The sequence below is a fragment of the Mesorhizobium sp. BH1-1-4 genome (genome assembly GCF_020165665.1).
Taxonomy (GTDB): Bacteria; Pseudomonadota; Alphaproteobacteria; order Rhizobiales; family Rhizobiaceae; genus Mesorhizobium.
This window is the reverse complement of sequence record NZ_JAIUIN010000016.1, coordinates 56,747-114,417: the sequence shown is the minus strand read 5'-3', so window position 1 is coordinate 114,417 and position 57,671 is coordinate 56,747. Positions and strand designations below refer to the sequence as shown.

General features: G+C 63.5%; 50 protein-coding genes and 2 tRNA genes (2 of these 52 running past the window's edge). 28 read left to right on the top strand and 24 right to left on the bottom strand.

Translation table 11 applies throughout. The features are described from left to right. The 3 genes from LB569_RS23170 to LB569_RS23160 all read right to left on the bottom strand — a co-directional run. Nucleotides 1-718: the 5' portion of an aldose epimerase family protein gene (locus tag LB569_RS23170; RefSeq protein ID WP_224694236.1), read on the bottom strand. 305 nt of this gene lie to the left of the window's left edge; only the first 718 of its 1,023 coding nucleotides appear in the window; it begins with the start codon at nt 716-718; its stop codon lies beyond the left edge, outside the window. Between the two features lie 85 nt (nt 719-803). After that, nucleotides 804-2,261 (bottom strand): NAD-dependent succinate-semialdehyde dehydrogenase, encoded by a 1,458-nt coding sequence (locus LB569_RS23165; protein ID WP_224694235.1) that lies wholly within the window; start codon nt 2,259-2,261, stop codon nt 804-806. Between the two features lie 182 nt (nt 2,262-2,443). Next, on the bottom strand, nt 2,444-3,394 hold the full coding sequence (locus LB569_RS23160) for an AEC family transporter (protein ID WP_224535241.1): 951 nt from the start codon (nt 3,392-3,394) through the stop codon (nt 2,444-2,446). Nucleotides 3,395-3,500: 106 nt separating this feature from the next. Here LB569_RS23160 and LB569_RS23155 point away from each other — a divergent pair, with 106 nt between their 5' ends. The 10 genes from LB569_RS23155 (at nt 3,501) to LB569_RS23110 (ending at nt 14,236) form a co-directional block, all read left to right on the top strand. Next, the gene (locus LB569_RS23155; protein WP_224694234.1) at nt 3,501-6,521 is read left to right on the top strand and encodes a caspase family protein; all 3,021 of its coding nucleotides are present in this window, start codon (nt 3,501-3,503) and stop codon (nt 6,519-6,521) included. Between the two features lie 100 nt (nt 6,522-6,621). Beyond that, a complete protein-coding gene (locus tag LB569_RS23150; protein WP_224694233.1) occupies nt 6,622-7,170 on the top strand; it encodes a histidine phosphatase family protein in 549 nt (182 codons plus the stop codon). 226 nt (nt 7,171-7,396) lie between these two features. After that, a tRNA-Tyr gene (locus LB569_RS23145) sits at nt 7,397-7,470 on the top strand. A gap of 2 nt (nt 7,471-7,472) precedes the next feature. Then, nucleotides 7,473-7,540, top strand: a tRNA-Met gene (locus tag LB569_RS23140). A 355-nt stretch (nt 7,541-7,895) separates the two neighbouring features. Beyond that, nucleotides 7,896-9,038 carry a slipin family protein gene (locus tag LB569_RS23135; RefSeq protein ID WP_224694232.1) on the top strand — a complete coding sequence of 381 codons (1,143 nt, stop codon included), beginning with the start codon at nt 7,896-7,898 and terminating at the stop codon, nt 9,036-9,038. Between the two features lie 177 nt (nt 9,039-9,215). Continuing rightward, nucleotides 9,216-9,497, top strand: a complete 282-nt coding sequence (locus LB569_RS23130) for an acyl carrier protein (RefSeq protein WP_010909964.1) — start codon at nt 9,216-9,218, stop codon at nt 9,495-9,497. Nucleotides 9,498-9,552: 55 nt separating this feature from the next. Continuing rightward, nucleotides 9,553-10,743, top strand: a complete 1,191-nt coding sequence (locus tag LB569_RS23125) for a beta-ketoacyl-ACP synthase (protein ID WP_224694231.1) — start codon at nt 9,553-9,555, stop codon at nt 10,741-10,743. Nucleotides 10,744-10,789: 46 nt separating this feature from the next. Next, nucleotides 10,790-12,061 carry a beta-ketoacyl-ACP synthase gene (locus LB569_RS23120; RefSeq protein WP_224694230.1) on the top strand — a complete coding sequence of 424 codons (1,272 nt, stop codon included), beginning with the start codon at nt 10,790-10,792 and terminating at the stop codon, nt 12,059-12,061. 36 nt (nt 12,062-12,097) lie between these two features. Continuing rightward, the gene (locus LB569_RS23115; protein WP_056572508.1) at nt 12,098-13,126 is read left to right on the top strand and encodes a zinc-binding dehydrogenase; all 1,029 of its coding nucleotides are present in this window, start codon (nt 12,098-12,100) and stop codon (nt 13,124-13,126) included. A gap of 126 nt (nt 13,127-13,252) precedes the next feature. Then, on the top strand, nt 13,253-14,236 hold the full coding sequence (locus LB569_RS23110; RefSeq protein ID WP_224694229.1) for a lipid A biosynthesis lauroyl acyltransferase: 984 nt from the start codon (nt 13,253-13,255) through the stop codon (nt 14,234-14,236). Nucleotides 14,237-14,304: 68 nt separating this feature from the next. Here the strand turns inward: LB569_RS23110 and LB569_RS23105 are convergent, their stop codons facing one another. After that, nucleotides 14,305-14,733: a L,D-transpeptidase gene (locus tag LB569_RS23105; protein WP_140701677.1), complete on the bottom strand. Its 429-nt coding sequence runs from the start codon at nt 14,731-14,733 to the stop codon at nt 14,305-14,307. A 220-nt stretch (nt 14,734-14,953) separates the two neighbouring features. Here LB569_RS23105 and LB569_RS23100 point away from each other — a divergent pair, with 220 nt between their 5' ends. The 5 genes from LB569_RS23100 to LB569_RS23080 all read left to right on the top strand — a co-directional run bounded on the left by LB569_RS23100 (nt 14,954) and on the right by LB569_RS23080 (nt 21,341). Continuing rightward, nucleotides 14,954-16,234: an acetylornithine deacetylase/succinyl-diaminopimelate desuccinylase family protein gene (locus tag LB569_RS23100; protein ID WP_224694228.1), complete on the top strand. Its 1,281-nt coding sequence runs from the start codon at nt 14,954-14,956 to the stop codon at nt 16,232-16,234. 161 nt (nt 16,235-16,395) lie between these two features. Beyond that, a complete protein-coding gene (locus LB569_RS23095; RefSeq protein ID WP_224694227.1) occupies nt 16,396-17,874 on the top strand; it encodes an ABC transporter substrate-binding protein in 1,479 nt (492 codons plus the stop codon). 34 nt (nt 17,875-17,908) lie between these two features. After that, nucleotides 17,909-18,856 carry an ABC transporter permease gene (locus LB569_RS23090; protein WP_224694226.1) on the top strand — a complete coding sequence of 316 codons (948 nt, stop codon included), beginning with the start codon at nt 17,909-17,911 and terminating at the stop codon, nt 18,854-18,856. Beyond that, nucleotides 18,853-19,722 carry an ABC transporter permease gene (locus LB569_RS23085; RefSeq protein WP_224694225.1) on the top strand — a complete coding sequence of 290 codons (870 nt, stop codon included), beginning with the start codon at nt 18,853-18,855 and terminating at the stop codon, nt 19,720-19,722. The genes LB569_RS23090 and LB569_RS23085 overlap by 4 nt, the downstream gene beginning before the upstream one ends. Then, nucleotides 19,719-21,341, top strand: coding sequence for an ABC transporter ATP-binding protein (locus tag LB569_RS23080; RefSeq protein ID WP_224694224.1), 1,623 nt, complete (start codon nt 19,719-19,721; stop codon nt 21,339-21,341). Before LB569_RS23085 ends, LB569_RS23080 begins: the two co-directional genes overlap by 4 nt. A gap of 13 nt (nt 21,342-21,354) precedes the next feature. Here the strand turns inward: LB569_RS23080 and LB569_RS23075 are convergent, their stop codons facing one another. Further along, nucleotides 21,355-21,786 (bottom strand): TerB family tellurite resistance protein, encoded by a 432-nt coding sequence (locus LB569_RS23075; protein WP_224694223.1) that lies wholly within the window; start codon nt 21,784-21,786, stop codon nt 21,355-21,357. Between the two features lie 116 nt (nt 21,787-21,902). Between LB569_RS23075 and LB569_RS23070 the strand changes: the two genes are divergently transcribed. Beyond that, nucleotides 21,903-22,688, top strand: a complete 786-nt coding sequence (locus LB569_RS23070) for a TSUP family transporter (protein WP_224694222.1) — start codon at nt 21,903-21,905, stop codon at nt 22,686-22,688. A 51-nt stretch (nt 22,689-22,739) separates the two neighbouring features. Beyond that, complete coding sequence (locus LB569_RS23065) at nt 22,740-22,910, top strand: hypothetical protein (protein ID WP_080511798.1); 171 nt, start codon at nt 22,740-22,742, stop codon at nt 22,908-22,910. Nucleotides 22,911-23,368: 458 nt separating this feature from the next. Here LB569_RS23065 and LB569_RS23060 read toward each other — a convergent pair whose 3' ends face one another. Continuing rightward, a complete protein-coding gene (locus LB569_RS23060; protein WP_224694221.1) occupies nt 23,369-24,844 on the bottom strand; it encodes a cobyric acid synthase in 1,476 nt (491 codons plus the stop codon). Beyond that, entirely contained in the window at nt 24,844-25,458 is a 615-nt protein-coding gene (locus tag LB569_RS23055) for a dimethylsulfonioproprionate lyase family protein (protein WP_224694220.1), read from the bottom strand. Before LB569_RS23055 ends, LB569_RS23060 begins: the two co-directional genes overlap by 1 nt. A 144-nt stretch (nt 25,459-25,602) precedes the next feature. On the opposite strand from LB569_RS23055, the gene LB569_RS23050 reads away from it, so the two are divergent. Further along, a complete protein-coding gene (locus LB569_RS23050) occupies nt 25,603-26,769 on the top strand; it encodes an isobutyryl-CoA dehydrogenase (protein ID WP_224694219.1) in 1,167 nt (388 codons plus the stop codon). 27 nt (nt 26,770-26,796) lie between these two features. Beyond that, on the top strand, nt 26,797-27,681 hold the full coding sequence (gene mmsB, locus LB569_RS23045; protein WP_224694218.1) for a 3-hydroxyisobutyrate dehydrogenase: 885 nt from the start codon (nt 26,797-26,799) through the stop codon (nt 27,679-27,681). Between the two features lie 283 nt (nt 27,682-27,964). Here the strand turns inward: mmsB and LB569_RS23040 are convergent, their stop codons facing one another. The 6 genes from LB569_RS23040 to LB569_RS23015 form a co-directional block, all read right to left on the bottom strand. Then, nucleotides 27,965-28,609 carry a cytochrome c oxidase assembly factor Coa1 family protein gene (locus tag LB569_RS23040; RefSeq protein ID WP_224535278.1) on the bottom strand — a complete coding sequence of 215 codons (645 nt, stop codon included), beginning with the start codon at nt 28,607-28,609 and terminating at the stop codon, nt 27,965-27,967. Between the two features lie 81 nt (nt 28,610-28,690). Continuing rightward, the gene (locus LB569_RS23035) at nt 28,691-29,056 is read right to left on the bottom strand and encodes a hypothetical protein (protein ID WP_140701691.1); all 366 of its coding nucleotides are present in this window, start codon (nt 29,054-29,056) and stop codon (nt 28,691-28,693) included. A gap of 133 nt (nt 29,057-29,189) precedes the next feature. Beyond that, complete coding sequence (locus tag LB569_RS23030; protein ID WP_224694217.1) at nt 29,190-30,569, bottom strand: aspartate aminotransferase family protein; 1,380 nt, start codon at nt 30,567-30,569, stop codon at nt 29,190-29,192. A gap of 243 nt (nt 30,570-30,812) precedes the next feature. Further along, on the bottom strand, nt 30,813-32,882 hold the full coding sequence (locus LB569_RS23025) for a prolyl oligopeptidase family serine peptidase (protein ID WP_224694216.1): 2,070 nt from the start codon (nt 32,880-32,882) through the stop codon (nt 30,813-30,815). 96 nt (nt 32,883-32,978) lie between these two features. Next, a complete protein-coding gene (locus LB569_RS23020; protein ID WP_224694215.1) occupies nt 32,979-34,139 on the bottom strand; it encodes an MFS transporter in 1,161 nt (386 codons plus the stop codon). Nucleotides 34,140-34,227: 88 nt separating this feature from the next. After that, complete coding sequence (locus tag LB569_RS23015) at nt 34,228-35,403, bottom strand: MFS transporter (protein WP_224535288.1); 1,176 nt, start codon at nt 35,401-35,403, stop codon at nt 34,228-34,230. A 238-nt stretch (nt 35,404-35,641) separates the two neighbouring features. Here LB569_RS23015 and LB569_RS23010 point away from each other — a divergent pair, with 238 nt between their 5' ends. The 3 genes from LB569_RS23010 to LB569_RS23000 all read left to right on the top strand — a co-directional run bounded on the left by LB569_RS23010 (nt 35,642) and on the right by LB569_RS23000 (nt 41,252). After that, a complete protein-coding gene (locus LB569_RS23010) occupies nt 35,642-37,219 on the top strand; it encodes a trimethylamine methyltransferase family protein (protein ID WP_140701695.1) in 1,578 nt (525 codons plus the stop codon). Nucleotides 37,220-37,315: 96 nt separating this feature from the next. Further along, nucleotides 37,316-39,886: an FAD-dependent oxidoreductase gene (locus LB569_RS23005; RefSeq protein ID WP_224694214.1), complete on the top strand. Its 2,571-nt coding sequence runs from the start codon at nt 37,316-37,318 to the stop codon at nt 39,884-39,886. Nucleotides 39,887-39,896: 10 nt separating this feature from the next. Then, a complete protein-coding gene (locus LB569_RS23000) occupies nt 39,897-41,252 on the top strand; it encodes a M24 family metallopeptidase (RefSeq protein ID WP_224694213.1) in 1,356 nt (451 codons plus the stop codon). Here LB569_RS23000 and LB569_RS22995 read toward each other — a convergent pair. After that, nucleotides 41,217-42,044, bottom strand: a complete 828-nt coding sequence (locus LB569_RS22995) for a phosphate/phosphite/phosphonate ABC transporter substrate-binding protein (RefSeq protein ID WP_224694212.1) — start codon at nt 42,042-42,044, stop codon at nt 41,217-41,219. The two genes, LB569_RS23000 and LB569_RS22995, sit on opposite strands and share 36 nt — an antisense overlap. 92 nt (nt 42,045-42,136) lie before the next feature. After that, nucleotides 42,137-43,156, bottom strand: coding sequence for a fatty acid desaturase (locus tag LB569_RS22990; RefSeq protein WP_224694211.1), 1,020 nt, complete (start codon nt 43,154-43,156; stop codon nt 42,137-42,139). Between the two features lie 230 nt (nt 43,157-43,386). Here LB569_RS22990 and LB569_RS22985 point away from each other — a divergent pair, with 230 nt between their 5' ends. Next, a complete protein-coding gene (locus LB569_RS22985) occupies nt 43,387-44,244 on the top strand; it encodes a helix-turn-helix domain-containing protein (protein WP_140701699.1) in 858 nt (285 codons plus the stop codon). Between the two features lie 145 nt (nt 44,245-44,389). After that, nucleotides 44,390-45,412, top strand: coding sequence for a betaine--homocysteine S-methyltransferase (bmt, locus tag LB569_RS22980; protein ID WP_224694247.1), 1,023 nt, complete (start codon nt 44,390-44,392; stop codon nt 45,410-45,412). Between the two features lie 15 nt (nt 45,413-45,427). On the opposite strand, the gene LB569_RS22975 is transcribed toward bmt, so the two are convergent. From LB569_RS22975 to LB569_RS22945, 7 genes are all read right to left on the bottom strand, one after another. Next, nucleotides 45,428-45,697, bottom strand: coding sequence for a hypothetical protein (locus LB569_RS22975; RefSeq protein WP_181173544.1), 270 nt, complete (start codon nt 45,695-45,697; stop codon nt 45,428-45,430). 354 nt (nt 45,698-46,051) lie between these two features. Next, the gene (locus LB569_RS22970; RefSeq protein WP_224694210.1) at nt 46,052-48,169 is read right to left on the bottom strand and encodes a VWA domain-containing protein; all 2,118 of its coding nucleotides are present in this window, start codon (nt 48,167-48,169) and stop codon (nt 46,052-46,054) included. Nucleotides 48,170-48,171: 2 nt separating this feature from the next. Then, complete coding sequence (locus LB569_RS22965; RefSeq protein ID WP_224694246.1) at nt 48,172-48,732, bottom strand: RNA polymerase sigma factor; 561 nt, start codon at nt 48,730-48,732, stop codon at nt 48,172-48,174. A gap of 126 nt (nt 48,733-48,858) precedes the next feature. Then, on the bottom strand, nt 48,859-50,037 hold the full coding sequence (locus tag LB569_RS22960) for an NAD(P)/FAD-dependent oxidoreductase (RefSeq protein ID WP_224694209.1): 1,179 nt from the start codon (nt 50,035-50,037) through the stop codon (nt 48,859-48,861). Nucleotides 50,038-50,141: 104 nt separating this feature from the next. Further along, nucleotides 50,142-50,879, bottom strand: coding sequence for a dienelactone hydrolase family protein (locus LB569_RS22955; RefSeq protein WP_224694208.1), 738 nt, complete (start codon nt 50,877-50,879; stop codon nt 50,142-50,144). Between the two features lie 106 nt (nt 50,880-50,985). Next, nucleotides 50,986-51,654 carry a 4Fe-4S dicluster domain-containing protein gene (locus LB569_RS22950; RefSeq protein ID WP_224694207.1) on the bottom strand — a complete coding sequence of 223 codons (669 nt, stop codon included), beginning with the start codon at nt 51,652-51,654 and terminating at the stop codon, nt 50,986-50,988. Nucleotides 51,655-52,266: 612 nt separating this feature from the next. After that, nucleotides 52,267-53,841 carry a trimethylamine methyltransferase family protein gene (locus LB569_RS22945; protein WP_224694206.1) on the bottom strand — a complete coding sequence of 525 codons (1,575 nt, stop codon included), beginning with the start codon at nt 53,839-53,841 and terminating at the stop codon, nt 52,267-52,269. Nucleotides 53,842-54,129: 288 nt separating this feature from the next. Here LB569_RS22945 and LB569_RS22940 point away from each other — a divergent pair, with 288 nt between their 5' ends. Beyond that, the gene (locus LB569_RS22940) at nt 54,130-54,828 is read left to right on the top strand and encodes a corrinoid protein (protein WP_140701704.1); all 699 of its coding nucleotides are present in this window, start codon (nt 54,130-54,132) and stop codon (nt 54,826-54,828) included. A gap of 82 nt (nt 54,829-54,910) precedes the next feature. Here the strand turns inward: LB569_RS22940 and LB569_RS22935 are convergent, their stop codons facing one another. Next, nucleotides 54,911-55,048: an entericidin A/B family lipoprotein gene (locus tag LB569_RS22935; protein WP_140701705.1), complete on the bottom strand. Its 138-nt coding sequence runs from the start codon at nt 55,046-55,048 to the stop codon at nt 54,911-54,913. 67 nt (nt 55,049-55,115) lie between these two features. On the opposite strand from LB569_RS22935, the gene LB569_RS22930 reads away from it, so the two are divergent. Beyond that, a complete protein-coding gene (locus LB569_RS22930; RefSeq protein WP_224694205.1) occupies nt 55,116-55,745 on the top strand; it encodes a DUF1638 domain-containing protein in 630 nt (209 codons plus the stop codon). Nucleotides 55,746-55,750: 5 nt separating this feature from the next. On the opposite strand, the gene LB569_RS22925 is transcribed toward LB569_RS22930, so the two are convergent. Further along, on the bottom strand, nt 55,751-56,671 hold the full coding sequence (locus tag LB569_RS22925) for an NAD-dependent epimerase/dehydratase family protein (RefSeq protein ID WP_224694204.1): 921 nt from the start codon (nt 56,669-56,671) through the stop codon (nt 55,751-55,753). A 122-nt stretch (nt 56,672-56,793) separates the two neighbouring features. Between LB569_RS22925 and LB569_RS22920 the strand changes: the two genes are divergently transcribed. Continuing rightward, a complete protein-coding gene (locus LB569_RS22920; protein ID WP_224694203.1) occupies nt 56,794-57,369 on the top strand; it encodes a DUF4893 domain-containing protein in 576 nt (191 codons plus the stop codon). A gap of 103 nt (nt 57,370-57,472) precedes the next feature. After that, nucleotides 57,473-57,671, top strand: the 5' portion of a protein-coding gene (locus tag LB569_RS22915; protein ID WP_224694202.1) for a formyl transferase. Its footprint extends 584 nt past the window's final position; 199 of the gene's 783 nt are visible here — the first part of the coding sequence; it begins with the start codon at nt 57,473-57,475; the stop codon falls past the right edge of the window.

Below are 57,671 nucleotides of genomic sequence, written 5' to 3'. Positions count from 1 at the left end.
AGGGCAACTGCTCGCCTTCCGTTTCCATCCGCAACGGCCGCGCCTGGCGGAAATCGAAGGGTGTGCCGTCAACCGGCTTGACCACGCCGGTCGGGATCATGTCGCCGTCGACAGGCAGATAGGCGCCGGCGTTCAGCATCATGCGATGGTCGAGAATGTCGCCGGTGCCGCCATCATCGAGGTTGAAATAGGAATGCTGGGTGAGATTGCACAGCGTCGGCTCCTCGCAGGTCGCCGTCAGCTCGACGCTGAGCGTTCCGGGAATCTTCAGCCGGTAGGTGCAGGTGACGTCGAGCGCGCCGGGAAAGCCCATCGCGCCGTCGGGATCATGCAGCGTCAGCGTGACGAAATCCCTGCCATGCAGCGAAACCGTCCATGGTCTGTGGGAATAGCCTTGCGAGCCGCCATGCAGCGTATGCTTGTCGAGGAAGTTGCGCTCGGTCTGGTAGCGGTTGCCGCCAATGGTGAAACGGCCATCGCCGATGCGGTTGGCGTAGCGCCCGACCACCGCCCCGAAGAAACCGGTGTCGGTCTCATAGGCTTCCAGATTGTTGTAGCCGAGGACAAGCGGCGCGTCGTGCCCGGTCAGGCGCAGATCCTGGACGATGGCGCCGAGCCCGATGACATTGGCGGTAAGGCCGCCGCCCCTGATGGTGAAGCGGCGGACCGGTTCGCCCGCCTGCGTCGTGCCGAAAACCTCGCCGTCCTTCATCGTCATGCCCGCAAATGCCAGTGGATCCAAAGGACTTCGGCTGGTTGTTCAGCCTGGGGCAGGTTTGCCGGCCTGCCCCAGCACCAGCCTATCAGAGGCCGAGGCCGCCGATGCACACATATTTGGTATCGAGGTAGTCCTCGATGCCCTGATGGCCGCCTTCCTTGCCGAGACCGGATTCCTTGACGCCGCCGAACGGCGCTTCCGGTGTGGTGATCAGCCCTTCATTGACACCGACCATGCCGTATTTCAGGCCTTCCATGACCCGGAAGGCGCGGCCGAGATCGCCGGTATAGAAATAGCAGGCGAGGCCGAACTCGGTGTCGTTGGCGAGCGCGACGGCCTCTTCCTCGGTATCGAACTTGAACACGGGTGCGACCGGCCCAAAGATCTCTTCCTTCATGAAGCGCATTTTCGGCGTCGCGTTGGCGATGACCGTCGGCTGGAAGAACGAACCGCCCAGTGCATGGCGATGACCGCCGGCGACGACCTTGCCACCCTTGGCGGTGGCGTCGGCGATCAGCTCCTCGACCTTCTCGACCGCCTTCTCATCGATCAGCGGCCCCTGCTGGACGCCTTCTTCGAGGCCGGAACCGACTTTCAGTCCATTGCTGGCCGCGGCGAGCTTCTCGACGAACTTGTCATAGACGCCGGCCTGGACCAGGAAGCGGTTGGTGCAGACGCAGGTCTGGCCGGAATTGCGATACTTGGCGGTGATCGCGCCAGCAACGGCACGCTCGATATCGGCGTCGTCGAAGACGATGAACGGCGCGTTGCCGCCGAGTTCCATCGACACCTTCTTGACCGTGACCGACGATTTCTGGATCAGGATCTTGCCGACCTCGGTCGAGCCGGTGAAGGTGATCTTCTTGACGAGCGGATTGGCGCAAATCTCGTCGCCGATCTCGCCGGCGGCACCGGTCAGGATGTTGACGACACCCTTGGGAAAACCGACTTCCTCGGCCAGCGCGCCCCAGGCGAGACCCGAATACGGCGTCTGCGACGCCGGCTTGACCACGGCGGTGCAGCCGGCGGCAAGTGCGGGACCGAGCTTGCGGGCCAGCATCGAGGACGGGAAATTCCACGGCGTGATGGCGGCAATGACGCCGACCGGTTCCTTGGTCACCAGGATGCGGCGATCCGCCCATGGCGAGGGCACGACGTCGCCATAAGTGCGGCGCCCTTCTTCGGCGAACCACAGGATATAGGCCGCGGCCGAGCCGATCTCGCCCTTCGATTCGAACAGCGACTTGCCCTGCTCGATGGTAAGCAGTTCGGCCAGCACGTCCTGATTGTCCATCATCGCGTCATGCAGCTTGCGCAGCAGCTTGGAGCGCTCGAGCGCGGTCGTCTTGCGCCAGGTCTTGAAGGCTTCGTCGGCGGCCTCGATGGCGCGGCGGGTCTCGGCCTTGCCCGACTTCGGCACCGTGCCGATCTTGAGGCCGGTGGCCGGATTGTTCACATCGACAGTCTGGCCGCTGTCGGCCTGCACCCATTCGCCGTTGATGAGATTGGCCTGGCGCATGAAATGGCTGGTTTTCTGAAGCATGGTCTAGCCTCCGTTCGGCGCTCACGGGCCGCTATCTGGATGTCTTCGGTAAAGCGCAGGCAGGGCCGCACGCTGAAGCCATTGCTCTTAACCTAGGGAAAGCCCAGCAAGCAATCGCAAGATGGCATATAGGGGTTGGACCAGCCGGTAACGAGAGCGACCGGCGCACGACGCCGTCAACCTCACCCGAAAACATGCAGGACAACCGTCAGCCAGAAAGCCGTGGTGACGGCCGCGCAGGCGGTAGCGATGGTCATCTGGTTCGACGCCAGCGCCTGGCCGGTGTTGAACTGGACGGCGATGAGATAGGAATTGATGCCCGATGGCAGTGCCGCCACCACGACCGCCACCTTGGCCGTCAGCGGCGGCAGGCCGAGCAGCCAGACGAAGGCGAGGACCAGCGCAGGCATCAGGAACAGTTTCAGCGCCGAAAGCGCCAGCGCCGGCCGGACATTGCCCGATATGCCGAAGCGGCGCAGGCTGAGCCCCATGGCAAACAGCGCCACCGGCCCGGCGGTGTCGGCCAGCGCATCGACCAACCGCATGGCGAGGTTCGGCAGCGGCACGCCACTCAGGCGCCATGCGAGGCCCAGGAGAATGCCGATGATCAGCGGATTGATGAACAGCCGCCGCAGGAAACTTCTGACGACGCGCAAGGGATGGACCTGTTCGCCGCTGCCGCGGCCGAACATCTCGAACAGCACGATCGAAGCCATCATCATGATCGGCAGATGTACCGAGACCAGCAGCGACAGCACTTCGAAACCGCTCGGACCGAATATGCCAAGAATGAAGGGGGCTCCGAGCAGCACCACATTGGAGTAGGCGGACGAGACGCCGCCGACGACGCCGGCGCGCGCGTCACGGCCGAAGACCCGCGTGGTGACGATATGGCCGGCGGCCCAGGTGATCGCCACGGCGGTGAAATAGGCACCCCACAGCGGCCATGGCGCCACGCCGTGGAAATCGGCATTGACCATGGTCTGGAACAGAAGCAGCGGCATGGCCACCGAGACCGCGAAATCGGATATCCCCTCGCCGCTCGCCGGTCTGAGATAGCCCGTAAGCCCGGCGAGATAGCCGAGCGCGACAAGACTGAAGACGAACAGGACGGTTTCGGTAAGCGGAGACATTTTTCAGGGATAGGCGAGCCACGCTCACGGCGCAATCGCGCCCGAATTTGATCATCGTCGGCTGGCAGGGTTATAGAGGGCTTGGATCATCAGGGCGGAACGACAAATGACCTTTGTCGACACCTCGAAACTGCGTCTTTTCCGGCGTGCGTGGCTGACGTTGTTTGTCGCCATGCTTGTCTCCCTTGCCGCGTCGATGCTTCAGCCAACCGAGGCGAAAGACCTCAAGGGCGCGGCGCTGATCGTGGGCCAGTCCAGATACGAACACATCGCCGCCCTGCCCAACCCGGCCAATGATGCCCGCGACATGGCCAAGATGCTGACCGATCTCGGCTTCGACGCCCGCAACGTCAGCGACCGCGACGCCGGCAAGCTGAAGCGCGATCTCGAACGCTTCGTCGAGGACGCCGAGGGTGCCGACGTCGCTCTCATCTATTATTCGGGTCACGGGATCGAGGCCGGTGGCGAGAATTATCTGGTTCCGGTCGACGCCGACATGTCGTCGCTCAAGGATGCCGATCAGGCGCTGGTGCCGATTTCCGCCGTTATGGACGAATTGAAGAAGACCGTGCCGGTGACGATCATGCTGCTCGACGCCTGCCGCACCAATCCGTTTCCTGCCGATGCCACGGTGCGGCGCGCACCGACGGCTTCGGCCGAGCCGATCGGCGCCGGCGGGCTGGAACCGGTACGCGGCGCCAAGGCCCTCGGCAACGCGCAGGCCGCCGACGCGAGCCTCGGCACGGTGATCGGCCTCGCCGCCGAGCCCGGCCGTCCGGCGCTCGATGGCGCCGCTGGCGAAAACAGCCCCTACGCGGCGGCTTTGCTGCGCCATCTCGCGGCGATGAAAGGCACCGAGTTCGGTTCGGTCATGCGCATGGTGACGGAAGAGGTCTATCTCGACACCAAGGCCAGGCAGCGTCCCTGGGTCAACGAAAGCCTGCGCCGGCTGCTCTATTTCGGTGTCGCGCCGCCCGAACCGACCGGCGATGATGGGCTGATCACCGGCGAGCGGCGGCAGTTGCTGCTGACGATCTCCGACCTGCCCGACCCCAAGCGGGCGCAGGTGGAACTGGCCTCGCTGCAGGACGGCGTGCCGCTCGACGCGCTCTACGGCGTGCTGCGGGCGATGGGCACGGAGAAAATCCCGGAAGATCCGACCGACCTGCAAAAAGTGCTCCAGGCGCAGGCCGAGCGCCTGAAGAAGATGATGTCCGAGCGCGCCGCGTTGCGCACCGACGACCCGGAGATCAAACGCCTGGTCGCCTCCGCCGACAAGGCCATCGGCCAAGGCGCGATCGCCACGGCGCGAAAATTCCTCGATGATGCCGTGGGCCGGGTCGAAGAGACCAACGACACGGTCGATCAGGCCGAGGAATTGATCAAGCAGAAGCGCATTGCCGACGCCGCGATCTATGCCAAGCGGGGCGACGCCTCGGCGCTGGTCTTCGATTACAAATCGGCCGCCAACGATTACGCCAAGGCGTTCTCGCTGGCCGAGAAATGGGATGACAAGCTGCGCTGGAACTACAAGAACCAGGAAGCGGAGGCGCTTAATTCCCACGGCTACGCCACCGGTGACCTGGATTCGCTGCAGGGCGCGATCGCAGCCTATCGCACTATTTTGAATTTCATTCCCAATGGCGAACAGAACCGCGACTGGGCCATCACCCGCAACAACATGGCGGTGGTGCTGCAGAACATCGGCGAGCGCGAGACCGAGACCGCGCATCTCGAAGAGGCAGCCCAGATCTTTCGCGATTCGCTTGCCGTGTTCGAACGTGTGAAAGACGATCTCAACTGGGCCGCCGCGCAGAACAATCTCGGCAATGTGCTGCTGAAGATCGGCGAACGCGAGAGCGACCCGAAGCGCTTGAACGAGGCGGTGGCGGCGATGCGCGCCACGCTGGAGAAGCGCCCGCGCGACAAGGTTCCGCTCGACTGGGCGTCCTCGCAGAACAATCTTGGCCTTGCGCTCTATGCGCTCTCCGAACGCGAACCCGGCGGCGAGCATCTGGCCCAGGCGGAAGCGGCCTACCGGCTGGCGCTCGAGGAATACACGCGCGCAAAAACGCCGGTCGAGTGGGCGATGGTCGAGAACAATCTCGGCAACACGCTTGTGACCCTTGGCATCCAGCTCAACGACAAGGCGAAGATCAACGAGGCGGCCGACGCTTTTCGCGCCGCGCTCGAGGTCAGAACCCGTGAAACCTTCCCGGTCTCCTGGGCCACCAGCCGTCTTAACCTCGGCAATGCGCTGAGCGGCGTCGCCCGCTTCGACATGGGCACCGGCACGCTCGAAGAAGCGGCGGCGGCCTATGACGACGCGCTGACGGTGTTTACCCGGCAGCGCTTCCCGATGGACTGGGCGTCGGCGCAGAACAATCTCGGCTCGATCTACCAGACGCTTGGCCAGCGCACCCGCGACGCGACCAGGCTGGAGCAGTCGGTTGCGGCATTCCAGGCGGCCCGCCAGGTCTATGTCAGGCGAAAATTCCCGCTGGACTGGGCAATGAGCTACTACAATCTCGGCAACACGCTGCAGCTTCTTGGCGGCGTGATCGACAAGCCCGAGCACTACAGCGAGGCGGTCGAGGCCTACCGCACCGCCTTGCGCGAATACAAGCGCGAAACTAACCCGCGGCAATGGGCGCTGACCCAGGCTGGCCTAGGCTCGACGCTGCACTGGTTGAGCATGAGCAATGCCGACCCCAAAACCTTGCAAGATTCGATCGCCGCGCGGCGTGCGGCGCTCGAAGTGCTGACCATGGAGACCGCACCGGTCGACTGGGCCAACGCCCAGAACGGCATCGGCATGAGCCTGCTCAACCTCGGCAATATCGAACGGACCGGCAAATATCTCGACGAGGCCGAGGCGGCTTTCACCGCGACACTGAAGGTGTTCACGAGGCAAAGCCAGCCGATGCAATGGGCCTTCGAGCAGAACAATCTTGGCGACGTCAGCTGGAACCGCGCCAGCTATGGCGGCGGCAAGCCGGAGTATCTCAAGGCCATCGCGTTCTTCGAGAACGCCAAGCAGGGATTTACCGAAGCCGGGTATCCGATCCCCATCCCGCTGACCGACCAGAAGATCGATCTGGTGAAGCAGCAACTCGCCAAAAAGTGAGACCTGAGACGCTGCCGATCTCCGGCTTGTCTTTGTACCCGCTTTCCAATCCCTATATGCGAATGGTCGGAGTCCGCTGCGGGCTCCTGGAAGGGTGGCGATGATCCGATTTGCCTTGGCGTTGTTCCTGCTTGTCGTCCCCGCCGCCGCGCATGCGACGGACGCCGGATGGGCGCTGTTGCGTGACGGCGGGCATGTCGTGCTGCTGCGCCACGCCATGACCACCGGCACCACCGACCCGGCCAATTTCGATATCGACAGCTGTGCCACCCAGGTCAATCTGTCGGCACGCGGCAAGCAACAGGCAAGCAAGATTGGCGCCCTGTTCGCCGCGCGAGCGGCTCCCGTCGAGCGCGTCCTGTCCAGCCGCTACTGCCGCTGCCTCGACACCGCGCGCATCGCGTTCGAGGCCGAGCCGGAACTGTTCGCACCGCTTGATCTCCTGAAGGGCGACGATGCCCAGAAGGCAGCGCAGATCGCCGCCATCATGAAGGAAATCCATGCCTATTCCGGCTCGGACAATCTGGTCATGGTCACCCATCTGGAAAATATCGTCGCGCTGACCGGCATCTCGCCACGTGAAGGCGAAGCTGTGGTCGTCGAACCGCAAGGCGACGGTCTGCGCGTGCTCGGCCGCGTCACTTTCTGAAGTGATTCCATTCACAAGTCTGGATGAGCCGGTGTGGCTTAAATGCCACTTCCGGAAGAAGCCGCGAATCCACCCCGACAATGTCGCTTGCGACAACCCGTCGCAGGGGCTATAGGCGCGCTCCCGGTCACGAAAACCGAAGCGAGCACAACGGTTGGAGCTTTCGTCTCCGCCCGTGCAGGCGGCTTTGCCGCCCTGTATACGGCGCCGCTTTAGGATTGGGATCGTGGGTGTAGCTCAGTTGGGAGAGCGCCGGACATAATCCGGAGGTCGGGGGTTCGAGTCCCTTCATCCGCACCACGGATAGCTCAGTTGGGAGAGCATCAGACTCATAATCTGACTGTCGAAGGTTCGAGTCCTTCTCCATTGGCCTGATAAGCCAGCACCCTGCCAGGTGTTATCTGAAAACGGTCCGGGGACTGGAATGCTTCAAGCCTGACGGACGGCCGAAGCCTTCGGGCCGAGGCCGGATCGAAAGGTTTGACGCCATCGGCTCGCGGCCAGGCTCGCGGTGATGATCAAGGCGCTGTGTCGCCGGCAAGGGAGCCCAAGGCTTCCGAGCCCGCCTCATTGACCCGCGATCCGCTCCCGAAGGCCCGCCACGGATTGATGCCACCAGTCCCCGGATCATTCGTGCCGGAATTGGAAGTGAAACGAGAAACGAAGGGAAGATCGACGCATGATTTGACGCCTCGCATGGGGCCATGCCCGACAGGAGTAAGACAATGACTATTCTCGATACAGTTCTTGGGCGCGAGCGCGTCCTCGTCAGGGAAAACGAACGTGCCCTCACTCTCTACAAGGGAGAGATCAAGGCTGTCCTGCTGCCGGGTGAGCATTGGCTCGCCAACCGGCGCGGCAGCCTGGAGATCTCGCGGCACGATCTGAGGAACCCGGAATTCGTTTCGGCGTACGAGAAGGCGTTGTTCGACAAGCTCCCGAACGTGGCCGCGCGTCATTTCACCGTCGTCCGCACCGGGCGCACGGAGGTCGCCATCATCGAGCGCGACGGCAATTTGCATGCCGTGCTGGCGCCGGATCGCAAGCTCGTCCTGTGGACCGATGCCGGGCCGTGGAAGGTGACGATGGTCGACACGTCGGCTGACCTGGCCATCGATCCGGCGCTCATGCGCCGGCTCGGCCAGGCCAGGAAGGTGGAGCTGATGTCCGTCCACCCGGTCGTCGATGGACAGGCCGGACTGCTGTTCATCGACGGTGTCCTGGTACGGACCCTTGCCGCTGGCGTGCACGGCTTCTGGAACGTCGGACGTATGGTGCAGATCAAGGTCGTCGACCTCAAGCGCCAGTCGCTCGATGTCGCCGGGCAGGAAGTGCTGACCAAGGATCGCGTCACGATCCGCGTCAACATCGCGGCCGAATACCGGGTCGTCGATCCGGTCAAGGCGGTGAGCGCCGTGAAGGACTTCTCCGAGGCCCTCTACCGAGCCCTGCAGTACGCCTTCCGCAAGACGCTGGGCGGGCTCTCCCTCGACCAGATCCTCGAGAAGAAGGTGACGGTCGACGAGGAAGCCGCGGCCAAGGTCCGTGCCGACATGGCCGAGATCGGCGTCGAGGTCAGCGACATCGCGCTCAAGGACGTGATCCTGCCGGGCGAGATGCGCGAGATCCTCAACCAGGTGGTTTCGGCCGAAAAGCAGGCCGAGGCCAACGTCATCCGCCGCCGCGAGGAGACGAACGCCACGCGTTCGCTGCTCAACACCGCCAGGGTGATGGCCGAAAACCCGGTGATGCTGCGGCTGAAGGAGCTCGAGGCTCTGGAAACCATCGCCGGCAAGGTCGAGCGGCTGACCGTCCACAACGGGACGGGCGGGCTGCTCAACGATCTGGTCAAGCTCCGCGACAGCTGAGCTTACCCAACGTCAGCAAGAAGGGCCGCCGGGTCAAACCGCGGCCCTTCTTGCGTTTCTGGAGACCGCTACCCATCTGCGCCCGGCTCATCAGGCCTTTTCCTGCCGGGAAAAACCGATTAGACAGCGCCCAAACAAGCTGCGGACAGATTCCGCCCGCAAAGAAGGAAAAGCCCCTTGTCCACCACGTTCGACAAAGTCGCCAAGATCATTGCCGACACCAGCGAGATCGATATCGACACCATCACGCCCGAGAGCCACACCATCGACGATCTCGGCATCGACAGCCTCGATTTCCTCGACATCGTCTTCGCCATCGACAAGGAATTCGGCATCAAGGTGCCGCTGGAAAAGTGGACCCAGGAAGTCAATGACGGCAAGGCTTCGACCGACGACTATTTCGTCATGAAGAACCTGTGCGCCAAGATCGACGCGCTGGTCGCCGCCAAGACCGCCTGAGGCCGTCAGGGCGCGTGACTTGACGCGCTCCGCCGCCTGACCCACAAAGCCGCTCATGAGCAGCCCCCACGACGTCGTCATCACAGGTATCGGCCTTGTTTCCTCGCTGGGGGAAGGTCCTGATGCCCATTGGCAGAAGCTGACGCAACTCGGCCAGAAGCCGGTGCTCGAAGCCGCGCGCTTTGCGCCCTACACGGTCCATCCGCTGCCCCAAATCGACTGGAACCTGCAGATCGCCAAGCGCGGCGACCAGCGGCAGATGGAAACCTGGCAGCGGCTCGGCACCTATGCGGCTGGCCTTGCGCTGGACGATGCCGGCATCAAGGGCAATGACGAGCTCTGCACCACCATGGACATGGTGGTGGCCGCCGGCGGCGGCGAGCGCGACGAGGCGGTCGACGCCGACATTCTCGCCGCGTCCGAGAGCCGCAACGACCGCGACGTGCTGCTCAACGAGAAGCTGACCACCGAGCTGCGCCCAACCCTGTTCCTGGCGCAGCTTTCCAATCTGCTCGCCGGCAACATCTCCATCGTCCACAAGGTGACGGGTTCGTCCAGAACCTTCATGGGTGAGGAAGGCGCCGGCGTCGCCGCCGTCGAGACGGCCGCCGCGCGTATCCGCTCCGGCCAGTCGACCCACATTCTGGTCGGCGGCGCCTTCCAGACCGAACATTCCGACATGCTGCTCGGCTATGAGCTCGCCGGCTATCTGCATCGCGGCCCCTGGAAACCTGTCTGGCAAAGGCAGGGCGCCGAGGGTGGTGGCGTGGTTTCGGGTTCCGGCGGCGCCTTCCTGGTGCTGGAGCAGCGCGAACACGCGACAAGCCGCGGGCGCAAGATCTACGCCGAGCTTGGACCTGTCGTCTCCGGCCGCGCCAGGCGCTCTCGCGGCGAACTCGATACTGAGATCGCTACCCTGCTCAAACAGGCGGCGCCGCCAAACGGCAAGCTGCTCGCCATGTCGGGCGCATCCGGCGCGCACGCGGCGACATCAGCCGAAAAGGCGGCGCTCGATGCCGTCGAGGCGATATCGGCGCGCGGTTTCGCGACGCTGACCGGTCACATGAAGGAAGCACAATTTCCCTTCGCCGTGGCGCTGGCGGCGCTCGCCGTCAACCGCAAGGCCGCCTACCCTGTCTTTGACGCCACTGCCGAGAAGCCATTTGACGGCATTCCCGCGAGCGTCCTTGCAACGGCGATCGGCTATCACCAATTCGAGGGCATGGCGCTGGTCAACGCCGCTTGAGGCGGCGTTTGGCGATCGTGCCGCGGAGATCAAGAGGGCTTCCCGAATGGCCAATTTCAGAGATCACATGGGCAGGCCCGTCGTCGCCGTCACCGGCATTGGCGTGGTGACCTCGCTCGGCGTCGGCAAGGCTGACAATTGGGCAGCGCTGACCTCGGGCAAGTCGGGCATCCACCCGATCACCCGTTTCCCGGTCGATCACCTCAACACGCGCATCTCCGGCATGGTCGATTTCCTGGCATCGAGTTCGAAGGGTGCCAGCCCCCTCACCTATGAACTGGCCGAGACCGCCGCGCGTGAGGCCATGGCCGAATCTGGTCTCGATTCCGGTGATTTCGGCGGACCGCTCTTTCTTGCCTCGCCGCCGGTCGAGCTCGACTGGCACGAGCGCTTCGCGCTCTACAATTCCGACAAGCAGGATTCCGGCGCCGAAAGGCTGCTGCGCGTAGCGCGCGGCCTGAAGGAACTCGATGTCTTCGAAACCACCCAGTTCGGCTCGATCGCCGACCGGCTGGCCGACCGGTTCGGCACACGCGGCCTGCCGATCACGCTGTCGACCGCTTGCGCCTCCGGCGCCACCGCCATCCAGCTCGGCGTCGAGGCGATCCGCCGTGGCGAATGCGACCGGGCGCTGTCGATCGGCGCCGACGGCTCGGCGACCGCCGAGGCGCTGATCCGCTTCTCGCTGCTGTCAGCCCTTTCCACCCACAACGACAACCCGGAAAAGGCTTCCAAGCCCTTTTCCAAGGACCGTGACGGCTTCGTGTTGGCGGAGGGGGCCGGCGCCCTGGTGCTGGAATCGCTGGAGGCAGCGCTTGCCCGCGGGGCCTCGGTTGTCGGCATCCTCAGCGGCTGTGGCGAAAAGGCCGACGATTTCCACCGCACCCGCTCCAAGCCGGACGGCTCGCCGGCGATTGCCGCTGTCCGGGCCGCCCTTGCCGATGCGGGCCTCGGCGAAGACGAGATCGACTATGTCAACGCCCACGGCACCTCGACGCCGGAAAACGACAAGATGGAGCACCTGTCGCTGTCGACGGTGTTTGGCGAGCGGATCGGCTCGATGCCGATCTCGTCCAACAAGTCGATGATCGGCCACACTCTGTCGGCTGCTGGCGCGGTCGAAGCGGCTTTTTCGCTGATGACGATGCGCGAAAGCGTCATTCCGCCGACCATCAACTATGACAATCCCGACCCGGCGATCGTGCTCGACGTCGTGCCGAACAAGAAGCGCGATGCGCAGGTCCGCACCGTTTTGTCGAACTCCTTCGGCTTCGGCGGCCAGAATACTTGCCTTGTCATGGCGCGGGAACCGGTCTAAGCGAGCCCTTTCCGCTTAACAGAACCGACAGGCTTCATGCGCGCACTGCAACTTATCGAGGACCGCCGTCTTGAAACGGTGGACCTGCCGCCTCCCCCGCCACCCGCTCTGGGTGAAGTGACGTTGCGCATCAAGGCGGTGGCGCTGAACCATATTGACGTCTGGGGCTGGCGCGGCATGGCCTTCGCCAAGCGCAAGCTGCCGCTGGTCGTGGGTGCCGAAGCCTCCGGCGAGGTCGAGGCGGTCGGCCCCGGCGTGTCCAGCCTGCTGCCTGGACAATTGGTGTCGATCTATGGCGCGCGCACCTGCGGCCTCTGCCGCGCCTGCCGCGAAGGCCGCGACAATCTCTGCGAACATGTTTCGGGGGTTCATGGCTTCCATCTCGACGGCTTCGCGCAGGAGAAGATCAACCTGCCGGCGCGCCTGCTGGTCCCCGCCCCACCGGGCGTGACCGACATTGGCGCCGCCGTGGCGCCCGTCACCTTCGGCACCGTCGAGCACATGCTGTTCGACAATGCCAGGCTGCAGCCTGGCGAGACGATCCTCGTCCATGCAGGCGGATCCGGCATCGGCTCGGCGGCGATCCAGCTGGCCAAGCGGATGGGCTGCACCATCATCACCACCGTCGGTTCGAACGACAAGATCGACAAGGCCAAGGCGCTCGGCGCCGACCATGTCATCAACTACCGAGACGACCGCTTCGAGGGCGTCGTACGCAAGCTGACCAAGAAGAAGGGCGTCGATGTCGTCTTCGAACATGTCGGCGCCGACACCTTTGCCGGCTCGATGCTGTGCCTGAAGCGCGGCGGCCGCCTGGTGACCTGCGGCTCGACCTCCGGTGTATCGACGCAGATCAACCTGATGCAACTGTTCCAGCAGCAGTTGAAACTGCTCGGATCCTTCGGCTGCCGCATGGAGAACATGGCCAACGCCATGCAGAAGATGGCGGCGGGACAGGTAGCACCCGTCATCGACACCGAGGTCGGCTTCGACGATATCGATGCCGCGCTGAAGCGCATGGAAGGCCGCGACGTCTTCGGCAAGATCATCCTGCGCGTCGCCTAGAGTCGGATGATTTCAGGTCGAATCGACCTGAAATCTGAATCCGCCTCTAAATCAAGGAATAGAGCATGATGTCATCCGAAAACCGCTTCACACTTTTCGGCATCATGCTCTAGGGCCTCGATTTCAGTGTTGAAGAAGCTTCGCCGGGACCTGAAATTTCGCTATGGCAGGCAACTGCGCCAGGTGAATTACTGGCTCGTTGCGCGGGCCGCGATGATCATCATGTCGCTGCTGCGCCTGCTGCCGGTCGACAGCGCGCTCAATTTTGCCGACCGCGTCGCTCGCCTCATCGGCCCAAGGGTCGGACGCCACCAAGTCGCCATCGACAATCTGCGCAAGGCCTATCCGGAAAAGAGCGATGGCGAAATCCAGGCCATCGCCTCAGACATGTGGGGCAACATGGCCCGGCTCGCCGCCGAATACATTTTTCTCGACGCCCTGTTCGACTATGACCCCGCCGCCGGCAAGCCCGGCCGCGTCGAGGTCAAGGGAACGGAGCATTTCGTCGAGATCGCGGCCGAGAAGCAGCCGCACATCGTCTTCACCGGCCATCTCGGCAATTTCGAACTGCTGCCGGTGGCGGCCGCGACCTTCGGCATGAACATCACGGCGCTGTTTCGCCCGCCCAACAACCCCTACCTCGCCGACTACATCCTTTCGACGAGGCGCTCGAGCATGGGAGGCTTGCTGCCGTCGATGGCCGGCGCCTCGTTCGCCCTGGCCGGCGTATTGGAGAATGGCGGCAATATCGGCGTTCTCGTCGACCAGAAATTCTCCAACGGCCTGGACACGACCTTCTTCGGCCGTCCCTGCCAGAGCAACCGCGTGCTCGGCACCCTAGCGCGTCACTATGACTGCGACGTCTACCCGGCGCGCTGCGTCAGGTTGCCGGGCAACCGCTTCCGGCTCGAGATCGAGGACAAGCTGGTCCTGCCGCGCACCGTCGACGGCAACGTCGACGTCCACGCCACCACCCAGATGCTGAACGACGTCGTCGAGCGCTGGGTGCGCGAGGATCCCGGCCAGTGGATGTGGTTCCACAAAAGGTGGGAGATCAGCAACTGGCGGCGCAAGAAGCGCCCGGCACCGGCCCCCGTCGCAAACACTTGACCAGCCGCCGGCCGGAACGTGCGTTCCTCCGCCAGCGACAAAGCCAATATCAGTGAGCCGCCTGTCGCCTAGTTGGTGACGACGATGCGCGTATTGCCGAAGCCAACTTCGCGCACCATCGCATAGAAGGCCGCGGCATTTGCCGTATGCAGCCGCACGCAGCCATGCGAAGCCGGGCGGCCGAGTTGCCTGACGGCGCCGGTTCCATGGATGGCATAGCCGCCACGGAAGAACACCGAATACGGCATCGGCGACATGTCGTATTTGCGCGAATACCACATCCGCGCGGTCCGCTGCGGCCGGTACGTTCCGCGCGGCGTGAAATAGCCCGGACGGGCTGTGGACACGGCCCAACGGTAAACCGCCGAACCATATCGAACCGTCATCGTCTGCGACGACACGTCGATATTCGCCACCAATGTGGCTGCCTCACTCGCGACCGATGCACCAAACAGCGCGGTTGCCAGCACCGCTGCCTTGAAGAACGACGTTCTCATGCGACCAAACCCCTTTGATTGCCCTACCTGCCTGCCCTCACGATGTTTTTCATCTTTTTAATGGCAGGTGAACGGGATAACACACACACCTTGATCAATTCGCCAATTCAAAGCAGCGAATTTGAACGATTTCCCGCGATAGTTGCCGCAACGACACGTCGCACGCCCTTGGTTGCCAGCGGGCTTGCAATAAAGCGCTGATCGTTGCTCAACTCTCCCGATGACCGAACGACTCCTTCACGCAATCGACGCCAGGCGAGACGATGTCGTCGCGCTGACCGCCGACCTCATCCGTTTTCCCACCATCAACCCACCCGGCGAAGCCTACCGGCCATGCGCCGAGTACATTGGGGCGCGGCTAAGGAAACGCGGTTTCGAAACCGAGTTCATCCGCGCCGAAGGCACGCTTGGCGACACTGACCGCTATCCGCGCGTCAATGTCGTTGCCCGTTTCGACGGCCGCTCCCCCGGCGCCTGCGTCCACTTCAACTCGCATATCGACGTGGTCGAGGCCGGCGAAGGCTGGAGCGTGGATCCCTTTGCCGGCGTTGTCAGGGACGGCAAGGTCTATGGCCGCGGCGCCTGCGACATGAAGGGCGGCCTGGCCGCCTCCATCATCGCTGTCGAGGCCTTCTTGGAAGTCTTCCCCGACTTTCCCGGCGCCATCGAGATCTCGGGCACCGTGGACGAGGAATCCGGCGGCTTCGGCGGCGTCGCCCATCTGGCCGGGCTTGGCTATTTCTCGAAACCCAGGGTCGATCACGTCATCATCCCCGAGCCTCTCAACAAAGACCGCATCTGCCTTGGCCATCGCGGCGTCTGGTGGGCGGAGATCGAGACCAAGGGTGAGATCGCGCACGGCTCGATGCCGTTTCTCGGCGACAATGCCGTACGCCACATGGGCGCCGTCCTCAGGGCCTTCGAGGACGACCTGTTCCCCGCACTCGACCGCAAGATGACGCGCATGCCGGTGGTGCCGGAGGGCGCCAGGCGCTCGACCATGAACATCAATTCCATCCATGGCGGGCAGACCGAGGATTTCCGCCCCGGCCTGCCCTCGCCCAACGTGCCCGATTCCTGCCGGCTGACCATCGACCGCCGCTTCCTGCTCGAGGAGGAGCTCGCCACAGTCAAAAGTGAAGTGACGGGCATTCTCGACCGGCTGAAGCGGGAGCGCAAAAAATTCGACTACGAGATCCGCGATCTGATGGAAGTACTGCCGCTGATGACCGAGCGCGACGCGCCGGTGGTCAAGGCCGTGGCGCAAGGCATTCATGCGATCTTCGACCGCGAGCCCGACTATGTCATCTCGCCCGGCACCTACGACCAGAAGCACATAGCCCGCATCGGCCACATCTACGACTGCATCGCCTATGGCCCGGGCATTCTCGACCTCGCCCACCGGCCGGACGAGTGGGTCGGCATATCCGACATGGTGGAATCGGCCAAGGTGATGGCGATCGGGCTCAACGTGCTGCTGCGTGGCACGGCCACGGGATAACCTTGCATCGCGACAAGCTTGGACCTGCCGACAGGACCGGCACGGCAAAAACATTCCCGGCCATCCTGCCTGGCAGCACGAAACGCAATTTACTCCCGCGCGAAATCACGCTTCTATCGCCCGGTTTGAGCACATGTCCTGAACGCATGGGGAGTTGCACGATGAGATTGTGGAAAACCATTCTGGCCGCCGCGGTTCTTGCACTGGCCGCTGGAACCTCCGCCTTCGCGGCCCGGACCGACCTGGTCATCGGCATTCCGCTCGAACCGCCGCATCTCGATCCGACCGCGGGTGCCGCGGCGGCGATCAAGGAGGTGCTCTACGCCAATGTCTTCGAGGGCCTGACCCGGATTGGCCCCAATGGCGAAGTGTTGCCGGATCTGGCCGAGAGCTGGACCATTTCCGATGACGGCAAGGTCTATACCTTCAAGCTGCACACCGGCGTCAAATTCCACGACGGCGCCAATTTCAGCGCCGACGACGTGAAATTCTCGCTCGACCGCGCCCGCGCCGACAATTCGGTCAATGCGCAGAAGGGCCTGTTCGCGGCCATCGACAAGGTGGACGTCATCGATCCGGCAACGGTCAAGGTCACGCTGAAGAACCCGCAAGGGTCCTTCCTCTACAATATGGGCTGGGGCGACGCGGTGATGGTGTCGCCAAAGTCAGCCGACACCAACAAGGAAAACCCGGTTGGCACCGGTCCGTTCAAGTTCCAGAACTGGGCCAAGGGATCGTCGATCACGCTGGTGAAATCAGACCATTACTGGGGTGCTCCAGCGTTCCTCGACAAGGTCGAGTTCCGCATCGTGCCGGATGCCGCGGCCAATGTGCCGGCCCTTTTGTCCGGCGACATCCAGGCCTTCCCCTTCTTCGACCCCGACAGTCTGGCGCAGGTCAAGGACGATCCGCGTTTCAAGGTGGTGATCGGTTCGACCGAAGGCGAAACCATCCTGTCGATCAACAACAAGAAGCCGCCTTTCGACAAGCTGCAGGTCAGGCAGGCGATCTCCTACGCGCTCGACCGCAAGGCGATCATCGACGGCGCCTCGGCCGGGCTTGGCCTGCCGATCGGCTCACACATGTCGCCGGCCAACAAGGACTATGTCGACCTCACCGGCCTCTATCCGCACAATGTCGACAAGGCCAAGGAACTGCTGAAGGAGGCCGGACTGGAGAACGGCTTCAAGGCGACGCTGAAACTGCCCCCGCCAGGCTATGCCAGGCTCGGCGGCGAGATCATCGCCTCGGAACTCCGCGACGTCGGCATCAACCTCGAGATCATCCCGGTCGAGTGGGCACAGTGGCTGGACCAGGTGTTCACCAAGAAAGACTACGACCTGACCATCGTCTCGCACACCGAGCCGAACGATATCGATATCTATTCGCGCAAGGACTACTACTTCAACTACGACAATCCGACCTTCGACAAGGTGATCGCCGACCTCAACCTCACCTCCGACGAGGCCAAGCGGAAGGAATTGCTGGGCGAGGCACAGAAGATCCTTGCCGACGACGCGGTGGTCGGCTTCCTCTACGAATTGCCCAAGGTCGGCGTCTGGGACGCCAAATTGCAGGGACTGTGGGAAAACGCGCCGATCCAGGCCAATGACCTGACCAAGGTGAAGTGGAGCGAGTGAGGCTCGTGGTGCGCGCGCGGCTTCCTCGCCTCCCATGACCGCCTACCTCCTCAAGCGCGTTGCCATCGCCTTCGCGACGCTGGTGCTTGCCTCGATGGTGGTGTTCGCCGTGCTGGAAATCCTTCCCGGCGATCCGGCGCGGCTGATGCTGGGCATGAATGCCAGCGCCGACCAGGTCGAGCTCTTGCGCACCCAGATGGGCCTCAACGCGCCGCTCGTGCTGCGCTATCTGCACTGGGCCGGCGGCCTGCTCAGCCTCGATTTCGGCCGCTCCTATACCTATTCGGTACCAGTCATCGATCTCGTGCGTGAACGGCTTGCCGTCTCGCTGCCGCTGGCGCTGATCGCGCTTGCTCTTTCCACGATCATCGCCATTCCGGTCGGGCTTTATTCCGCCAGCCGTCGCGGACGGGCCGGCGACACGGTGGCGATGGGCGTGGCGCAACTCGGCGTCGCCGTACCCAATTTCTGGTTCGCGCTGATGCTGATCTATGTCTTCGCCGTCTGGCTGCGTCTGGTCCCGGCCGGTGGTTTTCCCGGCTGGGGCGCCGGCGCCTGGGCGGCGCTGAAATCGCTGCTGTTGCCGGCGGTTGCGCTTGCCTTGCCGCAAGCCGCTATCCTGGCGCGTGTCACCCGTTCGGCTCTGATCGAGGTGCTGAACGAGGACTATATCCGCACCGCCCGCGCCAAGGGCCTGCCCTATCGGGCCGTGCTGTGGCGGCACGCGCTGCGCAACGCCATGATCCCGGTGCTGACTATCCTGGGCCTGCAATTCGCGTTCCTGCTTGCCGGTACCATCATCATCGAGAATGTCTTCTATCTGCCCGGTCTCGGCCGGCTGGTGTTCCAGGCGATCACCCAGCGCGACCTGATCGTCGTTGAAAGCGTCGTCATGCTGCTGGTCGCGGCCGTCATCGCCGTCAACCTCCTCGTCGACCTCTCCTATGCGGTCGTCGATCCCCGCTTGAGAAGCCGGTCATGACGCTGCATGTCGACATCCCCGATGAGACGTTGGCAGGCATCCTGGCCAAGGCATTCAGGAACACGGCTTTCGTGACCGGCTTCGTCATCACATTGCTGATCCTGGCGATGGCGATCCTGTCCTACGTCTGGACACCTTACGATGTGACCAGGCTTGTTATAGCCGACAAGACGCAAGGCCCCTCTCTGGCGCACTGGTTCGGCACTGACCATTTCGGCCGCGATATCCTGTCGATGGTCATGGTCGGCGCCCGCAACTCGATCGCCGTGGCGCTGGTCGCGGTCGGCATCGGCATGGGCGTCGGCGTGCCGCTCGGCGCCTTCGCCGCGGCGCGCGGCGGCCTCGTCGACGAGGCACTGATGCGCGTCAATGATCTCGTCTTCGCTTTCCCCGCGCTGCTGTCGGCCATCATGATCACCGCCATCTTCGGGCCTGGCGCAGTCAACGCCATTATCGCCATCGGCATCTTCAACATCCCGGTCTTTGCCCGCGTCGCCCGCGCCGGCGCGCTTGCGATCTGGCCGCGCGAATTCATCCTGGCCGCGCGCGCCGCCGGCAAGAGCAGTACGCAGATATCGATCGAACATGTGCTGCCCAACATCGCCACGCTGCTCCTTGTGCAAGGCACGATCCAGTTCGCGCTGGGCATCCTGGCCGAGGCCGGGCTTTCCTATCTCGGCCTCGGCGCGCAGCCGCCGATGCCGAGCTGGGGCCGCATGCTGTTCGACGCGCAGACGCGCATGGTGGTGGCGCCGTGGATGGCGATTTTCCCGGGTATGGCTATCGTCATCACCGTGCTTGCCCTGAACCTCCTGGGCGACGGCATCGCCGACATTCTCGACCCGAAATCGCGGCGGCAGCGATGAGCCTGCTTGAAATCGACAATCTGTCGCTGACCATCGGCGACACGCAAATCCTGAAGAGCATTGAACTCTCCGTCGCGCCCGGCGAGGTCATGGGACTAGTCGGCGAATCCGGCTCCGGCAAGTCGATGACCGCGCTCACGGTGATGCGGCTCCTGCCACACGCTGCCCGCGCCACCGGGCGCGTCACATTCGACGGCATCGATATCCTGACGGCAACCGAGGACCAGATGTGCGCCTTGCGCGGCGACGACATCGGCATGGTGTTCCAGGAACCGATGACGGCGCTCAATCCGGTCAAGACGATCGGCGAACAGGTCGCCGAAGGCATACGCTGGCACACGAAGGCTACACGTGCGGAAGCTGAGGATCGGGCGCGAAAAATGCTCGACCGCGTCGGGCTGCCCGAAGCGAAATTCCCGCTGTCGCGCTATCCGCACGAACTGTCCGGCGGCCAGCGCCAGCGCGTCGTCATCGCCATCGCCTGCGCGCTGAAACCCAAGCTCTTGATCGCCGACGAGCCGACGACGGCGCTCGACGTAGTACTGCAGGCGCAGATTCTCGACCTTCTGCGCGACCTCGTCGCGGAGAGCCGCATGGGCCTGCTGCTGATCTCGCACGACCTTGCCGTCGTCACCGAGATGGCCGATCGCACCACCATCCTGCGGCATGGCGAGGTGATGGAGGCCGGCGACACGGCGCGCACGCTGTCCGAACAGCTCCACCCCTATACGCGCCAACTGGCGCAGGCCTCGATGCACGTCCCGGCGCGCGCCAGGCCCCATCCCGTCGGCACGGACCAACCCTTGCTTCAAGTCGAAGGCATCACCCGTGACTATCGCGGCCGCCGCACCTCGCTGTTCAGGCGCGCGCCTGACATCCGTGCCGTCGACGACGTCTCGCTGTCGATCGCGCCCGGCGAGTCGGTGGCTTTGGTCGGCCGATCCGGCTGCGGCAAGTCCACCCTTGCCCGCATGATCCTGGCGCTGGACCGGCCGAGTTCAGGCGCCATCCGCTTTCGCGGCGAAGCCATCACCGGCAAGAGCGAAGCCGAGTTGAAGCCTGCCAGGCGCGACATGCAGGTTGTCTTCCAGGATCCCTACGGCTCCTTCGACCCGCGCCAGAAGGTCGAAAAACTGGTCGCCGAGCCGCTGCATGTGCTGGAGAAAAAGCCGACGCGCGCCGAGCGCCGCGAGATGGTGGCGCATGCGCTGCACGAGGTCGGCCTCGGCCAGCGCGACATGGACAAATACCCGCACGAATTCTCGGGCGGCCAGCGCCAGCGCCTGTCGATCGCCCGCGCCATCATCACCCGCCCCAAACTGGTGGTCGCCGACGAGCCGGTCTCGGCCCTCGACGTCTCGATCCGTGCCCAAATCCTCGACCTGTTCGCCGGGCTCAACCAGAAGCTCGGCATCGCCTATCTCTTCATCACCCACGACCTGACCGTCGCACGCGCTATTACGGACGAGGTGCTGGTCATGCATGACGGCAAGATCGTCGAGCGCGGCAAGACGAACGAGGTGCTGGACCGCCCGCAATCCGAAGCCGCGCAAGCGCTTGTTGCCGCTGCCCCGGATTTGCATCGAGCGATCGCGCGACGGATGCAGGAACAGGGGTGAGCGGCCGTTCCCCTTAGTCTTGCGGCTTCACCACGTCGACCGGGCTGATGTCGAGCAAATCGAGCGTGCGGCGCAGCAGGCGCACCTCGCTCTCGGCCAGTTGCGAATCCGCCTTGGCGATCTCCGCCATGTGCTGCGCCAGTTGCCTGCGCCGCTCGACGTCGAGGTCGCGAAACAGCGCGATCGCCTGCGAGCCGTTGGTCTCGTAGCCGAACTCGTTGAGATATTCGATGACGGCGTCGATGCTGGTCTCCGGAATGTCGAAGGCATCCTTGCAGATGCGCCGGAAGGCAATCATCTCGCTCTCGCTCACGGTGCCGTCGGCCAGGATCATGCGGAACAGCATCAGCAGTTCCGCCGACAGGACGGGATCGTCCGCCACCTTGCGCACGCCCGGGTCGCCGTCGAAGATGGAGCGTATCTGGTCCAGCAATGCGAACGCCATGGGCGGCCCTTTCCGATTCCTCATGCATAGAGTTAGCGCGGAATCGGCCTTGCGCAAACAGGGCCCCCGTGGTCGAACGCCGGATATCCAGCCAGCTAAATGTCTCCCGGCGCCAGATGATCGACCTCACCACCCAAACCATCGCCATGCTCGCCTTCGCCGGCTTTGCGGCGGGCTTTGTCGATTCGATTGCCGGCGGTGGCGGACTGATCACCATTCCCGCACTGCTGTTGGCCGGTTTCTCGCCCGTCGAAGCGCTTGGAACCAACAAGCTGCAAGGCATGTTCGGCTCCGGCTCGGCGACGATCCACTATGCCTCGAAGGGCCATGTCGACCTGCGCCGGCAATTGCCATCGGCGCTGCTGGCGCTTGCCGGAAGCGCCATCGGCGCCTTGCTGGCCACGATCGTGCCTGGCGACCTCTTGCGCGCGGCCCTGCCGCTGGTGCTGATCGCCATTGCGCTCTATTTCGCGCTCAAGCCCAACATGAACGATGTCGACCGCGCCGAGCGCCTGTCGCCCTTCCTGTTTGGGCTGACCCTGGTGCCGGCAATCGGCTTCTATGACGGCCTGTTCGGTCCGGGTGCCGGTTCCTTCTATATGCTCGCCTTCGTCGCCCTTGCCGGCTACGGCGTGCTCAAGGCGACGGCGCATACCAAGCTGCTCAACTTCGCCTCCAACATCGGCGGCTTCATCGTCTTTGCCGCCGTCGGCGTCATCTCGTGGAAGATCGGCCTGGTGATGGGCGTTGCCCAGTTTCTCGGCGCCCGCCTCGGCGCCAGCCTTGCCATGCGCATCGGCGCGAGGTTGATCAAGCCTCTGCTGGTCATCGTCTGCGTGGCCCTGGCGGTGAAGCTGCTTGCCGATCCAGCCAACCCGCTGCGTGTGATGATTGGTGTGTGATCACGCGCCTGTTACAATGACATTGTTCGAATCATGTTGGAGGGACCAGACATGAATCTCAGCGCGCCTACCCAGATTGTTTTCATCATTTCTCTCGTTATCGCCATCATCGGCATTCTCGCCGCCCTTGGCGTTCTCGCGTTCATCCCGCTCGCATCGGTGTGGATCGTGCTCATCGCCTATATCGTGCTTGCAGCAGGCTGCCTGATGCGCGGCGCCTGACAAGGTTCCCCCGACAAGTGGGGACCGAGAGCGCCCGGCCAAAGCCGGGCGTTTTTTGGTTCTGCCCAGGCTATGACCGATCGCGATTAGCCGCGAATTCATCCGCCGCGACCCTGAAGGCAATGTCTGGTCGTTTGACACCTACTGGCCGTGGAAGGTGTGAATGCCTGAGCTGGTTTCGACGGGCGAATATCTGCTGGCTGCGGCATTCGGAACTGGCCGAAGCCTCCCCAACTTCGTCATCCCAGGGCGAAGCAGGAGCGAAGCTCCGTCGCGGAGACCCTGGGATCCATTCCGTGATCTTGGTCGAAGAGTGCAGTGGAGCAAAATTCTGCATCGGTGCGGAGCGTTGAAATCGCGGCATGGATCCTAGGGTCCGCGCTGCGTCGCTACGCTCCTTGCTCCGCCCTGGGATGACGAAGCGATGGATGTTCCTGGCCAATGACCTGCGCCGCGAATTACCTAGCCAGTCCGAAAATCGCGTCGCAGTCGAGATGGGTTTCCAACTCGGCGGCGGCCTCGTCCAGCGCCCGCTCGACCTCGGCGCGATAATCTATGCCACCGCCCCTGACACCCAGGCTTTCGAGGAATTTGCCGCGAAAGCCGTCGGCGCCGAACAGGCCGTGCATGTAAGTGCCGATCACCTTGCCATCGGCCGAGATCGCACCATCCTCGGCGCCATTGATGATCGCCGACGGCCGCACGGTGTCCGGACCCGTCGTGCGACCGAGATGGATCTCGTAGCCCTCGAGAGGCAGGTCGAACGGCACCGAGCGTGCACTGACATTGCGTACCGTCTTTTCCGGTTCCATCACCGTCTCGACATCGAGCAGGCCGAGCCCCTCGGCCTCGGTGACGCTGCCTTCGATGCCGTCGGGGTCGCGCACCACGCGGCCGAGCATTTGGTAGCCGCCGCAAATGCCGACGACATGGCCGCCGCGCTTGCGGTGTACCGCCAAATCGCGGTCCCAGCCATTCTCACGGAATTTCAGGAGATCGCCGATCGTCGACTTGGAGCCGGGAATGACCACCAGCCCGGCATCGGCCGGTAGCGGCTTGCCGGGCGGCACGAACACCACCTCGACCTGCGGTTCGGCCTTGAGCGGGTCGAGATCGTCGAAATTGGCGATGCGGCCAAGCATCGGCACAGCCACTTTCAGCGCGCGCGCCCCGCCGGACGCCAGCCGCTCCAGCACCACCGAATCTTCCGACGGCAGCCGTGCCGCAGCCTTCAGCCACGGCACGACGCCGAAACAGCGCCATCCGGTGAATTTGTCGATCGCCTTGATGCCGTCATCGAACAGCGAGACGTCTCCCCGGAATTTGTTGACGAGATAGCCGACGATCATGCGCCGGTCCTCTTCCGGCAGGATCAGATGCGTGCCGGCAATGGAGGCGATGACGCCGCCACGGTCGATGTCGCCGACGAGCACCACCGGCACATCGGCGCGCGTGGCGAAGCCCATATTGGCGATATCGCGGCTTCTGAGATTGATTTCCGCCGGAGAGCCGGCGCCCTCGACTATGACGAGGTCGGCGCCCTCGCCGACCTTGCCCCAGGACTCCAGCACGGCGTCCATCAAGCGGCCCTTCAACGCCTGGTAGTCGCGTGCCCGGGCCTCGCCGAACACCTTGCCCTGGACGATGACCTGCGCGCCGACATCGGTCTGCGGCTTGAGCAGCACCGGGTTCATGTGAACCGATGGCGGCACCCCGCAAGCGATCGCCTGCAGCCATTGCGCACGGCCGATCTCGCCGCCGCCATGGTGGTTGTCGCCCGGAATGTCGGCGACGGCCGCGTTGTTCGACATGTTCTGCGGCTTGAAGGGCCGCACCTTCAGGCCACGCTTTTTCGCGGCGCGGCAAAGGCCCGCGACCAGCACCGTCTTGCCGACATCCGAACCCGTGCCTTGCAGCATGATTGCCCTGGCCATCAGTTCCTGCCCTGCGTCGCGGTTCCGGTGATCGTGGATTTCTGCGCCAATGGCCCGCCGCGCCAGATGTAGAGCGCCAGCAGTGGCTCCTTGCCCGTGCGCATGGCGTGGTTGACGTTGGAGGCATGGTGAACGACCACGCCGGCCTCCCGCTTGCGAAAACCGCCCTCGCCCATGCGCCACTCGGTGCCGCCAGTCAGCGGGATATAAATCTCCTCGGCGACGTGATGATGGTCGGGGTAGACGATCCCGGGTCCGAGAATCAGCAGCCCGGCGGCAACCTCTTCATTGACGAAGTGCCCGCGCGTGCCGAACATTTCCAGCCAACCGTAATTGTCGATGAAGGCCTTCCCGAAATCACCCTCGCTATAGGTCTGCCCCCAATGCAATTTGCAGCACTGCTCGGCCAGCAATCGCACCAGCGGCTTGGCATCTGGCGGTGCCAGCTCGGCGGCGCGGTCGAGATGGCGCAGACAGGCGAGCGGATGCGGCTCCAGCGCGCGTGCCGGCATGTCCCAGCCGATACGCACCACGGCGTCGCCCACCAGGGCGTCATCGACGGAAGCGAGATAGGCGTGGAACCCTCGAAGCAGCTCATCGAATTTTGTCGTCACATCTTGCTCCGGGCATGCATTGGTGCACAGCCGCTCCGCGATAGGTCGGGTTGCGCGGCGGCATCATTGGTCTAGATTGGTGCGCGCGCAAAGCCAAAAACGACAGGCCAGCGGGCTAGCTGGCCAGCCTACAGGGAGCACGCCATGGACGCCGCGGTCGATGCGAGCACCAGCCAGTTCGAACTCAACGAGGAACAGCGCGCCATCCAGGAGATGGCGCAGGCCTTTGCCGCCGATCGCGTTGCGCCCAATGCACTCGATTGGGACCGCGGGAAACATTTCCCCACCGACGTGATCCGTGAAACCGGCCCGCTCGGCCTCGGCGGCATCTATATCAGGGACGATGTGGGCGGCTCCGCGCTCGGCCGGCTCGACGCCGTGCTGATCTTCGAGGCGCTGTCGCACGCCGATCCGGCCTTTTCGTCCTTCATCTCGATCCACAACATGGTGGCCTCGATGATAGACCGCTTCGGCAATGACGAGCAGCGCCAGCGCTTCCTGCCGAAGCTCACCTCGATGGAATGGCTGGCGAGCTATTGCCTGACCGAGCCGGGTTCCGGTTCGGATGCGGCGGCGCTGAAGACGCGCGGGGTCAAAAGCGGCGGCGACTATGTCCTCAACGGCACCAAGCAGTTCATCTCCGGGGCCGGTGACAGCGATGTCTACGCCGTCATGGTGCGCACCGGCGCCGACGGCCCGAAGGGCATCTCAACCCTCATCGTGCCGAAAGACGCACCCGGCCTCTCCTTCGGCGCCAACGAGCACAAGATGGGTTGGCACATGCAGTCGACCCGCCAGGTCATCTTCGAGGATTGCAAGGTGCCGGCGGAGAACCTTTTGTCGGGCGAAGGCGCCGGTTTCGGCATTGCCATGGCCGGCCTCGACGGCGGCAGGCTGAACATCGCCGCCTGTTCGCTGGGCGGCGCGCAATCGGCGCTCGACAAGGCGCTGGCCTACACGGCCGAACGCAAGGCCTTCGGCTCGAAGATCAACCAGTTCCAGGCGCTGCAGTTCAGGCTGGCCGACATGGAGACCGAATTGCAGGCCGCGCGCATCTTCCTCTATGCCGCCGCCTCGAAGCTCGACCGCAAGGTGCCGGACGCCGGCAAATGGTCTGCCATGGCAAAGCGCTTCGTCACCGATACCGGCTTCGACGTCGCCAACAATGCGCTGCAACTGCTCGGCGGCTACGGCTATCTGCACGACTACGGCATCGAGAAACTGGTGCGCGACCTGCGCGTTCACCAGATCCTCGAAGGCACCAACGAGATCATGCGCGTCATCATCGCGCGGGCGCTGATCGGCCGCTGACAGCCAGCAAATTCCGGGAGAGAGACAATGACGACAATCGCCTTCATCGGCCTTGGCAACATGGGTAATCCAATGGCCGCCAATTTGGTCAAGGCTGGCCATGGGGTGAGCGGTTTCGACCTCGTGCCCGAGAACCTCGCCACCGCTAAGGACCATGGCATCACTGTCATGACCAACGCCGCCGCGACAGTGAAGGACGCCGATGTCGTTGTCACCATGCTGCCGGCAGGCAAGCACGTGCTGTCGGTCTATGAGGATATCGCCCCCAAGGCGAAGAAAAATGCCCTCTTCATCGATTCCTCGACGATCGACGTGGAATCGGCTCGCAAGGCGCATGCCATCGCCGCCAAACACGGCCTGCTGTCGGTCGATGCGCCGGTCTCCGGTGGCACCGGCGGTGCCACTGCCGGGACGCTGACCTTCATGGCCGGCGGTTCCGGCGATGCCTTCGCCGCCGCCGAGCCGATCCTGAAGCCGATGGCCGGGCGCATCGTCCATTGCGGCGGCGACGGCGCCGGACAGGCGGCCAAGATCTGCAACAACATGATCCTCGGGATTTCAATGATCGGCGTCGCCGAGGCCTTCGTGCTGGCGGAAAAACTCGGCCTGTCGCATCAGGCGCTGTTCGACGTCGCCTCGACCTCGTCGGGCCAGTGCTGGTCGCTGACCACCTATTGCCCGGTTCCGGGCCCGGTGCCCACTTCGCCCGCCAACAGGGATTACAAGCCGGGATTTGCCGCCGCTCTCATGCTGAAAGACCTGAAATTGTCCCAGGAAGCAGCCCTTGGCGCGGGCGCGGTGACGCCGCTCGGCGCCGAGGCGGCGCAGCTCTACGCCCTGTTCAACGCCCAGGGCCATGGCGGCGCCGATTTCTCCGGCATAATTAATTTTCTGCGCGGCAACCCGGCCTAAATAGGGGATTCGATAGACGTTTTCCGGGTCTTTGCGGAGAAAGACCCGCAAATTTAGATTTGCTTAAGCTCTCGATAACTCCGCGGTAACGATGTCGCTGTAGAACGGATTGCGAGGCGGACATATCGCATCCGCCCGGCGCTCCGGATCAGGTCTCGCGTACCGGAGCCCGTAAGTTTCGCAAGTGTTTTCGTAGCGAAACGCCATGCGTATCTGGCAAAGCCGCGTTCCCGATGGGGCGCGGTTTTTGCATTTCCGGCCCCTTTTATTGTCCACGATCCGTTTAGATCCCGATCGCCGCACCCGGGATCGGCACGTGATCTTCATTGGTCAGCACGATCGGCGCATCAACGCCGTCGACGCGGAGCACCAGCAGGCGCGTGCTCCAGGCGCCGGCAGTACGCACCAGATGGGAATAAACGGTGCCCTTGCCCTTGGCGCCGTGCACGGGAATGCTGAACTGGGCATCGCCCGCGCCGTTCGCATTGACGTTGAGACTGCCGCCGACCCAGAAATTATCGGTCACATCATCGCCGATGGCGGCCTTCACGCGGCTATCGGCGCGCACTGCGTCCATCGTCATATGGTAGGCGTCGCTGCCTTTGAGCACGAAGGGGATGCTGCCGACCACCGTCGCGCAGCCGCCGATACTAACCACCCAGACGGCAAGGCCGGCAATCGCCCAGTTGCGCTGCGTCTTGCGGAACTGCTCGGCGTCGCGCCAGGCCCGGTTCCGCCACGCCCAGCGGCTGCCACGCGCGCCGAGCACGAAGATCATGATGAGGTTGACGACGGGGATCAGCGCCAGCAGCGCGATGAAGGTGCTGTTGCCGATACCCCAGATCCAGTTGAGGAAGAAGGCGCCCCAGTTCCAGCGATCGAGTTCGGCTGGAATTTCAGCCGGCTGGTTGAGCGGTTGTCCGGCCATGTTGTTCCCCATCGGCGTGTAATGCCGATTGGTTCTAGCGCAAGACTTCGACGATGCGCAAAAAGTTCCGAGGCTTCTTCTTCAACCCTTTGTGGAAAGGCGGCGAAAATTTGCCCTCACCGCGCGGCCAGCCGGCTTCAGCGCGGCGCTGATCGACCGTTCGGCCGCGACGCCGTTGAACAGCGACGGCGTTCGACCCGAGAGAACCTCAGGCCAGAAACGTGATGCCGATTGCAGGAAAGACATTTGCGCCGCAAGCGCGCCCTCGGCCATGGCGACGGTCTTCTCGCGGACCGCCATTGCCGTCTCCGCACTCCAAGGCTCGCCGCTTCGCGCCTCCATGGCCATCAGCGGCAGGCGCATCATCACCACCAGCGGCGCCAGCATCAGGTCCGCGCCAAGGCTGGCCGCCTCTTGCACGCGTCGGCTTTTGCCGGTCTTTCTCATGTGGGCAATTCCCTGTCGCGGCCGGATCGGCCGCCCTTACACTACGCGCCGAAGGCGAAATTCGTTCCCGCTCATTACGCATATTTCCTCGATTGGGCGTTTCTTGGTAGAAACGCCCAATCGAGGATTGCTCCTATCGCTTGCGCAGGTCGGCCTGCGCCAGGTCGAGCGCCTTGCCGATGCGCTCGCAAGCCATGTCGATCGTGTCGCGGGTCCAGATCAGCGGCGGCGACAGGATCATCGTGTCACCGGTGGCGCGCAGCATCATCCCGTTGGCGATGGCGTGGTCGCGCACGACAACCGCGGCACTTCCCGACGGCAGGAAGCGCTCCTTCGTCGCCTTGTCCTTGACGATCTCGATCGCGCCCATCAGCCCGATCGAGCGCACCTCGCCGACCAGATCATGCCCGGCGATACGCTCCTGCAAGGCCTTGGCGAAGTAAGGTCCAGTATCGTTCCTGACGCGGTCGACCAGGCCTTCCCTCTCCATGATTTCCAGGTTCTTCAACGCCACGGCGCAAGCCACGGGGTGCCCCGAATAGGTGTAGCCATGGTTGAACTCGCCGCCCTTCTCGACCAGCGTCGCGGCAATGCGATCGCCAACCAGCAGCGCCGACAGCGGCTGGTAACCCGAGGTAAGCGCCTTGGCGGTGGTGATGGTGTCCGCCTCGATACCGAAGGTCTGGGCCGCGAACCACTCGCCAGTGCGGCCATAGCCGGTGATGACCTCGTCCAGCATCAACAGCACATCGTATTTGCGGCAGATGCGCTGCACTTCGGGCCAGTAGCTTGCCGGCGGTATCTTGACGCCGCCCGCGCCCATCACCGGCTCGCCGATGAACGCCGCGACCTTGTCGGCGCCAGCCTCGATGATGGCATCCTCGACGGACTTTGCCGCGCGCAGGCCGAAATCATGGTCACTTTCGCCCGGCAGCGCCAGCTCATAGGCATAGGGCATCATCACATGGACGATGTTGGGCACCGCGCCGTTGAGCTGCTTGTGCATGGCATCCATGCCGCCGAGCGAGGTGCCGGCGATGGTCGAGCCGTGATAGGCCATCTTGCGCGAGATGACGCGGTTCTTCTCCGGCTTGCCTTCCAGCACCCAGTAGTGGCGCACGAGCCGCAAGGCGGTGTCGTTGGCCTCCGAACCGGACGAGCCGTAAAACACCTGGTTGACGTTTTTCGGCGCGATCTCGGCCAGCTTCCTCGACAACAGCACCGGCGTCGGCGTCGAGCATTTGAAGAAGGAATTGTAGTAAGGCAGTTCCTTCATCTGGGCATAGGCGGCCTCGGCCAGTTCGTCACGGCCGTAGCCGATATTGACGCACCACAGGCCGGCCATGCCGTCCAGCAGTTCCGTCCCTTCGGAATCGTAGATGAACGGGCCCTTGGCATGGGTTATGACACGCGAACCGGCCTCGCGCAGTTCCTTATGGTCGGTGAACGGATGAAGGTGATGCGCGGCGTCGATCTGCTGAAGCTGCTTCAGCGAATAATTCTGATAGGTCATGTCTGATCTTTCCTCTGAAATCATTCCGGCGGTGCCGGGGCGAATTCGTCAGAGGACGGCAGGTGGCGAATAACCGATGCGGGCGCATAGCCGCAAAAGCTCGGCGCGCAGCGTGCGCGATGACGGTGTCACCGCGACCCGAAACGCACGAGCTGATAGTCTAGCGAGAGCCATGAAGGTACCTTAGAGCAAAGGGCGGTCGAGGTGAACCACCCTTTGCTCAAGTGACCTCATGAATTGAGGTCAGGCTTCGCCACTCAGAGCGCGCTGCAGAAACACATACTTCATCGCCGTTTGCGCCGCCTGTGGCCGGCGGTCGCCGCGCCCACCATGGCCGCCTTCAGTCTCCTCGAAGAACAGCGTCTTTGCATGGCCAGCCTCCTGCAGGCGGGCCGCCATCTTGCGCGCATGGCCGGGGTGGACCCGGTCGTCGGCGGTCGAGGTGGTCAAGAGCACCGGCGGATAGGCGGCATCCGCCTTGACATGTTGATAGGGCGAATAGGCCGAAAGCCATTTGGCGTCTTCCGGCTTTGACGGATCGCCATATTCGGCCATCCACGAAGCGCCCGGCGGCAATTCGGCGTAGCGCAGCATGTCGAGCAGCGGCACCTCAATGATGACGGCGCCGAAAAGCTCGGGATGCTGTGTCAGGGAAGCGCCGGTCAGCAGGCCGCCATTGGAGCCGCCCTGGATGCCGAGCGATTGAGCCGTCGCAATACCGCGCCTGACGACATCCTCGGCCACCGCGGCAAAGTCGTCGAAGCCGTTCTGGCGCTTGCCTTTCAGCGCCGCCTGGTGCCAGCCAGGCCCGAATTCACCGCCGCCGCGAATACAGGCCTGCACATAGGCATTGCCTTTCTCCAGCCACAGCTTGCCGCGCACGCCGGCATAGCCGGGCAACAGCGGCACTTCGAAGCCGCCGTAGCCGTAGAGCAGCGTCGGTACCGGCCCGTTCTGGTCCCGCCGCCTGACGACGAAGTAAGGGATCATCGTGCCGTCCTTCGAGCGCGCCTCGAACTGTTCCGAGATCAGCGGCGAGGCATCGAAGCGGGCCGGCTGCGACTTCACCGTGGCAAGCGTCTGACCATCGTCATCCGACCAGATGATCGAGCTTGGGGTGAGGAAATCGGTGAAGGAAAAGGACACGCTCGAGCCGAAATGCTCGGCATGGCTGATGCCGACAGTGCCGTTTTCGGGCAACGCCACAGGCTGCAGCGACCAGGCGCCATCCTTGCGCTCGCAGAAGAGAACCTTGCCGCGCACATTGTCCATCAGGTTGATGAACAGGCGGTCCTGCGTTCTGGCGAGCCCCGCGATCGACACGCGATGTGCCGGCGCGAGCAAAGTTTCGATGGCTCCAAAACTCCCAGTTTCGATCCAATGCGCGAAATCGAGCGAGTAAAGTCCATCCGGCTGGCACGCGGTGCCATCGGGCGCGGTCCATGGGGTGCGCACACCGAACACCAGCTGGTCCCTGAAGAGCGCGGTGTCGGTGACGTCGTCGGGCAGTGGGATGCGGCGGTTCTCGCCCGAAGGGAGGCGCAGGAAACTGTGCGATGCGAAGAAGTTGAGTGTCCGCGCCAGAAACAGATGGCGCTTCTCGCCGTCGAACTCGACGCCGGCGCCAACCGCGAGATCCTCGGTCTTTCCCTCGAAGATCGGCGTTGCCTCTTCCAGCCTGGTGCCACGCTTCCACAGCTTGACCACGCGCGGATATCCGGACTCTGTCTTATCGGCCTCCTCGAACGCGGCCGAGACGATGACCGTGTCCTCATCCAGCCAGCCGAAGCCCGATTTCGAGGCGGGCGCCTGAAAACCGCGTTCGACGAAGGACTTGGCCGCGATGTCGAACTCGCGCATCGCGCTGGCATCACCGCCATCGGGCGACATCGAGACCAGGCAGCGGTTGAAATCGGGGTAGAGCCTGACAGCGCCGCCGAACACCCACTTAATGCCCTCCTTCGCCGCCAGTTGGTCGAAGTCGATGATCGTTTCCCAGTCGGGCTTGTCGGTCTTGTAGGAAGCGACCGTCGTGCGCCGCCACAGGCCGAGCGCGTTGGTCTTGTCCTGCCAGAAATTGTAGACATGCCCCGCGATTGCCGCGCCGACCGCGATATTGTCCTCGGCCGTCATCAGATCGAGTGCTGTCTGGAACGACGTCTGATAGGACGGATCGCCCTGCAATTGCTCCACCGTGACCTCGTTTTGGCGATGCACCCAGTCGAGCGATTCCTTGCTTGTCCTGTCTTCCAGCCACAGGAAAGGATCACCGGCCTTTTCAGAGGGCTGGGCTTTGGTCGTCGAAGGGGTCATGCAGGGCTCCGGAGGATTGGGGCGGCTGTGCCTACATCGCGTTGGCGGCGCTGAGATTCAAGATGCGATATGGTGTTTTGCCACTCGCCTCCTGCATCACCGCACTCGTCTGCGGATGACCGTCGCCAGCGCCAAAGTGGCGCAGATCGCGCCAAGCGTGAGCGGTAGGCCACCGGCGCCGAGCCCGTCCATAACGCCGCCGGTGAGCGGTGGGACCAGAATGCCGCCGACGCCCCACATCAGGGAAAATGCCGCATTGCCGGCAACCAGCGCCGAGCCGGTGAAGCGCTCGCCAAGCTCGATGATCGACATCGTGTAGATGCCGTAGGACACCGCGCCCCAGACGAAGACGCAGGGCCAGATCAGCGGCGTTTCGATCAGCACAGGCAGGAGCGCGCAGCCGCCCAGCGTCAGCAAGACGCAGAGGAAGCGCACCAGGCGGGCCGTCAGCCGTTCGGCCAGCAGGCCAAGCGGCACCTGCATGGCAATGTTGCCGGCGATCATGACAGACAACAGCGCCGACATGCGAGCCTCCGCGATGCCATGATACGTTCCATAGACAGGCAGCAGCGCCAGCACCGCCTGCTCGAAGCCGGCGGCCACGACCACCGCCGACAGAAGCAGCCAGGCAAGCGGCATGAAACCAATCACCGAAATCTGATGCCCGGCCTCGTCGACCCTGGGCAGGCGCGGCAGAACCGACGCCAGGCAAACGCCGCAGAGCACGAAAGCGCCAATCCCGACAAGGAATGGCGGCCAACCTTCCGTGCCGACGGCTAACAGACAAAGCGGGCCGGCAGCGAAACCGGCGGAAATGATCGTCGAATAGAGGCCCATGATGCGGCCGCGCCGGGCCGGCGGCGCCAGCGCGATCACCCAGATTTCGCTCAAGACATAGAGCGGGTTGGTCACCACGCCGATCAGGAAGCGCAGCGGAAACCAGAGATAGACGTTCTGCGTCCAGCCGATCAACGCCAGCACGATAGCCGAGAGTGCGGCACAGGTGAGCGCCGTGCGCCCTGCCCCGAACCGCCGCGCCAACGTTGGAATGATCGGCGACGAAACGATGAACCCGATCGGCGTCATTGCCGCCGACAGGCCGATGACAGCCGGCGAGACGCCCTGGCGCTGCAGGATGAAGCTCAGCAGCGGATAGGACAGGCCCTGCGCGATGGCGAACACAGACACCGTTGCGATCACGCCGGTGATCGCGGCCCACTGCATCGTCTCGTCGCTTTCGGTGTCCACCAAGTCCATCACCCCGTGCTGTCGCAGCCTTAGCGGTTCGCCCCGACGGCCGTAACCCCCGCATCCCGAACCGACGCTCGGCTCCAGCCAAACCCTGTCAGGAGCCTTTGCGGCTGGCCGACCTGTAAAGCGCGAAGGCGACCAGCAGAGCGTCGAGGCCAATGATCACGGTCGGCAATCCCAGTGGTCCGATCGCCTGCATCAACAGGCCCGCGCCCGGTGGACCGACAATGCCGCCAACGCCCCACAGCAAGGCGAAAGCCGCATTGCCGGTGACCAGCAGCGAGCCCCTGAAGCGGCTGCCGAGTTCGACCAGCGCCATCGTGTAGACGCCGTAGCCGACCGCGCCCATTACCAGAAGCACGCCCCAGATCAGCGGTGTGGTGATCAGCAGCGGCAGCAAAACAGCGCAAACGGTCGTCGCCACCGCGCAGGCCAGGATCATCGATCGGCCACCGAAGCGTTCGGCGAGCAGGCCAAGCGGGATCTGCAAAAGGATGTTACCCAGCGACAGCGCCATCACCAGCGCGGCAAGCACGGCCTCGGCCAGGCCGTAGCCGGCGCCGAAAACCGGGACGAGCGCATAGGTGCTTTGCTGGACGGCGGCCGAGACCAGCACCGCCAGCAGCAGCGCCGGCGCCAGCCGGGCAAACCCGACAAAACTTCCCGGCGGCTGGCCGTCATCCTCGAACCCGGCGAGCTTCGAGGAGACAAGGCGTAGAATGATTGCGCATAGCACAAAGCCGCCAATGCCGACGCTGAAAGGCGCCCAGCCGTCGATGCCGACAAAAGTCAGGGTAAATGGGCCCGCCGCGTAGCCGGCGCCCATCAGTGTGTTGAAGACGCCCATGACACGCCCGCGCCGCGACGGCGGTGCCAGGGACAGCGCCCAGACTTCGCCCAGCACATAGAGCGGGTTGATGACGATGCCGATGATGAAGCGGATGATGTACCAGGCCACCCAGTTCTGCAGATAACCGATGCCCAGGAAGCACAGCGCTCCGATCAGCGAGCATCCGACCGCCAGGTTTCGCGCACCGACCAGCCGAACCGCCGCCGGCACGAAGGAAGCCGACAGGATCAGCCCGACCGGCATCATCGCCGCCGACAGGCCGATCAGCCCTGGCGACATGCCTTGCTTCTGCATCAGCAGCGTGAACAGCGGCGAGCTCAGCCCTTGCGCCGCGCCGAACATGGCAAGTGCCGCGGTGACGCCGGCGAGCGCCGACCACTGCGTTCCCGCTTCGCCTTCGCTCGAGCCGGTTGCGACCATGTCTTCATCCAGGTGGGGTGCCGGCAGACCTCCCGGCCGGCAAGCATGACCAGCTACAGGGTCGATCGGGGGAATGAAAGGGCCGGCGGGGAATATCCGCTTGCGCCAACGATGCGGCCGCCGCGCGGCTGCCGTTCGGGCATGTCGCTTCCCTCGCCCTAGTGGTCGCCGCCTCCGCAATGGCCGGCGGGCCGTCGGTCCATTATGCCGCCCGCTATCGCACCGTACGAGGACCATCATGACCGCCGCCCTACAATCTGCAGAACCGGCTCCGGGACCCGACCGTGCCCGCCGTGGCGGTCGCGCCGGAAAGCGCGCCGGTGGCTCGGCCGCGTTCGAGCAGCCGGCTTTCCGCCAGCTGAAAAACCCGCTGCAGCCGACGAAGCTGGTCTCGGACGACGAGCTGGAATCGATCCACCTCGCCTCCTTGCGGGTGCTGAGGGAAATCGGCGTCGACGTGCTGCACGACGAAGCCCGCCGCATTATGAAGGCACATGGCGCCGATGTGCGCGAGGGCTCGGAGCGCGTTCGCTTCGACAGCGACATGATCCTCGATCTGGTGTCGAACTGCCCGTCCGAATTCACCATTCATGCCCGCAATCCCGCGCACAATGTGCGCTTCGGCGGCGACAATCTCATCATTTCGATGATGGCCTCGGCGCCCAATTGCTCCGACATCGATCGTGGCCGCCGGCCAGGCAACCAGCAGGACTATCGCAATTTCCTGCGGCTGGCCCAGATGCACAACATCCTGAACTGCACCGGCGGCTATCCTGTCGAGCCGACCGATATCCACCCGTCGGTCCGCCACCTCGAATGCATCCGCGACCTCGCCACGCTGACCGACAAGGTGTTCCACATCTATTCGCTCGGCAAGGAGCGTAATGTCGACGGCATCGAGATCACTCGCATCGCGCGCGGCATCAGCCACGAGCAGCTGCTCGCCGAACCGTCCGTCTTCACCATTATCAACACCAATTCACCGCTCAAGCTCGACGTGCCGATGATGGAAGGCATCATCCAGATGTCGAGCAAAGGCCAGGTCGTCATCGTCACGCCCTTCACCCTGTCGGGCGCCATGGCGCCGGTCACCATCGCCGGCGCGCTGGTGCAGCAGAATGCCGAGGCGCTGTCTGGCATCGCGTTCGCCCAGATGGTGCGCAAGGGCGCTCCCGTCGGCTATGGTGGCTTCACCTCCAATGTCGACATGAAGTCCGGTTCACCGGCCTTCGGCACGCCCGAATATATGAAGGCGCAGCTTGTCGGCGGCCAGCTTGCCCGCCGCTACAATATCCCCTACCGCACCTCCAACACCTGCGCCGCCAACACGGTCGACGCGCAGGCCGCCTATGAGAGCGTGTTCTCGCTGTGGGGCGCCATCCAGGGCGGCGGCAATTTGATGATGCACGCCGCAGGCTGGCTCGAGGGTGGCCTGCGCTGCTCCTACGAAAAGACCATTCTGGACATCGACCTGTTGCAGATGGTGGCCGAATTCCTGACCCCGCTCGACCTCTCCGATGAAGCGCTTGGCTTCGACGCCATCCAGTCGGTCGGCCCCGGCGGCCACTTCTTCGGCACCCAGCACACGCAGGATCGCTACAAGACCGCCTTCTATTCGCCCATCCTGTCGGACTGGCGCAATTTCGAAACCTGGGCCGAGGCCGGCTCGCCGACGGCGCTGGAAAAGGCCAACAAGGTCTGGAAGGAACGGCTGGCCTCCTATGACGAGCCCTACATGGACCCGGCGATCCGCGAGGAGCTCAACGCCTTCGTCCAGAAGCGCACCGCCGAAGGCGGCGCGCCTACCGATTTTTGATCATACGCCGAAGTAAACTTTGACTTCCAAAGTCGAGGCTCGCTCGCGGCGAACTGACCCAACAGATTCAATCTCTTCAAAAACGGACCTATCTTCATGAAATCTCATGTAAAAGCAGTTGTGATCGGCGGCGGCGTCGTCGGCTGCTCGGTGCTCTATCACCTGGCCAAGGCCGGCTGGACCGACATCATGCTCATCGAACGGTCCGAGCTGACTTCCGGCTCGTCCTGGCACGCGGCGGGCGGCTTCCATACGCTGAACGGCGATCCGAACGTCGCCAAGCTGCAGGCCTACACCGTCCAGCTCTACAAGGAGATCGAGGAGATTTCCGGCCAATCCTGCTCGCTGCACCTGACTGGCGGCGTGATGATGGCCGATACGCCGGAGCGCATGGATTTCCTGCGCCTTGCCCACGCCAAGGGCCGCTATCTCGGCATGGACACCGAACTGATCACGCCGTCCGAGGCCAAGGCGATGTTCCCGCTGATGGACGAGACCAATTTCGTCGGCGCCATGTGGGATCCGGTCGAGGGCCATCTCGACCCCTCCGGTACCACCATCGCCTACTCCAAGGCGGCCAAGAAACTCGGTGCCGAGATCGTGCTGCGCAACCGCGTCGTCGACCTGACGCAGCAGCCGGACGGCACCTGGAACGTCGTCACCGAACAGGGCACGGTCCACGCCGAGCATGTCGTCAACTGCGGCGGCCTGTGGGCGCGCGAGATCGGCCGCATGGTCGGCGTCGAGCTGCCCGTGCTGGCCATGGAGCACATGTACCTCTTGACCGAGCCGATGCCGGAAGTCGAGGAGTTCAACAAGTCGACCGGCCGCGAGATGATCGGCGTGCTCGACTTCAAGGGCGAAATCTACACCCGCCAGGAGCGCAACGGCATCCTGCTCGGCACTTACGAGAAGGCCTGCAAGCCGTGGTCGCCGGTCAACACGCCATGGGATTTCGGCCATGAACTGCTGCCGCCGGACCTCGACCGCATCGCGCCGTCGCTGGAGATCGGCTTCAAGCATTTCCCCGGCATCGAAAAGGCCGGCATCAAGCAGATCATCAACGGCCCCTTCACCTTCGCGCTCGACGGCAATCCGCTGGTCGGTCCGGTGCAGGGCCTGACCAACTTCTGGTGCGCCTGCGCCGTCATGGCCGGCTTCAGCCAGGGCGGCGGTGTCGGCCTGGCTCTCTCCAATTGGATGGTCCACGGCGATCCGGGCTTCGACGTCTGGGGCATGGATGTGGCCCGCTTTGGCGAGTGGGCCGGCCTGCGCTACACCAACGCCAAGGTGCGCGAAAACTATTCGCGCCGCTTCTCGATCCGCTTCCCCAACGAGGAACTGCCGGCGGCACGCCCGGCGCAGACGACACCACTCTACGACACCATGCTCGCAAACAACGCCGTGATGGGCGACTCCTGGGGTCTTGAGACGCCACTCTGGTTCGCGCCGAAGGGCGAAGAGCCGAAAGACATCGTCTCCTTCCACCGCTCCAACGACTTTGGGCCGATCGGCGAGGAAGTGCGCGCTACCCGTGAAAAGGTCGGCGTCACCGAAATCGCCAACTTCGCCAAATACGAAGTGTCGGGCCCGGGCGCGGAGGATTTCCTCAACCGGCTGATGACCAACCGCATGCCGAAGACCGGCCGCATCGTGCTGACGCCGATGATCAACGAATTCGGCAAGCTGATCGGCGACTTCACCATCGCCAAGGCCGGTGAAGACCGCTTCATGATCTGGGGCTCGTCGGCGGCACAGAAATACCACATGCGCTGGTTCGAAAAGCACCTGCCGAAGGACGGTTCGGTCCGCATCCATCGTTTCGACCAGACGCTGGTCGGCCTCTCGATCGCCGGGCCGAGCGCGCGGGATCTGCTGCAAAAGCTCGTGGATACGGACGTCTCGACCAAGGCCTTCCGCTTCATGGATTTCCGCGAAATGGCTGTCGGCGGCGCACCCTGCCTGGTCAACCGCATCACCTACACCGGCGACCTCGGCTACGAAATCTGGATGGCGCCGGCCTACGAACGCCTGGTCTATAAGGCGATCAAGGATGCCGGCGAGGAATTCGGCATCGTCGATTTCGGCATGCGCGCGCTGCTGTCGATGCGCCTGGAAAAGAACTTTCCGACCTGGTTCCGCGAGCTGCGGCCGATCTACGGCCCGTTCGAGGGCTCGATGGACCGCTTCATCAAGCTGGAGAAGAACGATTTCATTGGCCGCGACGCCGCCGCCAAGGAGCATGCCGACGGACCAAAGCTGCGCCGCGTCTCCTTCATCGTCGATGCGGCGGATGCCGACGTGATGGGCGATGAGCCGATCTGGGCCAAGGTCAGCAAGGATTACGGCACGGTTGAAAAGCCGCATGGTTACGGCGCGCCGCGCTTCGACACGTCAGGCAAGGAAGTCCGTGGCTCCAACGCCGCCGAAGGCGCGTCCGCCGTGCGCGGCATCGTTGACGGCGACTGGCGCGTGGTCGGCTGGGTGACGTCGGGCGGCTATGCGCATTACGTGCAAAAGTCGATGGCGCAAGGCTATGTGCCGGCCGCCCTTGCCGAGGATGAAAGCGCGGGCCTGTTCGAGATCGAGATTCTTGGATCTCGGCGCCCGGCCCGCATCAATGTCGAGGCGCCTTTCGACCCGAGCGGCGAGAAGATGCGGAGCTGAGGTTTCAGCCATGGATAGCGCGGCGCCAAAGGGAAGCTTCGGCCGCCATCGCAAGATCATGCCGTTCGAGCCGGGCTCGATCGAGGCGCTGCGCGACGCCTCCCGCGAGAAGGCGTCGTCGCTCAACCAGCATGTGCTGGGCTATGGTGCCCAGGCTGAGGCGGAATGGGCGGAGGCAGGCATTGCCGCCCCCGACTTGGCCGAAATGCGGCAATACCGGCTGTCGCGCATTCGCGCCGAGCTGAAGCGCCGCGGCTATGCCGGCGCCCTGCTCTACGACCCCGTCAATATCCGCTATGCCACCGACTCGACCAACATGCAGCTGTGGGTGGCGCACAACCCGACGCGGCATTGTTTCGTCGCCACCGAAGGTCCGGTGGTGCTGTTCGACTATTTTTCCTGCGAGCATCTTTCCGACCACTCAGGTGTCGTCGATGAAGTCCGCCCCGCCATTTCATGGATGTATCTCTATGGTGGCGAACTGACCGAGCAGAAGGTTCGGCGCTGGGCATCCGGCATCGCCGATCTGGTCCGGGAACATGGCGGCGGTAACAGCCGCATCGCCGTCGATCACATCAACCCGGAGGGCGTCGAGGAGTTGGCGCGCCTTGGCGTTTCCATCGGCAACGGCGAAGCGGTGATGGAAAATGCCCGCCTGATCAAGTCGCCGGATGAAATCCTCGCTATGCGCCGCGCGATCGTCGCCTGCGAGGCGGCGATGGGCGAGATGGAGCAGGCGCTCAAGCCCGGCATTTCCGAGAACGAATTGTGGGCTGAACTGCATCGTGGCAACATCGCGCGCGGCGGCGAATGGATCGAGACGCGGCTGCTGACGTCGGGACCGCGCACCAATCCCTGGTTCCAGGAATGCTCCTCGCGTATCATCGAAGCGGGTGATCTCGTCGCCTTCGACACCGACCTGATCGGCCCCTACGGCTTCTGCGCCGATCTATCACGCACCTGGCTGTGCGGTGATACAAAGCCGACAAATGAACAGCGCGACCTGTTCCGCATCGCCGCCGATCAGATCGAACACAACACGGCACTGATGCAGCCCGGCACCTCGTTCCGCGACCTCGTAGAGCGCTCAGCGGTGCCGCCGGGGGACTGTTTCCCCACCCGTTACGGCGTGCTCTACCACGGCGTTGGGCTGGCCGACGAATATCCGACCTTGCCGCATGCCAACGACTGGACCCCGGACACGCCGGACGGCTTGCTGGAGCCAGGCATGGTGCTGTGCGTGGAGAGCTATATCGGGCGACTTGGTGGCCGCGAAGGCGTCAAGATCGAGGAGCAGATCCTGATCACCAAGACCGGCAACGAAAAACTTTCAACCTACCCGTTGGACGAGAGGCTGCTCGGCTAGCCCGGCAAGCGCTTCGCGCATCGCCCGCACGGTCTTTTCCGGCGTCGTTTTCGCGGTGATGAACGGCAGACCTTTGCGCCGGGCTGTCCAGCCGACGATCACGACTTTGCGCGCCGCCGGCTCGAAGCGCCGTGCCAACGCCCAGCTTTCGCAATCGATAGCGGCGACATCCGCCCTGCCTTCGGCGACCGCCACGATCGAGTCGCGATGGCCGCCGCTTTCGCCACTCGATGAAAATATGTCCAGCTTTTCGCCGACCGCTTCCAGGTCGCGCGTCAGCGCGATGATGCCCGACATGGAATCGAGGCTGTTGAAGGTGAAGCGCTTCCCTCGGATGAGATCGAGCGGCAGCAAGGCCTTGCCGTCGGCGGGTGACCGAACCTCCGGCCCTTCGCCTGTCCGCATCACCAGGGCGCTGGAATAGAGCTCGCCCTCTCCGCCCTCATAGGCGCCATAGCTTGGCTGGCCGACCACCTGTACGTGTGCCGACAGGCCAAGCTCCATCGGTCCCCAGCAGGTCTGCGCGAACAGCAGTGCCGGATGCAGCCACAGCTTGTGGAAATCGAGTTCGTCCGGCGGCAATGTCGCGGGGTCCGGCGCGATGAGTTTCCCCTCCGCATCATGGACGCCGCCCCGCACTGGCGGCAGATCGCCATTGCGGCGCACGATGGTTTCAGGCGCATCGATACCCTTGCCCCGGAAAGCATCGCGCAACGACGCCCATTGCGCGTCGACCTCGTCGCGCACTTCAGGCCAGTCATACATCGGCAAAGCCGCAATCAATTCGCTCATGCCGATATCAAACCACCATGCCTGGATAAACGATCGCAAAAACGCGTCGCCCAATCCGAATTGGCCGACACAGGTCCGCGATGCGGCGGAAATTATTCCTTGGGCGGCTCGGCCGGGACCGGCACCGTGCCAAGCCCGTTGATGCTGCGCGCCCGCACACGCGGCTTGAACGCCCTGCCCGGCTCGGGTGCGCGCCGCAGAGCCGGATGCACGATCGGTTCCTTGGCCTTGAAGGCATAGGATTTTATGAGCGCGAAGTAGTTCGGGTAGGCGTAGCCATTGTTCATCCGCAGCCATTCCTCGCGCCGGTCGCGAAACAGCTTCGGCAGCCTGTACCAGGCGATGGTCGGGCTCTTGTGATGGACAAAGTGCAGATTGTTGTTGAGGAACAGGAATGACAGGGGCGAGCGCTCGATGATCACCGTGCGGCCTTCCGGATGCTCCGACCACTGATGCTCGGCATAGGTGCGGATCGAGATCAGCGACTGGCCGAGCCACACCGGCACCAGCACATAGAGCCAAAGCGGCATACCGAAACCGAACTGCACGACCGGCAGCACCACGGCAAGGCCGATCGCGTGTAGCAGCCAGGCCTTGCGGATCGCCTTGTCGCCGGCAATCACGTGCTTGGCGTCATCGATGAAGAAGCCGATGCAGGACAGCCACGGCCCCAGCACGAGGCGGCCGGCCATGGTGTTGTTGACCTTCAGCACGAATTTCATCAGCGCCGGCAATTCATCGTGATGCCACAGGGCCTTGTAGTAGCTCTCGGGATCGTCCAGCGGATCGGTCAGCCGCTCGTCGGCATGGTGACGCAGGTGAATGGTCTTGAAGCGGCGGAACGGCCAGGCAAGGCCGATCGGCAGGAAGACAAAGGCCTCGTTGACCAAAGCGTTGCGGGTCGGGTGACCATGCAGCACTTCATGCATGATCGACGATTGCAGGGCCAGCGTAACGGCCATGACGACCAGTGCGAGGATGGGATAAGATGGCCAGAGGAAAAGACCGGCGGCGAACCAGACTCCGTAACAGGCGAAAGCCAGAACCACGGTAGGCCATTCGATGGCCGGTCTGCCGCTTCGACGGATGCTCTTGCCTGCTACGCTTGCCATGCTATCGACCACTGTCCCTCAGTCGCCGGAACCCCAACTGGTTCCTGACAGCATTGTGTCAGGAGAAGTGATTCCACTCAACGCGACAAAGTGCACAAAATGTTGCGATTGCGCATTTTTGACCGCATATGTTGCACATTGTAAACGAACTTAGGGATTCATTTACGCCTGAGACGCCTTTTGAGGAGGCTTCGGCGCAAATTTTTCCTCCAGATGACGGAAGCACGGATATGGACAAGCGCGATCTGTCGACGATCTTTCGGGAGCGTCTGAAGCTCCTCCTGACACGGTCGGACCTCAACCAGTCGGCGTTCGCGTCAGCGGTCGGCATCGATCGGTCGGCGCTGTCGCAGCTCATGTCGGGCGCCTCGACACGCCTGCCGCGCGCCGAAACGCTGCTCAACATCGCCGCCGAGTTCAAGGTGTCGCTGGACTGGCTGCTTGGCCTCAGCCAGGACGAAGGCGTGACCGGCGAAATCCGCGAGAGCCTGGAGATCGAGGAGGCGCCCGATGGTTTCGACCGCACGCTGCTCGCCAAATGGTTCGCCGAGGCAGCTGGCACCAAGATCCGCTATGTCCCGGCCGGTATTCCCGATCTGCTGCGAACCCGCGCGCTCGTCGACTACGAGGCCAACATCACCAACAGGAGCCGCCTGGCGCAGGCCAGCGAAACGCAATACCGCATCGAGTACAACCGGCGGCCGGAAACCGACATGGAAGTCTGCATGCCGCGCCACACGCTGGAGATCTTCGCACGCGGCCTCGGCGTGTGGGACCGTTTCCCGGCGGCCGACCGCCAGCAGCAACTTGCCCATATGGCGACGCTGCTCGACGATCTCTATCCGACCTTCCGCCTGTTCCTCTATGACGGCCGTATGCGCTATTCCATCCCGCTGACCATCTTCGGCCCCTATCGCGCCGCCATCTATGTTGGTGACATGTATGTGGTGCTGAACGCCACGCAGCCGGTGCAGGCGCTGACCCAGCATTTCGACAATCTGATCCGTGCCGCCGACGTCAACCCGCACGAAGCGGCCGCCTTCGCCCGCAACCTGGCCGGCATGTCGTTCGCATCAGGCTCTGCCTGAGCTCGCCCGGCAGCGCAATTTCATTGACTAGACATAAAGACTTCTTTATATCGTTATTCGAATTCCCATATTCGAATTCCCATATTTGAATTCCCATATTTGAATTCCCGGCATGTTCGAATTCCAAGACATGAAAGCCAATCCGATGACGACGACCAATCCGATCGATGCGCTGCTGGCTGAAAAAGGTGTGCTGCTGGCCGATGGCGCCACGGGCACCAATCTGTTCGCCATGGGTCTGGAGGCCGGCGAGGCGCCGGAGCTGCTGAACGAAACCGCGCCCGACACCATCACCAGCCTGCACCAGAATTTCGTCGACGCCGGCGCCGACATCATCCTGACCAACTCCTTTGGCGGCACCCGCCACCGTCTCAAGCTCCACCATGCGCAGGACCGCGTGCACGCGCTGAACAAACGCGCCGCCGAGATCGCCCGCGCCGTCGCCGACAAGGCCGGCCGCAAGGTTATCGTCGCCGGTTCGGTCGGCCCGACCGGCGAATTGCTGGTGCCGCTTGGCGCCATGACCTATGACGAGGCGGTCGATGCCTTCGCCGAGCAGATCGAGGGTCTCAAGGAAGGCGGCGCCGAAGTCGCCTGGATCGAGACCATGTCGGCGCCCGACGAGATCCGCGCCGCGGCGGAAGCCGCCATCCGCGTCGGCCTGCCCTACACCTATACCGGCTCGTTCGACACCGCCGGCCGCACCATGATGGGCCTGCTGCCGAAAGACATCCACGGCGTCGCCGATGGCCTGTCGCAGGCACCGCTCGGCGTTGGCGCCAATTGTGGTGTCGGCGCCTCCGACATCCTGGCCTCGCTGCTCGATATGACGCAGGCAAAGCCGGACGCGACCGTCATCGTCAAGGGCAATTGCGGCATTCCCGAATTCCGTGGCACCGAGATCCATTATTCCGGCACGCCGGAACTGATGGCCGACTATGTCCGGCTCGCCGTGGATGGCGGAGCCAAGATCATTGGCGGCTGCTGCGGCACCTCGTTCCAGCATCTCGCCGCCATGCGCAAGGCGCTCGACGCCCACACCAGGGCGGATCGTCCGACTGTAGCGGCAATTGTCGAGCGCATCGGCCCGATGCGCAACAAGGTGGCGACCGAAAACACCGCCGAGACCAGCGAAGCCCGCCGCGAGCGCCGCCGCGGCCGTGCCTGAAGCGCTTCTTGGCGTTTATTCGCTGTTGTCGGCGTAGCTTGACTGCGCCGACTTGAAATCGACGACATTGTCGCCGCGCATAGTCGCTAGCGCACCCGAGGCGCCCGGATCGGTAATCTGCTCCAGCATGGCGCGGAAGCGGTCATTGGTCAGCGCCGACATGGCGGTCTGACGCGCCTGCGAAACGTCGTTGCTGATGCGTCTCGATTCGGCTGACGGGGCTGATGAAACCGCCGAAGCATCGCGTGCCGGCGGAGTAGAGTTGGCGATGGTCGTGATCTGCAATTCCGGCTCCCTCAAGCCTTAGACATGCCCGGAGTAGCGAGAGGACATTGCGATCCGGTACCGGAAATGCAGCGCAATTTAACGATCCCGCGCGCCGCCCCCAGGATCTGTTGAGATTCAGGTCAGGCCGAGCCGAAAACAGTGACTTTCGAGAACCGGAGCGGAGCGTACATAAGTACGTGAGCACCGGAAGCGCCGAAAGCCACTGTTTGCTGGCCGGCATCACCTGAATATCAATAGATCCAAAAAAGGCCGGCAAGGGAAACATTCCCTCGCCGGCCTGCCTCACCCGCCCGTAGGCCGGTTCCACCTATCAGAACGACCCCCGTCTGAAAGGAACCGGCCGTATTGCCACTACCGATTACCGCCCAGCGCCGAGGCAAGGCGCACAAGCGAAAGGAACTCTGACCTGTACCCAAACGGGTCGGCTCCTCGGGCGGCGGTGGCAATCTCCATGATCTTGTCGTAGCCGAACTTCGCGGTCGCATCCTCGTCGCGCAGCTTCTGGCCGAAGGCCGCGACCGCGACGGAGAAACGCTGGTCGGTGCTGGCCTGATCGAAGGACGCCACCTCGTTGGCCGAGGTCACCGGCGTGGTGATCAGCTTCGAGACGTCCTCGTTGGGCAGCTTGTAGCGGATCTTGACGAAGGCATATTCGTCCGCATTGGCGACGCCGCCATTGTTCACCGTGGCCTGGCCATAGCGCAGCGGGTCGATCTGCTCGCCACCGCTGCCCTTCGGCGTGATCTCGTAGATCGCGGTGACCGAATGGCCCGAGCCGATATCGCCGGCATCGACGCGGTCATTGTTGAAATCCTCGCGGTTGAGTGCCCGGGTCTCATAGCCGATCAGCCGGTATTCCGAGACCTTGTCCGGGTTGAACTCGACCTGGATCTTGACGTCCTTGGCGATGGTGAACAGCGTCGAGGACGCATCCTCGACCAGCACCTTCTCGGCCTCGGCCAGCGTGTCGATATAGGCGGCGGTGCCGTTGCCGTTCTGGGCGATGGTCTGCATCATCTGATCGTTGAGATTGCCGCGGCCGAAGCCGAACACCGACAGGAACACGCCGGTCTTGCGCTCGCTTTCGATCAGCCGCTTCAGGTCGTCGTCATCGGTCTGGCCGACATTGAAGTCGCCGTCCGTGGCCAGCATCACCCGGTTGACGCCGTCCTTGACGAAGGATTTTTGCGCCAACCTATAGGCTTCCTTGATGCCCGCTTCGCCGGCCGTGCTGCCACCGGGCTGCAGATTGTCGATGGCGCTGAGAATCTTGTCCTTCTCGGACGCCTTGGTCGGCTCCAGCACCGTGCCGGCATTACCGGCATAGGTGACGATCGAGATGGTATCGTCCGCCTTGAGCTTACTGACCAGCAGCCGGAAAGCAGACTTGAGCAGCGGCAGCTTGTCCGGCTCGTCCATCGAGCCTGACACGTCGATCAGGAACACCAGATTGGCCTTCGGCTGCTCGGTCGGCTTGATGTCGAAGCCCTTGATGGCGACGTGCATCAGCTTGGTGTGATTGTTCCATGGCGTCGGCATGATGCTGACGGTCGAGTTGAACGGCGTCGATGCCTGGTCCGGCCCCTTCCAGTCATAGGGGAAGTAGTTGATCATCTCCTCGACACGCACCGTATCGGCCTGCGGCAGGTAGCCCTGCTTCAGCGAGGCGCGCACGAAGGAATAGGACGCGGTGTCGACGTCGATCGAGAAGGTCGAGACCGGGTCCTCCAATGCTGCGCGCACCGGATTGGTCTTGAAATCCTGGACGCGATCACGGTTTTCTTCCTGCGGTGCGATCTGATCCGCCGGCATGGTGGCAGGCTGCTGCTGCACCATCAGCTTGGATTCCGCGCTCGGCATGCGGGCGACCCGCGACGTGCTGGGCGCGGCGGCGCCATCCAGCGCCAATTCGCCGCGCGGCGCCGGCGGTGCCGGCTCGGCCACCATGCCGCGCCCCAGCGCATCCTGCTGTGCGGTTCCGCCGGCAATGGTGGATTCGGACTTCGGCGGCGCCTGCGGCGCGACCAGAACTTGCGTAGCATCGCGGCTTTCAACGTCCGCGTCGGCTTTCTTGTCCTTCTCCAGCGCGGTGGGAGCCTGTTTCGGCTCGACGGTGGCCGGCTTCAGTGTCGCCGGCTTGTCGGCCAGCGTCTCGGTGATCTTCTCGTCGCCGCCGAAAGGCGACGGCTGTTCCCTCAGCATATGGAAGGTGGCGTATCCGGCGATCGGCAGGGCGACGAGCCCGGCAAGGGCCGGCGTGGCAATGAGTTTCTTTTGCATGATCTCGCTCCAGAGCTTTTGTGCTCGCTCTGTGAGACGAAGCCCGCCAACCGATCCTTGGGTGACAGCGGAAATATTTTCTTCATCGTAGGCGCGCAGCGCGGCCTCGAAGGCACGCGCCTTCGCGCTCTCGCCCGGCGCCGGTACCGCTGCGTCGCGCAGCTTTCTCAGTTCGTTGTCGTCGACCATGGTCACACTTCCCCGGCTGAACGCATCAACGTCTTCAGCCGTTTCTTCGCTTCATGGATGTGCCAGGAAACCGTCGTGTCCGAGATCGCCATAGCCTCGGCGGCGGCCGCGTGGCTCAAGCCTTCGCCGTAGACAAGCATCACGGCGTCGCGCTGCTTGTCCGGCAATTGCCGCACCGCCGCCCACAGGGCTTCGGCTGGATCCTCGCTCTCTGCCGGGGCTTCGCCCGAAATCAGCGCATGGACGCCATAAGCCTCGGTCTTGACCGTCTCGCGCTGGGTCTTGCGCATCATGTCACGCGCCGCGTTCATCGTCACGGAATAGAGCCATGTGGTGAACGCGCCGCCGCCGCGATAATCGCGGATCGCCTTGCCCAGCCGGACACAGACTTCCTGGGCGATGTCCTCGGCATCGGCCTTCCTGCCGCACCAGCGATAGGCGGCGCGATAGACGAAGTCGTAGTGACGCTCCAGCAATGTGCCGAAGGCTCCCCTGTCTCCGCCCTTCGCCCGCCCGATCAGTTCGGCGTCGGAGGCTTCGCTCTCATCCAGCATCATCGCCATCATCTGCCTGTTGGACGAAGGCTAATGGCTAATCCTTGGGGTGATGGAAAGATTTTTTTCGGGAGCAGGGATTCGGGCGCACAACAGGTGTGTTGAGATTGAGGTCAGGCCGGTCTCACCTGAGTATCAACACGCCTGGCCCGCCGCCCACCCCGACGACCATGCCCACTGGAAATTATAGCCGCCGAGCCAGCCGGTGACGTCGACGACTTCGCCGATGAAGAACAGGCCAGGCACCGACTTCGCCTGCATGGTCTTCTGGTCGAGGCCGTTGGTGTCGACCCCGCCAAGCGTCACTTCGGCCGTACGGTAGCCTTCCGAGCCGGCTGGCTTGATGCGCCAGTCGTTGACCGCGGCCTCGACGGTTTTGATCTGGGCCTCGGAAAGATCGGCGAGGTTGCCGTCGAGCCCGGTTCGCTCGGCTATCGCCTGGGCAAGCCGTTTCGGCAAATGATTTGCAAGCACCGTCTGCACAGCTTGCCGGCCATTGCCACGCTTGGCGGCGCGGACGAGCTCAGCCACATCCGTGCCGGGCAGCATGGCGATGCGGATTTCATCACCCTCGCGCCAGTAGGAGGAGATCTGGAGGATGGATGGCCCGCTGACGCCGCGATGCGTGAACAGCATGGCTTCGGAAAACCGCGCCTTGCCGCAGGCAATCTCGGCGTCGACGGCATTGCCGGCCAATGGCGCCAGCCGCTCGAGCGTCTTGGCGTCGAAGGTCAGCGGCACCAGGGCCGGCCGCGTTTCGACGATGGCAAGGCCGAACCGCTCGGCAAGCTCGTAGCCGAAGCCCGTCGCCCCCATCTTGGGGATCGACTTGCCGCCGCACGCCACCACCAGGGACCGGCAAGAGACCGAGCCGGTGGAAAGCCTGAGTTCAAACCCTTCCTCGGTTTTGCTGACAGCCTCAACGGAAGTCGACAATGCCAGCTCCGCGCCCCTGCCCTGCATTTCCGAAACCAGCATGTCGATGATCTGGCGCGCCGAGCCGTCGCAAAACAGCTGCCCCAATGTCTTCTCGTGATAGGCAACGCCGTGACGCTCGACGAGCGCAATGAAGTCGCGTTGGGTATAGCGGCTGAGCGCCGAGATGCAGAAATGCGGATTCCGCGAGATGAAATTCTTCGGGCTCGTATGGATGTTGGTGAAATTGCACCGACCGCCGCCGGAGATGCGGATTTTTTCGCCGGGTGCCGCCGCATGATCGAGGATGAGCACCGAACGGCCGCGCTTGGCGGCCTCCACGGCGCACATCATTCCGGCGGCGCCGGCGCCAATGATCACGACATCATAGGATTGCATCAGGCTGATCGTTTCCCGCGTGACCCGCGCCGCTTTAGCCGGGCGAGCCGCTCATCCCGCCTGATACCTCCAATGTGGCGCGCGGCCAACAGGCTGGCGAAGGCTCAGACCAGCGTTTCTGCGAACAAATCCGTCAATCGCTTCCAATGCCGTTCGGCGCCTGCTTCGTCGTAGACGCTGTGGTCGGGAACGCACCAGCCATGTGCCATGCCGACATAATTCTCGATCGCGTGATCGACTTCCGCCGTCCTCAGCGCCTCGGCCAACCTTGTCGACTGCTCCGCTGGAAAACTCCTGTCGACACCAGCCATGCCGACATAGACGCGCGCCTTGATCGAAGCCGCCTTTCGGTGCGGGCTGTCCTCGGCGTCGCTGGCAAGGTTGCCGCCGTGAAAACTGGCGGCGGCCTTGATCCTGTCGGGGTAGATCGCTGCCGCATTCAGTGCCCGCGCGCCGCCCATGCAATAGCCGACGGTGCCGATCGGACCGGTAACGCCATCGCTGGCGAGCGCGTCGAGAAAGGCGCTGCTGTCGCTGATGGTCATCGCCTGCGTCGTGCCGGTGACCAGCGCCATCAGCGCCACTTTCGTTTCCTCGACGGTAAACGCGGTCTTGGCGTCGAACGGGCCGTAGGGCGCGTTGCGATAGAAGAGGTCGGGAACCAGCACCGTATAGCCCTCGCCCGCCAGCCGCTCGGCCATGCCGTCGAGCGCCGGGCGCGGACCAAAGGCGTCCTGGTAAAGGATGACACCAGCCTTGAACGGAGAAGCCTTGGCCGAGCGGAACAGGCCCGCCTTCGCCACACCATCATGGGTCTTGATCTGAAGATCCTGCTTGGTCATTGCCTGCTCCGTTTGTCGGATGTGCGATACATATCCGCGCGAACCGCCACGGCAAGGCGTTCCCTGAGCCCGGCGGTCAACATTTCGTGCAGGCGCGCGTGACGCGCTAAAGACCAGCGAACGAAGCCATGTGGAAGGCTTGAACGTCCCGCGGATAGCGATACTGGGTGCCATAGGGGCAGGCATTGCGGTCAAGGCAGCCGCCGGTCCGGCACGGTCCGCCATTGGCCCCCCGCACATGCGCCAGGCAGGCCTCGTAGGCGAAACCATCCGTCGAATAGGCATCGACCGGACAGGATTTCAGGCAGGGCTTGTCGACGCAGGTGTCGCACAGATGGATCGTCTCCCGAGGTTCGGGAAGCACGATCTCCTCCTCGAACAGCAACGCACCGCGATAAGCATGCCACAGCCCGTATCGCGGATGCATGAGGATGCCGAGCGGCGACGGCTTCAGCCCCTCCGCCCGCATCGCCCATTGCTGGAACGGCAGATAGGGTTTGTCGGACGGCGAAACGGCGCGCGCGCCGAAGGTCTCCGCAACCGCCCCGATCACCGCACGCGACCATGTATCGAGCGGATTGGCGATACCCGGTTGTTGCGCTAGCCAGCGCTGAAAATGTGGCCAAGGCGCCGCGCCCGCCTGCCCAACGAGGAGTATGGATTTGGTAGACGGATCGATAGGCGCGTCTTGACCTTCGACACAATTGAAACCGCCTCGAAGGATGAGCCCATATCGGGCCAAAGCCGCAGCGACGTGAGCATAACGACTGCTCATCTGGCTTCGGCTTCGGCTTCATCTTGAGCCCGTGAGCTGCGTGACTCTCGTTTTGGATCATGCGGGCGGGAGCAGCCAGACGCCTTATGAGTCCAAGCTCTCCTCCGGTCGTCAACGATCGTTAGAGAGCAGGTGAATCCAGTTTCGTCCCCCGGGCAGTGCATGGTGCCTCGCACGTCCCTGGGCAGATCGAACTCAACTTCAATTTGGCAGGCATGGATTGCCAAGCCTTTGGCGGCAGCTAGAGTTTCGACCATTGAACCGTATCGCGACGCGATCGAAACGAACTCCGCCAACGTTTCAGATGAGCGCCCCATCAAGTCGATCAATATCTTGGTCGTCGACTTCGCTCGCGCATAGGCGTGCAGCTTGCCGACCGCCCAGTACCCATCGCAATCATTGTTCCGGCTCACAAAGGACGCGACGGCGTCGGCCGCAACCCCCTTCAACGCCCTCCTTCGAGCCATCTCGTCCTCCGGACTCGAGCCCTCGGAACATACGCGCGCATCGCGCACGCAATCATCCCTTCTTGTCCGGATCGGAGAAGGCGCTCCGCCAGACTTCCTTGTGGATGATGTTGGCGACTTTAGCCCCGCCTGACTCGGGCTCCTTTCAGGTGAAGGCGTCGGGCATCGACCCTTTCTTCTTGGCGATGAAGTCCTTCAGGGCTTCGTCGATGCCTTCATCAAGGTGCGGCGCCTCGTAAGCTTCCAGCCAGCGGCGCGCCAGATCGTTGGCGCGCTGCGGCGCGGTTTTCTCGCCTTCGGCCAGCCACTGCTCGTAGGAATTGTTGTCGGCGATCGACGACCGGTAGAAGGCGGTTTGGAAATTGGCCTGGGTGTGGTCGCAGCCGAGATAATGGCTGCCCGGACCGACCTGGCGGATGGCGTCCATAGCCTGGCCGTTTTCCGACAGGTCGACGCCTTCGCAGAATTTCTGCTGCATGCCGAGCTGGTCGATGTCCATCATGAATTTCTCATAGCAGGACGCCAGCCCGCCCTCGAGCCAGCCGGCCGAATGCAGCACGAAATTGGTGCCGGCGAGGATGGTCGAGTTCAGCGTGTTGGCGCTTTCATAGGCCGCCTGTGCGTCCGGAACCTTGGACGCGCAGAGCGAACCGCCGGTGCGGAACGGCAGGCCGAGACGGCGGGCAAGCTGTGCCGCGCCATAGGACACCAGCGACGGCTCCGGCGTGCCGAAGGTTGGCGCGCCCGACTGCATCGAGATCGACGAAGCAAAGGTACCGAACAGCACCGGCGCGCCCGGCCGGATCAGCTGCGTGAACGAGGCGCCGGCCAGCACTTCGGCCAGGACCTGCGTCAGCGTGCCGGCGACCGTCACCGGGCTCATCGCGCCGGCCAGGATGAACGGCGTGACGATGCAGGCCTGGTTGTGGCGCGAATAGACTTTCAACGCGCCAAGCATGGTCTCGTCGAACACCATCGGCGAGTTGGCGTTGATCAGGCTGGTCAGCACCGTGTTGTTCTCGACGAAGTCGTCGCCGAAGACGAGCTTGGCCATCGCCACCGTGTCCTCGGCGCGTTCCGGCGCGGTCACCGAACCCATGAACGGCTTGTCGGAATATTTGATGTGCGCGTAGATCATGTCGAGATGGCGCTTGTTGACCGGCACGTCGACCGGCTCGCATACCGTGCCGCCCGAATGGTGGATCGACGGCGCCATATAGGCCAGCTTCACGAAATTCTGGAAATCCTCGATCGTGGCATAACGCCGGACGCCGTCGAGATCACGCACGAAGGGCGGGCCGTAGACCGGCGCGAACACGGTGGCGTTGCCGCCGATCTGCACCGAGCGTTCCGAGTTGCGGGCATGCTGGGTGTAGATGGACGGCGCGGTCTTCAGGAGCGAGCGGCAAAGCCCCTTGGGGAAATGCACGCGCTCGCCCTTGACGTCGGCGCCGGCCTCTTTCCAGAGCTGCAGCGCTTCGGCGTCGTCGCGAAAAATGATGCCGATCTCCTCCAGCACCGTGTCGGTGTTCTTCTCGATCAGCGCCAGGCCTTCTTCGTTCAGCACCTCGTAAACGTTGATCTTGCGCTTGATGTAGGTGAGCTGCGTGCCCGGGCCCCCGCCGGAGCGCGCCGCGCGCCTTGCCGCCGCTCCGCCGCTGGCGCCGCGCCCACGCCGCGCGTTTGACGCTTCCTGGTCGACTGCCGCGTGTTCGCTCATGATCGCTCTTCCCTGAATATGGCCTGCCTGACGATGGCCGGTCCGTAACCGTTGCGGCCGCATGGCGCGGCTTTGCCCGGATCGTAGCCATGCACCCTATTCGAAACGGCCCGTCCGCGCCAACGCCTGTCGCAAAATCGACAAGAAATCCGATAGATTTTCCAGTCGCTTTCCTTTTGCGGGAAGTCGCAAATCAGCTATGGATACCCGCCCGTTGCGGGTTAGGTATGAACGCCATTATTTTGTGCCTTGCGACACAGTCGCGATGCCGTGAGGAGCTGGATTAAAATGTCCGACGACGAGATCATCCTTTCCGAACTTTCCGACGACGAGTTGGTGCAGCAGATGCACGACGATCTCTATGACGGTCTGAAGGAAGAAATCGAGGAAGGCACGCGCATCCTGCTTGAGCGCGGCTGGGTCCCCTACAAGGTGCTGACCGAGGCGCTGGTCGAAGGCATGCGCATCGTCGGCGAGGATTTTCGCGACGGCATCCTGTTCGTGCCCGAGGTGCTTTTGTCCGCCAATGCGATGAAGGCCGGCATGTTCATCCTGCGTCCCCTGCTCGCCGCCACCGGCGCGCCAAAGCAGGGCAAGATGGTGATCGGCACCGTCAAGGGCGACATTCACGACATCGGCAAGAACCTCGTCGGCATGATGATGGAAGGCGCCGGCTTCGACGTCATCGACCTCGGCATCAACAACGCGGTCGAGAAGTATCTCGATGCGATCGAGCAGCACCAGCCCGACATCATCGGCATGTCGGCGCTGCTCACCACCACCATGCCCTACATGAAGGTCGTCATCGACACGATGAAGGAAAAGGGCATTCGCGACGACTATGTCGTGCTGGTTGGCGGCGCGCCGCTCAACGAGGAATTCGGCAAGGCCGTCGGTGCCGACGCCTATTGCCGCGACGCGGCGGTGGCGGTCGAGACCGCCAAGGACTACATGAAGCGCAAGCACAATGTGCGCGCTTCGGCCTGATCCAAGGCATCAGGATGAACCGAAAAAAGCCGCGCCTTGCAGCGCGGCTTTTTTGTTCCCAGATGAGGGACGTGGCTTCGGATCAATTGGCGACGGTGTCTTTGACCGCCCTGGCCGTCGATTTGACGTCCTTGCCGACGCCGCGGACCGTGTTCGCGCAAGCCGTAAGGGCCAAGGCGCAGGCAAGAATGGCAATAGGCGCTACGCGTAGCAGTTTCATGGACGGTGTCTCCCTCAATAGATAAACTAGCCCCATGGCAACAAAGGCCGGCCCGACTGGTTCCATCATGGCCAAGACACAGAAAATAAGACCGAATCAAGCCGAGAAGGTGCTCATCATCGCCTGCGGAATGATTGCGCGCGAGGTGTTGGCCGTCAAGGAACAGATCGGCCTGGATCACCTGGAGTTGACCTGTTTGCCGGCGGAATTTCATTTCCATCCAGACCGCATCGCGCCGGCGATGGACAAGGCGATCGAAAAGGCCAGGGCGGAAGGCTACGAACACATCTTCGTCGGCTATGCCGATTGCGGTACGGGCGGCCTGCTCGACCGCGTGCTGGAAAAGCATGGCGTCGAACGCATGGCCGGCCCGCATTGCTTTGCCTTCTACCAGGGCATGGACGCCTATGCGAAGGTCGCCGACGACGACATGATGTCCTTCTACATGACCGATTTCCTGTGCCGTCAGTTCGACGCCTTCTTCATGAAGCCGCTCGGACTGGACAAGCACCCCGAGCTGATCAAGGACTATTTCGGCAATTACGAGAGACTGATTTATCTGGCGCAGACCGATGATCCGGAGCTCGACAAGGTGGCGGAAAAGGCCGCCACCCTGCTCGGCCTCGCCTACGAACGCCGCTCGACCGGCTATGGCGACCTGACGCCGGAGCTGGCGCGGGTGGCAATGAACGCCTGACAGCGTCAGGCTGCGTCTTCCGCCGCCAGTGCCGCCAGCACGTCGGCAAAGCTCGTCCTGCAAACAAAACCCAGCCTGTCCCTCGCCCGCGACGCGTCATAGACCCGGTCGATCGAGGAAAACATCGTCCAGCCCTTGCGCGCGTAGAGTGCCGGAAATTTGGGGAAATAACGGGCCACGACCGATGGAGCATCGGCGATCAGGTCCGCACAATCATCAGGTTGGAACGGCGTCGGCGCACAGACGATGAAGGTGTCGAAGCCGAGCTCGGGTGCCTTGTCCAACGCCGCGACATGCGCCCGCGCCGCGTCCTCCACCGTCAGCCGCCGGAACAGCAGTTCGTTCGCCTTGGTGTTGGCGTCCGACTGCTCGATCGCATGCGCCATGTCGTCGGCCTCGGGGAAGAAACGTGCCGTGCGCAGCACCACCACCGGCAACCCGTGCCGGAGGTGGTAGAGACGGCAGAGATGCTCGGCGGACAACTTGGTCACCCCATAGATGTTGCGCGGCTCGGGCGACATGTCCTCCGTCAGCCACGCCGCCTTGCGCGCACCGCCCTTGAAGCCGTCGCGTATCGCCTGCGAGATCATCAGCGAGGTCGTCGACGTGAAGACGACGCTTCGCACATTGGCCGTCACCGCCGCATCGAGCAGGTTTAGCGTGCCTTGCACGTTGGTCGCGATGAAATCGCTGTTGGCGTGGTTTTCGATGTTGGGCTTGTGCAGCGCACCGCTGTGGATGATGGCCTCGATCCGGTTTTCACCGACGGCGCGCATGACGAGCTCACGGTCGGCGATTGAAGCGACGATGCGTGTTTCGGCCGATGGGACGGGATCGAGGCCGGTGACGTCATGTCCAAGCCCGCGAAGGAGTGGCGCCAACGCGCTGCCCAGCCAGCCTGACGACCCCGTAAGCAATATTCGCATGCGTCGCACCATGATTTTTGACCGTGACGCTGTTAAGCACGGATGACAGGCGCCAGCGACCCGGTAAGTTATGCACCAGACGGCAGCGGCCGCCGTTGCAGACAAAAACAGGGAATCCTTCGATGAACCTCCGCCCCTTGCTTGCCGTTGTCGGCCTGCTCTGCTGCACCTTGCCCGCCCTTGCCGACGGTCAGGTGCAGAAACTGATCACCGCCGCCGACAAGGCGCGGCTGGACAAATATGGAGAGACCCGCAAGGCCGCACTCGCCGAGGCGAAGGCCGGCGACCCCGCCGAGGTCAAGCAGCTCGACGCGCTGCTGGCCAAGCCGCTGGTTGCCTTTTCCGACAAGGATCTCACCGGCAACTGGCGGTGCCGCACGATCAAGGTCGGCGGACTGAGCCCGCTCGTCATCTATGGCTGGTTCAAATGCAGGGTCACCGATGATGGCTCCGGCTGGCGGCTGGAAAAGATCAGCGGTTCGCAGCGCACCCAGGGCCGCTTCTTCGACGACGGCGACAAGCGCTCGATCTATCTTGGCACCGGCTCCGTCAACGACGACCGGGCAAAGCCCTATGGCAGCGGCCCGCAAACCGACCAGGTCGGTTATGCCTTCCGCAACAGCGCCAAGGAATGGCGCATCGAATTCCCCGCGCCCTATTACGAATCGAAGCTCGACATCATGGAATTCAAGCGCTGAGCGGGGTCTTCATGCCCCGGTAAGGCTTCCGGCATACCAAGGATTAACCCGCCTGCCCTAGGGTCCGGCCACGTCAGCCAGTCCATGGAGCATGGCAAGATCAATGGCAGCGTCGGAATCCAATCCGCGACCGATTGTCGTCGTCACCGGCGGCGGCGCGCATGTCTGGGCCATGATCAACGACCTCGCAGACCGCGTCGGCCCCGTCAGCGTCATCCTGGAAGTTCCTGAATCCAAAAAACAATTGCTGCGCGGCCGCGCCCGGCGCCAGGGCTGGATTTCCGCCATGGGCCAGCTCGGCA

Coding starts and splice junctions, on each gene's coding strand:
- LB569_RS22930 (WP_224694205.1), top strand. CDS start 55,116: ATGGCCAAGACACAGAAAATAAGACCGAATCAAGCCGAGAAGGTGCTC.
- bmt (WP_224694247.1), top strand. CDS start 44,390: ATGACGACGACCAATCCGATCGATGCGCTGCTGGCTGAAAAAGGTGTG.
- LB569_RS23115 (WP_056572508.1), top strand. CDS start 12,098: ATGCGCGCACTGCAACTTATCGAGGACCGCCGTCTTGAAACGGTGGAC.
- LB569_RS22965 (WP_224694246.1), bottom strand. CDS start 48,732: ATGGCGATGATGCTGGATGAGAGCGAAGCCTCCGACGCCGAACTGATC.
- LB569_RS22925 (WP_224694204.1), bottom strand. CDS start 56,671: ATGCGAATATTGCTTACGGGGTCGTCAGGCTGGCTGGGCAGCGCGTTG.
- LB569_RS22970 (WP_224694210.1), bottom strand. CDS start 48,169: ATGGTCGACGACAACGAACTGAGAAAGCTGCGCGACGCAGCGGTACCG.
- LB569_RS22960 (WP_224694209.1), bottom strand. CDS start 50,037: ATGCAATCCTATGATGTCGTGATCATTGGCGCCGGCGCCGCCGGAATG.
- LB569_RS22990 (WP_224694211.1), bottom strand. CDS start 43,156: ATGGCAAGCGTAGCAGGCAAGAGCATCCGTCGAAGCGGCAGACCGGCC.
- LB569_RS23025 (WP_224694216.1), bottom strand. CDS start 32,882: ATGACCCCTTCGACGACCAAAGCCCAGCCCTCTGAAAAGGCCGGTGAT.
- LB569_RS22950 (WP_224694207.1), bottom strand. CDS start 51,654: ATGAGCAGTCGTTATGCTCACGTCGCTGCGGCTTTGGCCCGATATGGG.
- mmsB (WP_224694218.1), top strand. CDS start 26,797: ATGACGACAATCGCCTTCATCGGCCTTGGCAACATGGGTAATCCAATG.
- LB569_RS23160 (WP_224535241.1), bottom strand. CDS start 3,394: ATGTCTCCGCTTACCGAAACCGTCCTGTTCGTCTTCAGTCTTGTCGCG.
- LB569_RS23050 (WP_224694219.1), top strand. CDS start 25,603: ATGGACGCCGCGGTCGATGCGAGCACCAGCCAGTTCGAACTCAACGAG.
- LB569_RS23065 (WP_080511798.1), top strand. CDS start 22,740: ATGAATCTCAGCGCGCCTACCCAGATTGTTTTCATCATTTCTCTCGTT.
- LB569_RS23010 (WP_140701695.1), top strand. CDS start 35,642: ATGACCGCCGCCCTACAATCTGCAGAACCGGCTCCGGGACCCGACCGT.
- LB569_RS23020 (WP_224694215.1), bottom strand. CDS start 34,139: ATGGACTTGGTGGACACCGAAAGCGACGAGACGATGCAGTGGGCCGCG.
- LB569_RS23015 (WP_224535288.1), bottom strand. CDS start 35,403: ATGGTCGCAACCGGCTCGAGCGAAGGCGAAGCGGGAACGCAGTGGTCG.
- LB569_RS22995 (WP_224694212.1), bottom strand. CDS start 42,044: ATGAGCGAATTGATTGCGGCTTTGCCGATGTATGACTGGCCTGAAGTG.
- LB569_RS22920 (WP_224694203.1), top strand. CDS start 56,794: ATGAACCTCCGCCCCTTGCTTGCCGTTGTCGGCCTGCTCTGCTGCACC.
- LB569_RS23000 (WP_224694213.1), top strand. CDS start 39,897: ATGGATAGCGCGGCGCCAAAGGGAAGCTTCGGCCGCCATCGCAAGATC.
- LB569_RS23095 (WP_224694227.1), top strand. CDS start 16,396: ATGAGATTGTGGAAAACCATTCTGGCCGCCGCGGTTCTTGCACTGGCC.
- LB569_RS23105 (WP_140701677.1), bottom strand. CDS start 14,733: ATGAGAACGTCGTTCTTCAAGGCAGCGGTGCTGGCAACCGCGCTGTTT.
- LB569_RS22955 (WP_224694208.1), bottom strand. CDS start 50,879: ATGACCAAGCAGGATCTTCAGATCAAGACCCATGATGGTGTGGCGAAG.
- LB569_RS23100 (WP_224694228.1), top strand. CDS start 14,954: ATGACCGAACGACTCCTTCACGCAATCGACGCCAGGCGAGACGATGTC.
- LB569_RS23030 (WP_224694217.1), bottom strand. CDS start 30,569: ATGACCTATCAGAATTATTCGCTGAAGCAGCTTCAGCAGATCGACGCC.
- LB569_RS22940 (WP_140701704.1), top strand. CDS start 54,130: ATGTCCGACGACGAGATCATCCTTTCCGAACTTTCCGACGACGAGTTG.
- LB569_RS23005 (WP_224694214.1), top strand. CDS start 37,316: ATGAAATCTCATGTAAAAGCAGTTGTGATCGGCGGCGGCGTCGTCGGC.
- LB569_RS23070 (WP_224694222.1), top strand. CDS start 21,903: ATGATCGACCTCACCACCCAAACCATCGCCATGCTCGCCTTCGCCGGC.
- LB569_RS22985 (WP_140701699.1), top strand. CDS start 43,387: ATGGACAAGCGCGATCTGTCGACGATCTTTCGGGAGCGTCTGAAGCTC.
- LB569_RS23120 (WP_224694230.1), top strand. CDS start 10,790: ATGGCCAATTTCAGAGATCACATGGGCAGGCCCGTCGTCGCCGTCACC.
- LB569_RS23090 (WP_224694226.1), top strand. CDS start 17,909: ATGACCGCCTACCTCCTCAAGCGCGTTGCCATCGCCTTCGCGACGCTG.
- LB569_RS23155 (WP_224694234.1), top strand. CDS start 3,501: ATGACCTTTGTCGACACCTCGAAACTGCGTCTTTTCCGGCGTGCGTGG.
- LB569_RS23125 (WP_224694231.1), top strand. CDS start 9,553: ATGAGCAGCCCCCACGACGTCGTCATCACAGGTATCGGCCTTGTTTCC.
- LB569_RS23085 (WP_224694225.1), top strand. CDS start 18,853: ATGACGCTGCATGTCGACATCCCCGATGAGACGTTGGCAGGCATCCTG.
- LB569_RS23165 (WP_224694235.1), bottom strand. CDS start 2,261: ATGCTTCAGAAAACCAGCCATTTCATGCGCCAGGCCAATCTCATCAAC.
- LB569_RS23150 (WP_224694233.1), top strand. CDS start 6,622: ATGATCCGATTTGCCTTGGCGTTGTTCCTGCTTGTCGTCCCCGCCGCC.
- LB569_RS23040 (WP_224535278.1), bottom strand. CDS start 28,609: ATGGCCGGACAACCGCTCAACCAGCCGGCTGAAATTCCAGCCGAACTC.
- LB569_RS23080 (WP_224694224.1), top strand. CDS start 19,719: ATGAGCCTGCTTGAAATCGACAATCTGTCGCTGACCATCGGCGACACG.
- LB569_RS23060 (WP_224694221.1), bottom strand. CDS start 24,844: ATGGCCAGGGCAATCATGCTGCAAGGCACGGGTTCGGATGTCGGCAAG.
- LB569_RS22935 (WP_140701705.1), bottom strand. CDS start 55,048: ATGAAACTGCTACGCGTAGCGCCTATTGCCATTCTTGCCTGCGCCTTG.
- LB569_RS23035 (WP_140701691.1), bottom strand. CDS start 29,056: ATGAGAAAGACCGGCAAAAGCCGACGCGTGCAAGAGGCGGCCAGCCTT.
- LB569_RS23135 (WP_224694232.1), top strand. CDS start 7,896: ATGACTATTCTCGATACAGTTCTTGGGCGCGAGCGCGTCCTCGTCAGG.
- LB569_RS23075 (WP_224694223.1), bottom strand. CDS start 21,786: ATGGCGTTCGCATTGCTGGACCAGATACGCTCCATCTTCGACGGCGAC.
- LB569_RS22945 (WP_224694206.1), bottom strand. CDS start 53,841: ATGAGCGAACACGCGGCAGTCGACCAGGAAGCGTCAAACGCGCGGCGT.